This is a genomic window from Litoreibacter ponti, from assembly GCF_003054285.1.
GTDB classification, from domain to species: domain Bacteria; phylum Pseudomonadota; class Alphaproteobacteria; order Rhodobacterales; family Rhodobacteraceae; genus Litoreibacter; species Litoreibacter ponti.
Genome location: NZ_QBKS01000001.1, coordinates 724897 through 781366, shown reverse-complemented (window position 1 = coordinate 781366; position 56470 = coordinate 724897). Strand labels below are relative to the sequence as shown.

The following is a 56470-nucleotide window of genomic DNA, read 5'->3' as shown; positions in this document are numbered from 1 at the left end:
ATTGCGATTTTCCAGACCCGCGAGCTGACCCGCGAAAGCGACCTGCGCAGCGAGCTGGCCCTTCTTGCCCTCACAGAAAAAGCGACGTCCGCGGAACGGCAACTGGTCGACCGCGCGTTTGGTGCGGCGCAGATGCTGGCCGCGACGGCGGATGTGATTGCGTCCAATCCCAGCGTCTGCGCGCAATTCTTCGAGAACTTCCTTCAAGCCAATCCCACTTACAATTTCGTGGGGCTTCTCAGCGTCGATGGCAGGATGTCATGCACGTCGGACGGGCAGGCGTATGATCTGACCAACTCCTCCAATTTCCGGGCCTTGGTCGAAACCGGCGAAGCAAAGGTCGACACCAATCAGGTCGGGCGCGTCGGTGACCGCTCGGTCATCAGTGTCAATCAGCCGTATTTCCGCGACGAGATACTGGCGGGCTTCGTGACGATCGCGATCCCGCATGAGCAAATTGACCGGCTCGCCCATTCCGAAGAACGGGTGCGCGACGTGCGCTACATGACATTCAACGCGCAAGGCGAGGTTCTGACGAGCACCGAGAGCCTACTTTTGACCGCCCCTTCGCTGCCGTCAGAGACAGACCTGACCACCTTCATCGGCCAGGATGCACAGGTCTTTGCGACGGAAAGCCATGACGGGCAGGGGCGCAAATTCGCCATGGTGCCCATTGTGCCGGAACGCATGTACGCGTTGAGCTTCTGGAACCCGGAGTCCGAGCTTGTACCGTCGGATGGCACGTCGATCTCGGCCATCCTGTTTCCGTTTTTCATGTGGATCGCAAGCGTGTTCGTTGCCTCCTTCGCGCTGAACCGTTTGGTGGTCCAGCACGTGCAGAACCTGCGGGTCAAGATGCGCCGCTTCGCGCTGAACCGCCGCTTTACTGAAGACACGGACGAGGGGGCGATGCCGGTGGAATTCGCCGACATGCAATCTGACTTCGAGGCGATGGCCCGCTCGCTGATCCGCGACGAGGCCGAATTGCAGGACGCGCTGCACAACAACCAATCGCTGCTCAAGGAGAAGGACGTTCTGCTCAAAGAGGTACATCACCGGGTGAAAAACAACCTGCAGATGATCTCGTCGATCATGAACATGCAGATCCGTCAGACCGAAAACCAAGAGACCGAAAGCGCCCTGCGCCGCCTGCAAGAGCGGGTGATGACGCTCGCAACGATCCACCGCAACCTCTACCAGACCGAGAATTTCGACGCGGTGAACGCGGGACCGATCCTGCGCGAACTGATACGTCAGATGCTGGTCATGACCCGCTCCGGCCACGTCAACGCCCGCACGGAGATCGCCGATCTGGAGCTGTTCCCCGATCAGGCGATGTCGCTGTCCCTGCTTGTGTCAGAGGCGGTCAACGTCGCACTGAAATCCATGAAGGCCAATGAAGAGCAGGACGCGAGCCTCGATCTGTCGCTGGAGGTCGAGGATGGCCTGGTGCTACTTCGGATCGAGCATGAGGTGGGGGAGACGATGGCGCCCCACGAGCTTGCCTCGCAATTGATGGAAGCCTTCGCGTCGCAGCTTGAAGCCGATTTGCGTACGGAAACCGACGGCGCCCGTCACCGGCTGATCGCCACATTCAAGAAGTCAAACATCTCCCCACAATTAACAGATCATTAGCAGAACGGCGGATTTTGCCTGAAAATCGGCCAAAATCGCGACAAAACTGCCCATCTGCCCCTCGATCTGGAACCGACGCTCTGCCCGTCGTGTTCCCTGCCCACATGAAATTTATGTCACGGGAGAGACATCATGATTCACTGGGCGGCCATCTTTCTGGTCTTGGCCTTGCTCGCGGCCGTGTTTGCATTTGGCGGTATCGCCAAGTCGTCGGCGGGTGTGGCTACGGTTCTGTTTTTCGTATTTGTGGGCCTCTTCGTCCTATCGCTGGCCTTGCGTGCATGGCGGGGCAAATAACGAGGCGAAAAATCGACATGTCTTGGAACCGGTTTGTGACGTGCGACGTTTGTCACAGATTAATCGGAGACGTGTTTTGGAAAACCCACCCCCCAAGCTGAACCCCGCTGACGAACGTATGGTCGAAGAGAATGTCGGCCTGAATTCCAAGATGATCTTCGAGGTCATCCGACGCGAAGGCGAAGAAGAGCTGGAGCGGCCCAAGCGCTCGCTCATCTGGTCCGGCGTCGCAGCGGGCGTTATGATTTCCTTGTCCGTGCTGGGAGAGGCGATTTTCCGCACCTATCTGCCCGAGGCGGAATGGGCATATCTGGTCGAAAACCTCGGCTACTCCTTGGGCTTTCTTGTCGTGATCCTCGGCAAGATGCAGCTTTTCACGGAGAACACGATCACGACCGTTGTGCCGGTTGTGCACAACCCCAGTAGGCGCATGTTCAGGCAGGTCGGCTCGCTTTGGACAATCGTACTTGCAGCGAATGTCGTTGGTGCCTTTGCCGTCGCATTGCTGTTTGCCTACACGTCCGCCATTCCGGCCGAGCTGAAACCCGCAATCGAAGAGCTGTCGCGCCATGCAACTGGCTTCCCGGCGATGGAAGCGTTCCAGCGCGGCATCCCCGCGGGCGTGCTTGTGGCCGCGATCGTGTGGCTCTTGCCGGAATCCGAAGGGTCAAAATTCTTCGTCATCGTCGTCTTCACATGGCTGATCGCCGCGGGTGACTTCACCCACGTCGTCGCGGGCTCGGTCGAGATGGCCTACCTGATGGTGCAGGGCCTGCTGACGCCGCTCGACGGTTTGCTGCAGTTTTTCCTGCCAGTGCTCGCGGGCAATATCGTTGGCGGCACGGTGATTTTCACCCTTCTGGCGTTCGGTCAAGTGCGGGACGAATTGGACGAGACGTAAGGCGGCCGGGAACTATTCCACAGGCGCAGACGTTCTGTAGGCAAATAATTAAAGGAGAGTACTATGGAATTCGCAGGAATTGGCGGCTTTATCGTTCTGGTGTTGAACATCTGGGCCATCGTGTCGATCATCGGCTCGTCTGCCTCAACGGGCAGCAAGGTGCTCTGGACGCTTCTCGTTCTGGTCCTGCCGATCGTGGGCTTCATCGTGTGGCTGATTGCAGGCCCGCGCAGCGCCACCGCCAGCGCATAACCTCACCGGATTGAACATTTCAAGCCCGCGCGGATCGCCGCGCGGGCTTTGTTGCGCCTGAAGGATAGATCAACAATGCCGTCATCGAACTTGTCGAAAGACCCTGACAGAGAAGAGCTTGCGGACGCCCGCACGGCCTGGGCGCAGGACCGCACGTTGCTGGCCAACGAGCGGACCTTCGCGGCATGGATGCGCACGGGCATGGCCTGCGTGGCGTTGGCGCTCGGCTTGCGCGCGGTGTTTGGCGACACGGAATACCCCTATGTGGCGAAAGGCGTGGCAGAGGTCTTTATCATCGCGGCCGTGCTGATCTTCATCTCGGCCGCGAAACGGTGTGGTGCGGCGCGCGGCCAGATCGACAGGCATGATACCGAGGTTGCATCCTACACACGCATGATCACCCTTGCGGCCATTCTGGCGGTGGGCTCGATTTGTGTTGGCGGCATTCTCTGGCTGCTGTGACGCCCCTGCGGCGCTACGGCGCGGCCTGATTGCTCAGATCTTGGAACGAAGACCCGGCTGACCCGTTGGGGGCTTGAATTACACGACTCACCCAAGGAAAACCCATACAAGAAAGGAGACACCCATGCCCCGCGCACTCATCATCGCAGGCGCCGCCGCAACGATAGCGACGTCGACGTTTGCATATGAAGGTGCCTCCGACACGATGGTCGACAGCGTCGACGAGATTTTGAACCGCGCGGGCTATGACGTGCCCGTCACTTCGCTCACCGACCAGCAGATTGTAGAGATTTATCTTGCAGGCAACTCGTCGATGAGCCCCGCGGAGCGCACGCAGCGAATTGAGACCGTGTTGGAAAACGAAGCCGTCACGGCCACGATTTTGAAAACCGATGAAGATCGCGACTGGGGGCTTGTTGTCACCGGCGAGCACTCGGTCAAAACGTCGGTGCAGAACTACCTCGACCGCGTGGGCCTTGATGTGGACGCCGACGCGCTTACCGAAGAGCAGGTGGCGCAGATTTATTTTGCGGCCTTCGGCTCCGACGGCAGCCCGGCGTCTCGCCTTGATCAAATCGAGGACATCATTTCGAACTAGAACGCCGCGCTTCCTATGGGTGCGGTTTTTTTTAGCGCCTGCCTTCCGCATAGTGGCTGAGCCGATCCGCCAGCACTCCCACCAATTTGTGCAAGATCACCGTGAAGATCGCGAGCGTGATGAGTGCCGCGAACATCAGATCGACTTTTGCGCGCCCATTGGCGAGCAGCATTAGATATCCCAAGCCTTTCGACGCCCCGACCCATTCCCCGATCACCGCGCCGATGGGGGCGTAGACCGCGGCCAGCCGCAGCCCGGTCCCAAGCGACGGCAGGGCTGCGGGGATGCGAATGCGGCGCATCACCTGCATCTGCGTGGCACCCATGGTGCGCGACAGGTCCACGAGTCCCGGATGCGCGCTTCTGAGCCCATCGAAGAAGGCCGAGGTGACGGGGAAGTAAATAATCAGCACCGCCATCACGATTTTCGAGGCCATTCCGTAGCCGAACCACAGGGTCAGGATCGGGGCCAGCGCGAAGACCGGCACGGCTTGCGTGAAGACGAGGATCGGCAGGAATAATCGCTGCATCAAGGGCGACAGTGCCAGTTGGATCGCGGTCAACGCGCCAAGCGCGGTACCGATTGCAAGGCCCAGCAGCACCTCGACAATTGTCACTTGTGCATTTTCGAAGATTGAGATGCGGTTGACCCAGAACGCCTCCGCCACGCGGGCCGGGCCGGGCAGGATGAAATGCTGAACCCCGGTGGCCCAAACCAGCCCCTGCCACAGGGCCAACCCCACCAGCAGGGCCCAAAGGATATCGAGCCGCCTCATGCGCGCAGCTCCCGCAGATGGGCCATCAGCTTGGCCTGACTGTCCAGCGTTTCTGGCGCATGAATGTCGCGAATAGGCGGCGTGCCCGGCACAGGCCACGGGCTGGCGGCGTCCTGCGATAAAAGCACGATCTGGTGGCCAAGGCGGCTGGCCTCCGCCGGGTCATGGGTCACCAGCATCACCGTCTTGCCCGCCAGTACCTCGAAGGCCAGTTCCTGCATGTCCGCCCGCGTGCCGGCGTCGAGGGCCGAGAACGGCTCGTCAAGCAGCACCACGGGGCGGTCCTCCATCAGTGTCCGGGCCAAGGCCGCGCGCTGGCGCATGCCGCCCGACAGCGCGGCGGGCGTCTTTGTTTGATGTTCTGACAGACCGACGCGGTCGATAAGCTTCGCGGCGCGGTCCATGTCCGGCGTCTCGCCCCGCAGCCGCGCGCCCAGCACAACGTTCTCGCGCACGCTCAGCCAGGGGGCCAGCAGGTCGGACTGCGCCATGTAGCTGATGCGCGGCGTGACGGGGCCGCCATCGGAGGCGGTGATTGTGCCGTCAAACAGCCCGCCGGTCTCCAGCCCCAGAAGCAGCCGCAGGATCGTCGATTTGCCGACGCCCGATGGTCCCAGCAGACAGGTCCATTGCCGCGCGGGCAGGGTCAGATCAATAGGACCAAAGAGCCGCGCGTGGTCAAACGCGAAGCTGCCCCGCAATGTGATGCCCGGCGCGCTCGACATCTAGGCGCCGCGCAGCCCCATGTCCCAGAAGCCGACTTCCAGCTCGGTAGCCTTGGTGAAGCGCGCCTGCAGCGCGGCCTCGCGCGCGGAGCCCTGAAGCGTCCCGATCCGCCGCGCGACTGAGGCGTCCAGCATCGTGCCGACGGTTTCGCAGACCTCCTGATATTCCGCGCCAGCGTAGGTATCGATCCAGTCGCGATAGGTGTCGCTCGTACGCTCCGCCGCCAGCCGCGCGCCGATCTCGCCGTAGCCCATCACACATGGGGCCAATGCGGCCATCAGATCAAGGAAATCCCCTTGCAATCCCGCATCCATGACATAGCGCGTGTAGGCAAGGTTCTCGACCTGCTCGGAGGCCGCGTAGAGCGTCGCCTCATCAATCCCCGCGGCAGCACAGGTCTTCACATGCAGGGCCATCTCATGGTTGACCAACGCGTCGACAGTGCCCGCGCAGACGCGCATCTCGTCCATCGTTTCCGACTTTACGACACCCAGTGACCATGCGCGGGAGAAGTGCACCAGAAAGACGTAATCCTGGATCAGGTAATGCAGGAACGCCGCGCGGGGCAGGGTGCCGTCCCGCAGACCTTCGACGAAGGCATGATGCGTATACGCGCCCCATGGTGCACCTGCGCCTTCGCGCCAAAGCTCGAAGGTCTTGCCATAGTCAGGCGTCATTTTGCGGTCACGTCGATGGTGATCTTATCGACCGGATTGATCGCAGGGATCAGGCCGGATTCGTGCAGAAACGCCTCGAACGCGGCGTAGCGGCCTTCGTCCATCGCCGTCGGGCGCAGGGCGAAGCGTGGCAGCGTGTCGGCCCAGGCGCGCTTGTTCAGCTCGTCTTGCAGGTCCACGGAGGTGCCCGAGAAGATCTCCCAGCTCTCGGTCGGGTGGTTGATGATGTATTGTGTGGCCTTCTCGGTCGCGGCGAGGAAGCGCGCGATCAGCCCCTTGTCCATCGAGTTTGTGTTGGCCACGTAGATCAGCTCGTCATAGGGCGGCAGGCCTTCCTCTTCGACGTAGAAGCAGTTGCCCGCGACGCCTTCGATATCCATCTGGTTCAGCTCGAAATTGCGGAACGCGCCGATCACGGCGTCCACCTGGTTCGACATCAGGGCGGGCGAGAGGGACCAGTTCACGTTAACCAGTTCCACCTCGTCCAATGCGACCCCGTGGGTGCCAAGAACGGCCGACAATACCGCTTCTTCCACACCGGCGACGGAGAAGCCGATCTTCTTGCCCTTAAGGTCGGCGGGCGTCTTGATCGGACCATCGGCGAGGGTCAGCAGGCAGTTGAGCGGTGTGGCGACCAGCGTGCCAACGCGCTGCAGCGGCAGGCCTTCGTGGATTTGCAGGTGCAGCTGCGGCTGATAGGAAATGGCCAACTCGGCTTGGCCAGCGGCAACCATTTTCGGCGGATCGGACGGGTCGGCGGGGGCGATGATTTCGACCTCCAGATCATGCTCTGCGAAGTAGCCCTTCTCTTGCGCCACGATCAGCGGGCCGTGGTCGGGGTTGACGAACCAATCCAGAAGAACGGTCATTTTATCCTGCGCCATCAGGGGGCTGGCGGCCAAAGCTAACGTCGCAGTGAGGGTCGTGAGTTTCATCGGTTATTGCCTTTTCTTCGTAGGGGCTGGATCGCCCATTGCAATGAGGGATATGTCGCCGGACCAGCGGTCCTGCAGCGCGCGGGCCGCCTGCCACGCCCGGAGCCCGGAGCGGCAGGTCAGCACGGCGCGCTGGCCGGTGGCCGGGGTGATTGGGTCCGTCTGGAAAGATGCGAGGTCGAGCCGTAGTGCGTTTTCGGTAACGGGTGTGGGGGCCTCGTCCGTCCCGCGCAGCTCGACCACGAAGTCGTCCCGCGTGATGCTATCAGCGGCGATGAAGCTGAGAGACGCGGAGGACTCCGCCGCGCCGTCAAAGCGGAAGCCAGACGTCCGGAAGTCGCGCATGTTAACCATCATCAGCTGGCCGAGAGGCGACGGGTCTAGGTTCAGGATGGTGCTCAGAGCCATCTGTGCCTGCATCGCGCCGAGCGTGCCAACCACTGGCCCCATTACACCGGCCGTCGCGCAGGTCGCAGCGCGGGCGGGCAGGTCCGGGAAAACCGCGCGCAGGCTGGGCGCGGTGGCACAAAAGCCGCCGACATAGCCCTCGAAACCCAGAACGGAGGCCGATATCAGTGGGGTGTTCGCAGCAAGACAGGAGTCCGACAGGATGTAGCTGGCCGCGAAGCTGTCGGCGCAGTCTAGAACGATGTCCGCCCCGTTTACCATGTCGGCAGCGTTGGACGGCGTCAGAGCTTTGGCAATCGGTGTGACCATTGCCTCGGCGTTCAGCGCGTGCAGGGCTTCGGCAGCGACGCGGGCCTTGGGTTGGCCGATATCTGTCTCCGAAAACAGTACCTGGCGGTGCAGATTGCTCAGGCTCACCACGTCCGGGTCGACCAGCGTGATCCGTCCGACACCCGCGCCGACGAGATAGGGCAGAACCGGGGCCGCAAGTCCGCCAGCGCCCACAACCAAAGCGTGGGTTGCGGCCAGTTTGGCCTGACCGTACGCGCCTATTTCGGGCAACATTTCCTGGCGGGCGTAGCGGCTCATCGCGTGGCCTTCAGCCAATCGCGGACCCGGGCTTCAGGTTCATCGTTGAGCGTGATATCGGTGACGGCGGAGACGACATCGGCGCCCGCGTCAAACGCGCCTTTGGCGCGCTCAATGCTCATCCCGCCGATGGCGATCAGTGGTGTGTCGCCAATCAGGCTTTTCCATTTCGTAATTTTATCAATGCCTTGCTCGTGCCACTTCATCTTCTTCAGGATCGTCGGATAGATCGGGCCGAGCGCCACATAGTCGGGGTCAAAGCTCATCGCGCGATCCAGCTCGGCCCGATCGTGCGTGCTGAGACCCAGCTTGATCCCGGCGGCCTTCAGCGCGGGGATATCTGCGTCGTCGAGGTCTTCCTGACCCAAGTGAACCCACTCGCAGCCTTCGTCGATTGCCGTCTGCCAGTAGTCGTTGATCACCAGCATACAGCGGTGCTGCGCGCAGAGCGTTTTGGCGCGGGAAATCTCGGCGCGGGTCTCATCCGGCGTGCGATCTTTGACGCGGAGCTGCACCAGTTTGATGCCCAGCGGCAGCAGGCGCTCCAGCCAGTCGGCGCTGTCAAAAATCGGGTAGAAGCGGTCGAGGCTCATGTCAGGAACGCCTTTCCGATCACAGGGGTCGATGGTGCCGCCATGTCGCGGGTTTCCATCGGGTCTGCCTCGAACGCCTGCTTGCCCGCGGCGATGGCTTGGGCGAAGGCCTCGGCCATCGCGGCCGGGTCGCCCGCCTTGGCGACGGCCGTGTTCAGGAGCACCGCGTCATAGCCCAGCTCCATCGCTTGAGCCGCTTGGGAAGGCAGGCCAAGCCCTGCGTCGATGACCAGTGGCACGTCCGGGAAATGCGCACGCATGGCGCGCAGGCCGAACAGGTTGTTCAGCCCCATGCCGGAGCCGATGGGTGCGCCCCAGGGCATCAGAACCTCGCAGCCCGCGTGCAGCAGCTTGTCGGCCACGACGAGGTCCTCGGTCGTGTAGGGGAAGACCTGAAAGCCGTCTTCTGACAGGATGCGCGCGGCCTCGACCAGGCCGAAGACGTCGGGCTGCAGCGTGTCCTCTTCGCCGATGACTTCGAGTTTAATCCATTTTGTATCAAAGACTTCGCGGGCCATGTGGGCGGTCGTGACGGCCTCTTTGACCGTGTGGCACCCGGCGGTGTTTGGCAGGATGTGCACGCCCAGATCGCGGATCAGGGCCCAGAAATCCTGTCCCGCGCGATCCTGCCCGCTTTCGCGGCGCAAGGACACGGTGGCGACCGATGCACCGGAGCGCTTGAACGCGTCGGCGAGGATCGCGGGCGATGGGTATTGCGCCGTGCCGAGCATGAAGCCGTTGGCCAGTTCGGTGCCGTAGAAGTCGCGCATCGCTCAGCCCCCCTGCATCGGCGCGACGACTTCGATGGCGTCGCCTTGGTTGAGTGTGGTTGACGCGCGCGCGGCGGCGGGCACGAAGTCGCCGTTCACGGCGGTGGCGACGACGGCGTCGGCATAACCTGCCTCGATCAGCAGAGCGTCGAGCGTCGCGGCCTCGGTCTCGCGCGGGACGCCGTTAAGCTGAATGCGCATGGGGCAACTCCTGTGTGTCGAAGATCGCGTCGGCGACCATACCGGCCAGTGCCGGGGCCAGAAGGAATCCGTGCCGGAACAGGCCGTTGGCCCGGATCAGATCGCCCTCGCGAGTGACGCGTGGCAGGTTGTCGGGGAAGGCGGGGCGGCTGTCGACGCCAATCTCCAGCACCTCTGCCTCGCCGAAAGCGGGGTTGAGCGCGTAGGCGGCGCTGAGCAGTTCCAGCAGCGCGCGCGCAGTGGGGTGTTTGCCGGCGGCCCCTTCGATCATCGTGGCGCCCAGCATGAAGATACCGTCGCCGCGCGGGACCACGTAGAGCGGGATGCGCGGGTGCAGCAGGCGGACGGGCCGCGACAGGGTGATATCGGGGCAAGAAAGCATAAGCATCTCGCCCTTGACGCCACGCAGATCACTGAGTGCATCGCGGGCGGAAAAGCCGCGGCAATCGACAACGAGGCCGGGGAGGGCGGCAGGGTCGACCTCTGCCTGCTTGAAGGAGACGCCACTTGCGGCCAGCTTGGTCCAGAGTCGGTCGAGCGCCTTGCGGGGCGTTAGATGCGCCTCTGTCCCGAAGAAAAGGCCCTTGGCGAAGCGGCCTGCAAGGTCTGGCTCCAGCGCGTCGATCTGCGGGCCGGAGAGCTCGGTGAAGCCTACGGTGCGCTTGCCGAAGCGACGCAGATCGGCGTGGTCGCGAGCGGGGGAGACGACGAGCGTGCCATGGCGATGAACCTCGATCCCCTGATCCTGCCACCAATCGGCGGCCTTTTGGCCCAGCCGCACGACGGGCTCTTCGGCGCTTTCGCCCTCGCAAAAGGGCGCGAGCATGCCACCCGCCCACCACGAACACCCGTGGGCACCCGGGGCCGCTGCGCGGTCGATCACGCGCACCTGCGCGCCGCGCGCATGCAGCGTTGCGGCACAGCACAGCCCCGCGACCCCCGCGCCTATGATCGTGACCTCAGGCATGGGCGTCCCACAGGCTGTGGAAGTGGTGGACCGGACCGTGGCCCGCGCCGATCTGCAACTCGTCGGAGCGTTTGATGGCCTCGTGCAGGTAGGCATGGGCTGCTGTCACGGCGTCCGGCATGGTGTGGCCGAGCGCGAGGAACGCGGCGATGGAGGCGGAGTAGGTGCATCCCGTGCCGTGGGTGTTGCGCGTGTCGATCCGCGGCGCGTCGAGGCGCAGGGGCGGCAGGTCGGGGGTGACCAGAAGGTCGGTGCAAGTCTCGCCTGTGCCATGCCCGCCCTTCATCAGGACCGCCTGCGGACCCTTGGCCAGTAGGGCGTGCGCCTGCGCTTCAATTTCTTCGCCCTCGGTCGCGCCCAGTAGGCGGGCGGCTTCGGGCAGGTTCGGGGTCAGCAGGGTCGCGCGGGGCAGCATCTGGTCGATCATCGCCGTGATGGCCGCGTCTTGAAGCAGCGCGTCGCCGGATTTGGCGATCATCACCGGGTCCAGCACGATGTGACCGTCGAAGCTTTCCAATTCACGGGCCACCGCGTCGATGATTGCGGGGGAGAACAGCATGCCGATCTTGATGGCGCGTACATCCAGATCCGAAAGCACCGCCTTGATCTGGGCCGCGACCACATCGGCGGGGATTTCGTGGACGGCGGTCACTGCGGTGGTGTTCTGCGCGGTGACGGCCGTGATCACGCTGGCGCCATAGGTGCCAAGGGCGGAGAAGGCCTTGAGGTCCGCCTGAATCCCAGCACCGCCACCGCTGTCGGAGCCTGCGATGGTCAGGGCAATTGGCGGGGTCGCGCGCATCTCTCAAGCCTCCAAAGAGGGCGTCTGCGCGGTTTTCGGGAGGCGGGCGCCTGTTGGCGGTGGTACCCGTTCCCTACGCCGGCATTGCCCGGATCAGGTTCGGCGGGTCGGCATTTCTGCCTCTCAGCCCCTAAGGGCACCCCGACGGATCTCCTTGGATTAGCGCAGCGGCGCGGAAATGGCAAACGGGTTAACGGTAGGCGTCGAGCCAGCCGATCCCGGCATCGGTCGTGCTGCGCGCTTTGTATTCCGCGCCAAAGGGCGTCTGCCAGCCGAGCGCCTCGATCTCGTGCAGCAGCCATTGGTAGTCGACCTCGCCCTGATCGGGTTCGCCCCGGTCGGGCACGGCGGCGAATTGGATGTGGCCGATGGCGTCGAGGTTAACCTTGATATTGCGTAAAAGGTCGCCGCCCATGATCTGCAAGTGGTAGCAATCGAACATGATTTTCAGATTGTCAGCCGCAACTTTTTCGCGCGCGGCCAGCGCTTCATTAAGCGTTCCGTGGTGATAGCCCGGCGCATCGTAGGCGTTGAGCGGCTCGATGAGAATAGTCTTGCCGCGCTTGGCCGCCTCGGCGCAGGCATAGGTCAGGTTGTCGGTGAAGGTCGCTTGGGCGGCTTCGCCCTTGTCGGTGAAACCCGCCATGACGTGGACCGCGCCCGCGCCGATGGCGTCGGCATAGGCGAGGGCCTCGTCGATATAGTCGCGCGCCTCCGCTTCGCGGCCCGGGATCGCGGTGCAGCCATTGTCGCCCGCGGCCACATCGCCGCGTTGGGTGTTAAGGCCCAGACAGGGCAGGCCGGTATCGCGCAACGCGTCGGCGACATCCGTTGCGGGCGTGGCATAGGGCCAGTGCAGCTCAACCCCGGCGAAGCCTGCGGCCTTGGCCTTGTGGATGGCGTCAGGGAGGGGCTGGTCGTTCCAGAGGAAGCCCAGATTGGCCGAGAATTGCATGTCTAGTCCCACTCCACATCGAATTTGGTGACGAGGTTTTGCACCTGCTCGGGCGTGAGCGCGCGTGCCTCAAACCCGCGCATCAGGATGGCCAGCCGGGCGGTGTCTTCGAGCTCTTCAATGGCGTTGCACGCGGCCTCGACATCCTTTCCGGCAACGACAGGGCCGTGATTGGCCAGCATGACCGCGGAGCGCTTGCCCGCCAACCCGCGCACGGCGTCGCCCATGGCCGGGTCGCCAGGCAGGAAGAAGGGCAGCAGCTGGACCTTGCCGAGCTTCATGATCGCATAGGGCGTGAGCGGGGGCAGGAAGTTATCGGGGTCGACATCGGGCATCATCGACCACGCGACGGAATGGCACGAATGCAGATGCACCACCGCGCCCGCGCTGCTGCGTGTGTCGTAAAAGGCGCTGTGGAGTGGCATCTCCTTTGTGGGTTTGTCGCCCGAGATCAGTGTGCCCTGCGCATCAAAGCGCGAAAGCCGCCCCGGGTCGAGCCGCCCGAAGCTTGTCCCGGTAGGCGAGACCAACAGGCCCCCATCCGGCGTGCGCGCCGAGATGTTGCCGGTGGAGCCGCCAGTGAGGCCCCGATCGAACATGGATTTGGCAAGCAGGCAGATCTGCTCGCGCAGCTGGGTTTCGGTCATGGGCCTTCATGGCCCGGAAAGCGGCGCGCGATCAAGCCTTTACGGTTGGGCCTGCCGGATCATCGGTGCTGCGCACGCGGTAAAGCGAGGCCTCGCCTGTCATTGACGGCTGCACGCTGCGGGCCACGCCGGGAGGCACGGCGCAGGTGTCGCCGGGGTTCAGCACGGCCGAGCCGCCGTCATAGTCGAGCCGCCAATGGCCGCGCATGGGCATCAGGATTTCGTGTGTGTCCGTGGTGTATTTCTCGGCGGGGATCGAGCCGCGGGTCAGCAGCTCCACCTCGAAGCCGGGCTTGTCATGCAGCATCGCGCCGTCGCCAATTACGCGCGCGGGCTGGCGGTCGGCCAGCGCCATCATGTCCCAGTAGCGGGCCACGTAATGTGGCACGACCTCCTGCGTGGTAGGCTCCGGATAGGCCTTCAGCTCATCGTCGGTCAGCACCGACATCGGCTTGATCCCATCGGGCAGGCTTTCGCCTTTCTTGGTGTCGTAGAGCTTGCCGTTCTCGCCCAGCACCAACCCATGACCGCTGGCATCTTCGATCACCTGGGGCGCCCAGATCACGCCGCCGCCCGCGTCGTCGCCGCCGAGGATCGCCATGATCATCCCGTAGTCGGTGCCGATATTCTCAAACCCCCGGAAGATGCCCGTGGGGATATTGATGATATCGCCTTCTTCCAGAACGACCTCGCCCGCGTTGCCCCAACGGCCCCAGAAGAAGCGCCAGCGGCCCTTGAGCACGAAGAACACCTCCGCCGTGCGGTGGGAATGCAGCGAGTTGCGGCATTTCGGTGGCTGGCCCGCAGCCCCGATGTTGAAGCCGGGCGTGTCGCGGATATGGACGTGCTGGTCGGGGGACTCAGAGACGCCGCCGCCGATGATGGTGAAGTTTTCCTTCTGGTCCGAGCCCGGCGTGTGCGCGTCGATGAAAGCTGTCTTGCAGGGTTTCAGGTCGCCGTAGCGGACGATGCGGGCGTCCATCTCTTGCGGTGTCATGGGGCTCTCCGGTGTGAAGTCGGCGCGAGCCTACCATGGGGTAGGGCCTTTTCAAGGAAAATGTGAATACGTATTCAGCGCACCGTCACCGCAGCCAGTCTGGGGCGAACTCCAGCTCTGACACCTCTGCAAGCTTGGCGCTGCGCTCGATCGCGATCTGCAGCGACCTGACCCGTCCGGAGCCCATGCGCACGCCGGTCTCGGGCCAGAAGGCGCGCACCGCCATCGTGTCGCGCGCGCGCTCGGCCTTCATGTCGATGCGCCCGATGATGCGGTCCCCTTCGAGCACGGGGAAGACGTAGTAGCCGTATCTGCGCTTGGCCTCGGGCACGAAAACCTCGATCCGGTAGTGAAAGCCAAAGAGCCGCTCGGTCCGCTTGCGGTCGCGCAACGCAGGGTCAAAAGGCGACAGGATGCGGATGCGCTTTGTGGGTTCCATCAGCGGTGTGTCGAGCACATTGGGCCGTGCGAAGGATCGGCGCGGCTTGCCTTGGGCGGTCTCCAGCATCACCTCGATCAGGTCGCCTTTGGCCAGCTGTTCGGCGCACCAATCCTTGGCTTCTTGCGGCGTGATGATGTCCCAGAACGCGGCCAGCTCGCCGGACGTGGCAAAGCTCAAGGCGTCCAACGCGGTGGAGCAGGCGGTCTGGATCGTCTCCTCAGGCAGGTAGCGCTGGTTGAGATGTTCAGGCGGGATGACGTTTTCGGTCAGGTCATAGAACTTGCGAAACCCCTCGCGCCGCGTCACCGACAGCTCGCCCGAGCGCCACAAATATTCCAGGGCAGTCTTCGATGGGTGCCAATCCCACCAGCCGCCAGAGCCCTTCTGCTCGTTCTCCCCCACATCGGACGAGCAGCAGGGGCCGTGATCGGAGATGCGCTTCAGTATCTCGTCGAACTTCTCTTCAAAGCCTGCGCGCCGCCATTCCTTCCAGCGACCGCGCAAGGTCTCGGCGTCGCGGGCCATCTTCAGCCGCCAATGGGCGAAATTGTCGATGTGAATGGCAGAGGCATCGTGGGTCCAATGCTCGAACACGCGGCGCTCGGCCATAAGGCGATCCAAAGCGCGCGGGCGGTAATTGCCGCGCCGCGCGTGCAGGATCATGTGATGGGCGCGGGCGACGGTGTTGATGCTGTCGAGCTGCACGAAGGTCAGATCCTCGAGCATCTGATCAAGGTCCGCACCCTTGCCGGGGCCGGTGGGGGGCTCGCACAGACGGTGTTTGGCCAGATGGTGATGGCGCACGGTGGCCAGTGGAATAGTGGGAAGGGTCATGCGCGTCTCGTCTCAGGCAGGGTTCCGCCACTATGGCGCGGCTAGGCTCTTTCGCGCCAGCCGGAACCTGCTACTCTGCCGGAAAAAATACGTGAGGGTCGAGCATGGATATCTCTCAAACGGTTGCGCTGATCTCTGGCGGGGCTTCGGGCCTTGGGGCTGCGAGCGCGCGGGTGATCGTGGCGGGCGGCGGCAAGGTCGTGTTGCTGGACCGCGACGCGGAGCGCGGAGCTACTTTGGCGTCCGAGCTGGGCGAGGGCGCGCGGTTTGCGCAGACGGATGTGACGTCGGAAAGCTCTGTCGAGACCGCGCGGGACTGGGCGCTGTCGGAATTCGGGCGGATCACGGGGGCGGTCAATTGCGCGGGGATCGCCATCGCCGCCAAGACCGTGGGGCGCGACGGGGCGCATCCGTTGGCGGATTTTCAGCGCTCCATCGACATCAATCTTGTGGGCAGTTTCAACGTGTGCCGTCTGGCCGCGGAGGCGATGCAGGACAACGACCCGAACGCCGATGGCGAGCGCGGTGTGCTGATCAACACGGCCTCCGTCGCGGCGTTCGACGGCCAGAAAGGCCAGCCCGCCTACGCGGCGTCCAAGGGCGGCATCGTGGGCATGACGCTGCCCATGGCCCGCGATCTGGCGGGGATCGGCGTGCGCACCATGGCCATCGCGCCGGGGCTGTTTTTGACCCCGATGCTGGAAGGGCTGCCCGAGGCCGCGCAAGAGGCATTGGCAAGCCAGCCGCTGTTTCCGAAACGGCTTGGAAAGCCGGAGGAATTTGGCAAGTTGGTGCGGTTTATCATTGAATCCCCGTATCTTAACGGCTCCACCGTCCGGCTGGACGGGGGCATTCGTATGCCATGACGACACGGCGCGCGGTCATTGCGGGGGGCGGTATCGGCGGGCTCGCCACGGGTCTTGCGCTGGCCAAGACCGGGTGGGAGGTCGAGGTGCTGGAACAGGCGCCCGAGCTGAAAGAAGTCGGCGCGGGCGTGCAGATCAGCCCCAACGGAATGCATGTGCTCGACGCGCTTGGCGTCACCCCGCTGATCGAGGAGACGCTGTTTGAGCCCGACGCGATCGAGCTGCGCATGGGGCGGTCCGGGCGGCGGGTGTTCCGGTTGGATATGAAGAACACGGCGCAGGTGCGGTGGGGCAACCGGTTTGTACAAATTCACCGCGCGGACCTGCATGATGCGCTGGCGCTGGCGCTTCGGGCCGAGCCGACCGCGCGGCTGCAAACCCATGCGAAAGTGACCGGCTACGTGCGCGAGCGCGGGGGCGCGTCGGTCTATCTGGAACGCAGCGAGCGGATGTTTGGCGATCTGGTGGTGGGCGCGGATGGCATCCGCTCCGAGATCCGCGCGCAGATGTCCGGCGCGGACCGCGCGCGCTTCACAGGCAACGTGGCATGGCGCTGTGTCGTGCCGGCCGATGCCTTGGGCGAACACGCTCCGCCGCCGCGCGGGGTGATCTGGGCGGGCCGGGGCAAGCACGCGGTCACAACCCGCGTCAAAGGCGGCACGCATGTAAATTTCGTGGGCATCGTGGAGCAGGACAGCTGGCAGGAAGAGGGCTGGTCGATCCCCGGCTCAGTCGAGGAAGCGCTGCGGGATTTCGGAGACTGGCACCCGTCGCTGCGCGCCACGTTGGAGGCCGCGACGGGCCTGTTTCGCTGGGCGCTGTTTTCCCGCCCGCCACAGGCCACGTGGAGCGACGGACCCGTCTGCGTTCTGGGCGATGCGGCCCATCCGATGCTGCCCTCCATGGCGCAGGGCGCGGTGCAGGCGCTGGAGGACGCGGTCGTGCTGGCGGATGCCTTGTCGGGCGGCGGGGATATCGCGGAGGCGCTGGTCGACTTCGAGCTCAGGCGCAAACCGCGGGTTACGCAGGTGCAAAAGCGCAGTCTTCACAACCTGCGCCAGTTCCACCGTCACACGCTTCCAGGGCAGCTTGCGACCTACGCACCAATGGCGCTTGTGGCGGGATTGGCCCCCGGTCTGGCGCATAAGCGGCAGGATTGGATTTACAAATATAATCCAGATAATTACCCGGTGTTCCTCACGTAGAGTTCCCCGGTTTCGTGTCCGGCACCCAATGCTCGATGGCGAAATCCTCGGGTGTGGTGGCGGCGAGGAACGCGTCCCACATGGCGTCGAACTCGGCGCCCTCGAAGTCCGGATCGCGTTCCGGGATATGCGGCTCGATCAGCATGACGCGGGACTTGGCCTTCTCGTGCAGTGCCTGTTCGATCGCCTTCATAGGGTGGCGCCAGGGCCGCCGCTTGCCCCAGGCCCAGCTTTTGTTCGACGGGATCATCGCAACGAATTCCTGCGCGTAGGCCCCGAGCGCCATCCAGTTGAGATTGGCGTGCGGGCTGTCCACCGTGCCGTTGAGCGTCGCATTGTGCGAGCCGTGGTGGCCCGCCTTGTAGAAGGTGCAGCGCCCCAGCAGATCGCGAGCGGTGACCTCATTGCCGTCCACCTGCCAGGACAGGTCAGACCATGACACCCAGGAGCCGCGCTGCGCGTCGCCGGTAAAGAGCAGGGTGCGCCCGCTTTCCTCAAGCTCGAAGCAGAGCACTAGCGAGGTGTTGTTGACCTCGGAATTCAGCCGCAGGGCGAGCACCTCCGCATCGCCCATCCAGTCACCATCGATCCGGCGATAGGCATCCTCGTCGCGCAGATAGACCTCCGAGAGGTAGGCGCGCTCTCGGTCCTCGTCGGGCTTGATGGCGGGCCTGATCTCGGCCTCGGGGATGATGTGGCGGGGCGCGAAGGGTGCTGTCGCAGTGGCGGCACCGCCGTCAAAAGCTGCGAACATGCCCGCGCCGGGCGCGCCCATGGCGAAGGGGCCGATGTGAAACTCCTCGCGCTTGCGCGGATCGAGCGAGGTCAGAAGTTCCTCGTCGCGGGGCGGGCCGAACGGGTAGATGCGCACGCCTTTGACCTTCGGCAGTGGCAGCGGTGGGTCTTCGGGCGCGATGAAGGTGATCTTGCCTTTCGCCATGGCGCGCAGGCCCGCGAGCCGTTCCTTGTAGCGCTTGCCGCGGATGCGGGTGCTGCGCTTCTTGCGGCGGGTGGCGGCGAAGACCTCTTCGGGTGCACCCGCCAGATCGCCCGGGGCCACGTCCAGCTCCAGCGCGGCCTCACGCAGTACGGCGGCGCCATCGGTGTGACCGGTCTCTGTCTCCAGAAAATCGGCGATCTCGTCGGCGAGACCGTCATCCTGCCCGCCGATGCCTTTGAGCGCCTTGAGCTTCTCGTGGGCCAGAGCCAGCGTGATCAGCTTGTCGCCATATTGCTCGCGCAGCGCGTTGGCGGTCTCGTCTTCACCGTTTTCGGTCCAGGCGAGCCACAGGTCGTGCACGGTGAATTTGGAGAACGGGTGGTCCTCGTCGCCGGGCTTGGGAAAGCCGGAGACGTGATCTTCGTGCTCGTGGGTGACGACCACAAGATCAAGCACCCCGCCGCAATCGGCGTGAAGCGCATCGAGCACGCCTGCGAAGTCGATGCCCTTGTCCTCGAGATCCTTGGGCGTGCTGCCTTTCTTGCGACCGCAATCGATCAGGACGAAGTAGGGTCGCTTGCCGCGGCTGCGCTTGAAGGCGAGCAGGAAGCAATCGCCATGGCCCTGGCGGTACATGCGGACCTTCACGCCATGGGGCGGGGCGGTGACTTTGGGCGTTGGGCTCATGGGAAACCATCCGAGCTGTGACCGGGCCTGTGCAGGTCGGTGAAGGCCGCCGCGCGCGAGGTCTGGCCGGAATAAAAGGCGTTATTGGCCTGAGCGTCGGCGCGCGTCAGGTGGGCGCGGCAGGCGATCAGGCCGGCCTCGTCTTCGACCGTGTGGGCGCTGCGGATCAGGCGGCGGATCGCGAAGCTGCGCGCGTCGATCAGGAAGGTTGCGCCTGCGCGATACTTGAAGTCGCACTGGCGGTTGCTGTCGTTGTGGCTGGGCGCGCGCGCGTCCTCGCGGGCCTGCGCATCGGGGTCAAGATAGCCGCGACGGGTCTGGATGATCTCGACCACATATTCGCGTTCCAGCTGACCACGTTGGCCCAACCGCTTAGCGATGCGCACGGAGGCGACATGCAACGAGGGCAGCCCGGTGATCTTCGAGCGCCGCACAGTCGAGGGCGCGCGGGCGTCAAAGGACAGTCCCACCAGCTGCGCAAAGCGCGGCGAGGCTTTCGACGTCATCAAAAGCCACAGCAGGCGCTGGTAATGCTCAGAGGCATGAAAACAGATCTCGCGGTCGCGCCCGTCATCGACCTCCAGCAGATTGATCGAGATCGGGTGCGCCTCGTTGAGGTCCATCTCCGGCGGGCGCAGCTCCAGCGGGATATTGGTCAGGCTGTTGAACTCGATGACCTTGTCGTGGATCAGGTCCGCGACCTTCAGCGCTTCCAGCTTGGCGGCTTCGACCTGTTCGCGGTGTCTCTCGCGCTCGACACGGTCCTTGTCGTCGTCTTCGCGGGGGCTGGCCAGAAAGGACAGCATCGCGCCGGGCTCTTTGAGCATCAGGCCAAGATTGCCGTGGATCGTGGTCAGCCAGTCTTCCTCTTCGAGCTTGCCGTTTTTGGCCTGGCGGTCTTTTTCGGCCTCGTAGATCGTGGGCCAGCACAGCATCGGCTCCGAGATCACGGGCATGCCATCTGGCAGGATGCCCCAGCTTGCGAAGGCCTCGATGAACGCGGCGCGGTAGCCTTGGAAGTCTTCGGGGAAGAGGTCGTGATCGGCGGTGATGAGCGCGCGCAGGTAGTCGCCGAAATTGACATTGACGGGCGGGGTGTAGTCCATCGCCCGGATGCAGATACGCATGACCCGGCGCGCGCATTGCGCGGCCTCGGCGGCGAGGCGGCGCTTCAGGTCGGGGTCGATCTCGCCATCGCGCAGCACACCAGAGCCGCCGGAGGCGATGCGGAACAGGTCCTTCACCCGGTGCTTGTAGATTGTCAGGAACGCGCGGAACACGGCCGCCACCAGCACCTTGCCGCGCGCATGGGGGCCGGTGGCTTCGTGCAGCAGGCTCGGGTCCGGCTCGGTTTCTTCCCACTCGCCGTGCTCGTTCACGGAGCCCAGGAAGTCGCGCAGGGCGCAGCCGCGCCCGACCGCCTGTCCGAACTCTTGCGCCAGCTCGCCCAGCAGGCTTTGGCGGTCAAGATTGCCCTTGGTCTTGGCGATCTGGTCCTCCAGCACATTCGGGAACGAGAACAGCTGGAACAGCGCGATGATGTCGGCAAAGGCCTCGTGGAGCGCGCGCATGTCCGGGTTTGTGTCCTCGGCAAAGCTGGGGTGCATGCCGTCGAGGATCGCGTGCACCGTCTCGTGCACGATGATGTCGTGGCTCAGGCAGGTGAACACGGTCGTGCCCACCGGCGCGCTCGCGCTGTCCTCTCCGGCGGTGAAATAGCCAAACAGCAGGGCTTTCTTGTCGGGGTTGTAGAAGGCGTTGGCCTCGCGCAGGGCGTGCGGGTAGATGCGCAGCCGCCGGGTGAACTTGGTCTCGTAGCTGGTGGTGCCATCGTCGTTCTGCGTCGTCTCGGTGGTGGGCGCCCACTGCAGGACCCGGCCAAGCGCCTCCTCAAAAACGCCGATCGTGTTCATCGAGACGGCATAGACCATCTGCTGGTGAAACTTCGGGTCATGGGGCGCGGGGCGCAGCCCGTCATTGTGCAGCACCCGGTCGGAATTGAGGTCGATGGGGGCGTAGAACGCGCCGCTTGCGGGGTCGAAATCGACCACCTCGACATAGCGGCCGCGCGGCCCGAGGAAGGGCTTGTTCCGCGGCGCCGGATCCAGCTCGTAGGGCAGGGTGATCTTGACCGTCCGCGAGGCGCGGTTGTCGAAATTGCGCGCCGTCGAGGGGTCAAAGGCGTAGACATTGAGCCTGCGTGGGGGGCGGAACTCGGCCATGGTCACAGCAGCCGCGGTGGGCCCGCGGGCGGCGTCGCGTCGGGCAGCAGGTATTTGCGGATCGTGGCGTCGGCCATCGAATAGCCCGCCAGCACCACCGCACGTTGATCATCATGGGGGAAGTTCTTCAGCCGGGTCGACATCTCGCGCGCGGTCTTGAGCTGCGCGTCGCTGGCCTTCCAGCCGTCCCACGCCACGTCGTTCTTGTCGGTGGTGATGGTCCAGAACGCGCCGTTGCGCTCCTTCAGCCCGTCGGCCAGCTGGTTGCGGAACATGTTGACGAGCGAGCGCTCGCGCCAGTTGACCGTCACGTCCAGCATCGCGTTGATCACCCGGACCATCATCGTGGTGCGGAACTGGCTGTCGGACAGCGGCAGGTTCGAGCCCGCGTTGGAGGCAAACAGGACGCCGCAGCGCTTCCAGATCGGCTCGAGCCCGATATTGTCGTAAACCCCGCCATCAACCAGCGGGGGCTTCTTGCGCAGATAGGCCGGGGCGTCGGGGCGGTGGCGCGGGGCCTCCACCGTCTCGCCAGACAGGTCCAGCCGGATCGGCGCCAGCACCGGCGGGAAGCCCGACGAGGCCGCGACGGCCTCGCTGAGCTTGATGTTCTTGTGCTCGCAAAAGAACGCCTTGTAATCGGCGATATAGTCGCGCGTCATGCGCACCAGCCCGCCCGATTGCAGGTTCGTGGCACAGAAGATGAAGCGTCGGCTGTCAGTGATGTCGCGCAGCTTGAGGAATTTGAAGATGTGCTTGTCGTAGCTGCGCGCCAGCTGGTTGCCGGCCGAGATGCCGGGGATCAGGCCCAGGATGCCGGTGCCCACGTCGATGTTTTCGCGCGTGGCCAGCATCAGCGGCTTGGTGAAATTCTCGAAGATGTCATCGTCATGGGCGATGTGATCTTCCTTGCCGTTCCAGTCGATCTTGTCCCAGTTCATCGCCAGCACACCCGTGGTCAGCGACCCGCCCGAGACCGAGGCGATGCGCTTGGCCTGCGCCAGTATCCCCAACTCATTGAGCCGGATCACCACGCCGCAATGATAAAGCGAGGCCCGATACCCGCCGCCGGAGAACGCGAGACCGATGGCCGAAGGATCGTACTTGCTGTCGCGGCTTTCAGAGGACCTGAAGAAGCCAAGCTCTTTCGAGGCGGGGGGAATGGTGTGGGCGGGCATGGGTCGTGCTCCTTGGTAAAATAAATTGCTAACGGAACAGCTTTCGTGTCTCAGCTTGAGCCTCGCCGAGCGACACGTAAAGGTTTTTCATAATCGCGCGCATCTGGCTTTCCGCGTTGGCCCTGTTCGCGGTTTCGTTGATCGAGCGCACGTAGTCGATCTGCGGCAGGTAGAAATCCTTGATGGCCGCCGCATGGTTTTTCGTGCGGTCTTCCAGTCGGCGTTTGATCTTCTGGGTCTTCTTTTGGATCAGCGCGTCTCGCGCGGTGGTGTCGCCGTAGGCCACGTAATTGGCGGCGTCATTCTCGGCGTCCTCCAGCTTCACGGGCTGGGCGACGGTGTCGAGCGGGGCCTGGACGCGCGCCGTGACTTCCTTCGCGATAGGTCGGTAGATCGGCACGGCGTAGCCGAGATCATCGGTATAGGTGCGAAGGGGGGAGCCGTCCCCGAACAGGGCCGCGTTCGTCAATTGGCCCAGACGCGCGGCGCGGTCCGCTGCGGAGTGACCGGGTTGCGGCGCTCTGGCCGTTTTTGTCTCGGCTGCCGTCTCGACCGTTGCGGCCTCCGCCTCGTCGAGTTGTTTGTGCGTCGCGGCCTTCTTGGCGAAGGATTTGTCGAGAACATGGTCGTGTTCGAGCACCTGCCCGAACCCGGATGGTTGCGTGCCGTAGGCCTTCCCGATCCCTTCGACACTGATCATCGGTTGCGGGGTCTTGCGATCCGATCTTTGCGTATCAAACGGGATGGCGCTCTTGTCCGTTGGTGCCTGCGTGGGCGGGGTGTGGGCGCTCATGTCGGCGGAGGCGTTCTGCAGGCCATAGAAGTCGATATTCTTCTGCCTGATGGTGTCGAGCCCCGTATTGACCTGCGCCCTGACGTTGGCGGCGCTGGTGTCTGCGGCGTAGATGTCGCGGATTTCCGCCACCTCGGCCTCAACCTGAGTGAGAAGTGCATTCTTGACCACCGCGACCGCCTTGGCCTCTGTCCCGCGGGCCTTGTTGAGCTCTGCCTGCGCCGCGGAAATGATGGCTGCGGCATCGGGCAATCCTTTGCCTTTCCCCTTGATGTGGTTGCGGTGATACAGGGCGATCGCGGGAAAGCCCGAGGCCGTTGCGCCGATCTTGCCGCCCTTGATCTTGTCTTTCGCAAGATTGCCGATGCCGGGGGCCTTGGCGTCATCCTGGACGCTGGCGTCTTTCGCCGTGCCTTCGCGCGCCGCTGCACCGGCGGCCTGGCGCGATGAGCGGAGCGCGTCGGTCTCTGGCACCTTTTTCCTGTTTCCCTTCTTGAGGAAATGAAGCCGCTCGAAAATTCCAAGCGGGAACCGTTTTTCGATCGTGTGGTCCAACTCGTGGAACCGCGAGAAGGTCTGGCCTGTCTCCGGGTCCTTGTCCTTGGCCGCATCGGAGAGCTTGTTGTACGTGTCGACTTTGCCTTCGAACTCCAGTGACCGTGGCTCCTTGCCCCGGAGCAGAGACTTCCCCTCGGGCTTCTCGGACACGAAGGGGTTTGCGGCAATGGCCTTGCCGTCTTCCAGAAACTCCCCGGCGGCCTCCGCGAATTCGGCGTCGAGCGCCTTGTACTTCTTTTGGTTGTTTTCCTTCTCGCTTGCGGGCTTGATCTTCTTGGCCTCGGCGTCGGTTTCGTCGTCAACTTCCTTGGTCTGGTCGATGAGGTTTTGCATCGGGGCTTGCGCGCTTGGGGCCTCGACCTTGCCCGCCGCTGCCTTGGTCGCCTTGGTGACTTCGGGCACCGTGCCCGGCTCGCCGCATCCGATCATGACATCGATCTTGTTGCCCTTTTTGACGGCGTAAATCTCATGGGGCTCTTTGCCGATCATGAAGGCCTTTCGCGGCAGCTTCCGCTTGCCATTGAGCTTGGCGATCAGTTTGGAAAACAGGGCCTTCGCCTTCTTGATCACGAAGCCGATGAGCTTGCCCATGGCCTTTTTCACCGGCGCCTGAAGCTTTTCGATCACCGATTTGATCTTCGATGATATTCCGCCCAAACCCAGAGCTGCCGCGAGGAACGAGATCACCACGGGGACCGTGCGGCCGATGGTTTGCTCGACGAATTTCGCAGCCGCTTCGGTCTGGCCACGGGCAATCGCGCCGACGGAGGAAAAGATCGACTGCGCGACATCCATGATCTGCTCGAGCCGCTCGAGAAACGCCACGATCAGGTCGTAAATCCCCAAAACGACTTTCACCACAGCGCCCACAGGGTTCGACAGGCCCGCGAGCCAAGAGATGCCCGCCTTGATCACGGTCGTGATCACCATCGACGAGATGCCGCCGATCAGCGTCTGTTTGAAGTTCTCGATCATTTCAAGCATCTTCTGCCAGATGCCTGTGAAGCCCTCCTTGAGCAGCACTTTGACGATCTCGACCGACTTCTCGATCAGTGCGACCTTGCGCTCGCCCGAGGGGCCCAGCTTCTTGACCAGCTCGGCGCGGAAATTGGCGTAGGTCAGCCCGAGAATCTGCATGACAAGCGACATCAGGCCCTTGAAGTCGAAACGGGCGGGCAGGGTGATGCCGGCCCCCGCGATGGCCCCGAAAAGCCAGCCGAGCAGGCCCTTCTTGAGATGCTCGAAAATGTTCGCGCCGAACTTCATGAAGCCGCCGACCACCGCCTTGATCAGGTTCTTGGCGAAGGCCAGCGGGTTCTCGATGATCAGGTCCAGCACGTCGCCCGCCTGCTGGATGATCGCCCACACCTTGTCGGCGTAAGGGCCTGCAAGCTTGAGCGCCCCGCGCACGGCGAACTCCAGCACCTTCTTGCCCACGTCCTTGGCGAAGGTAACCAGATCGCTGACCAGCGGGCCGAACAGGTCGATCACGTATTGCTTCGCGCCCACCAGCGGCGCGTCCCAGATTTTCGCCACCGTGCCCTGCAGCCGCGACCACGTGAGGTTCAGCTCGCCCAAGCGCGTCAGGACCCATTGGTAGGCCTCCTCGACCATGCGGGTCTCGCGCAGCTTGTCGAACAGAACTGTGCCCAGCGGATGCAGCCCGAACAGCCCACCGAGCAGGTTGGTGGCGTTCTTGATCACCTTCTTGCCGGAGATCAGCGTCTTGCCGACGATGACGGTGATCAGGGTGTAGCCGGGCACGTAGCGCGCGTAGCCTTCGAGCTTGCCTTCGGCCCAGCCCTCGTCTTCCTCGCGGCGTAGCACCGGCTCGCGGCGCAAGGGCAGGGCTTCGGAGCCTTCGGTCTGCTGGACCACGTGGCTCAGCTCATGGGCCATCAGCCGCGTGTTCGTGGGGCTTTCACCGCGGCCCAGCCAGATGCGGTTCTTGTGGGTGAAGGCGCGCGCGCCGATGCGTGCGGCCGCGTCCTGGTCGGCGGGGCCATCATGCAGGCGTACGTCCTCGAAGCTGGTGCCGAAATGCGGCTCGACCCGGGCGCGCAGACCCGAGGGCAGCGGGCGGCCCGGCCCGGGGTTGGCGACCAGCCGTGACACGTCCGACGGCGCGGCCCCGCCCATTCGCCCCACTTTGGCGGCTGGCGTGGCGGCGGCCTGCAGCGCACCTTCTTCGCCCGCCGCACCGCCGGTATCGACCGGCGCGCCGCTCTCCAGCTCGCCCATGTCGGCGGCGTCGAGCCCGTCTGTGGCGACGTCGTTCTGCTTGGGCAGGTCGAAATCCTGCTGCGCGGCGGGGGCGGGTTCGGGGACAAGCTCGTCGAGATTGGGCTGGCTTTCGGCATCGCGCCGCAAGGGCTGTGCGCTGCTGTTGGCAGGGGCTGCGGGCGGCGCGTTCGCCACGACGGGCGCGGGGGCAGAGGCGCCGACCACGCGGGCCGCCATCGTTTCCGCTTCCCGCTCCGCCGGGTCGCTGACCGCGCCGACCTTCAGGGCTGTCTGCAAGGCGGGGCGCGCCACCGCGCTGATCTGAGGCATCGGCCTGCGCACCGGGACCGGGGTCGCGCGGGCGGTGGTAGCGCCGCGCGACCCTTTGGTCTGGATATGTGCCTTGGCCTTCACCGGGGCCCTATTTGGGTTCGCGGGGCGTGCCCGGCCTGGTGCGCGCCGTGGTCTTGCGCGCGGTGCGGTTGCCGACATTGGGTCGTCTGCCGGTCGCCTTGGCGGTGTTTTTCGCGCCTGCCTTGGCTTTGCCCGTGCTTCTGGCCTTGGTCGTGGCTTTCGCCTTGGCGGGATCCTTCGGCTTGTCCTTGTCGACGTTGGCTCGCGCCGCGTTGGTGTCCTTGTTGAGCGTAATGTTCTGCCTCAACCCGGTGTTGCGCTGGACCTTGAACCGTTCGGCCTGGGGTTGGCCGTTGAAGCCCTGGAGCTGCTTTTTGATCAGCGCCGGGTTCACCATGACTTTGGCGTCGAGCACCTCGGCCTTGGCGGTCTTGTCGGGGTCCTTCTTCACTTCGGGCTGCGGTTTGGTGTCCTTGGCGGGCTGGGTCTTGCCGCCTTGGGCGATGTTCTTGCCCTGCAGGTTGCCCAGGAGCTTGCCCAGATCCGCGCCGCCCTTGAAGCCTTCCGCGAGCACGAAATCGGTCTTGGGAACGACGCCCGGCTGGAACTTTAGACCCCCCAGTAGTTTGGTGCCGATGAAGTTGAAGCGGCGGGCCTGACGGATCACGACGAACTCGACCGCGAGGCCGTCATTGTCGAGCAGGATCACCTCGTCGCCCGGGCCGGGGCGGCGGTTGAGCAGCGGCTTGCCGTCCGACATCTCGAGGATGCCCGCGATGTTCTTGACGTTGAACTTCTCGACGACCTTGAGGCCCGCGCCCTCGAGCTTCTTGATGGCCTCCTCGGATTTCTGGCCGGTGATGTCGATGATCGGCGGGTTGAAGCCGCGCTTCCACTGGTTGAGCACCTCCGCGCCCCCGTCGGAATGGCCGTAGAACGGCCCGGCGAGTTGCACGCCGCCATCGCCATAGGTCGGCTTGGCAGGCCAGAGCGGAGTTTTGTTGGGCGGATCCCAAGGCGCGGGGCCCGCGGCGGCAAGCCAGGCGCGCAGGCGATTGCTGGGGCCGTTGTCGACGCGCAACTCCTCTTCGGTGCACAGCGCCTTGAAGCCCGACAGGATCGTGCCGATCAGATCACCGTTGTAGTAGCGCTGGCTGCGCGGCGTGTTGGCCTGCTTGCGGCAGCACATCATGCACACGTCGCTTTCCGCGACCGAGCCTTTCTTGTAATTGCTCAGCTCGACGCAGCCCAGCGGCACAAGCGTCCAGCCCTCGATCGCGGGCGGGCAATCGGGCACCACGCGTGTGCAGAGGCATTCGAGGCGGAACTCCTCGTCCTTCTTCATGATTGCGGCGAGCCCAAGGGTCTTGGCCACCAGCGCCAGCTGGCCACCGGTGCCCTTCAAGCCGCTATCCTTGAGGCCGCTCTCAAGTGCCGCGATGATCTCGTTGAGTTCCGCGACCTTGCGGTCGGCCAACGGATCGCCGGTCTTTTGCAGCCGCTTGCCATAATCCTCGACCAGTTGCTTGAGCAGCGTCTCGGCGGCGCCCTGCAGGCGCTTGTCGAACTCCATACCGTCCATCGGGCGGATGTCGTTGCGCAGGCAGACATGCATCATGGTGAGCGCGGTCAGCGGCTCTTCCTTGCCCGCGATCTTTTCGAACAGATCACTTTCGGTCAGCGAGCCGCGCCCCTCTAGGCAGGCCTCCACCCGGTCCGACAGGGTCAGATCGGACGGGTCGTAGACCATGTTTGCAGGCGACAGAAAGAACGCCCGCTTGGTGCCGTTGAAGCCCACCGACAGGCAGATCTCGACCTTGCGCTTGGCAAAGCCCGCAAAGGTCTTGGCGTCGGGCAGAAGCTGGCCGTCGTCAAACTCCGACAGCACCACGGTTTCGCGCTCCAACTCATGGAGCACGCCCGCGCGGTCCAGAACGACCCCGCCGCTGACCTCGATACCCTTCTCGCCTTGCGCGACGGAGACGCCGCACACGACGCCCCAATCCATCATCGTGCGCAGCATCAGTTGCAGCTGCTTGTTGTTGTCGGCCGCGCAAAGCTTGTTGAGCGCCTCATCGACGGAACGTGTGCCTTGCAAGGTGTCACAATCCGGGTCCGACGGGGTGAAGCCCACGTGGCGCGCGTCGATCTCGCAGACCCGATCGAGCGCTTCTTGTACTGTCTGGGTCTCGCCCAGAAGCGCGCAGTCGGGGTCGGGGAAGTAGCCCACGTGATCGGCCGGGATATCGGCCAGCGTCGGAAAGCTGAGGCGGCGGTAGAGGATATCCGGCACCTCTTCGAACCCTTCGCCATTCCACATACCGATGGGGCAGAAATGGTGCACGGGGCCCAGCGGCGGCTGGCCTTCCTCTTTCTCCAGCGGGTGGCCGTTCAAGAGCACCTGCGCGCCGTCCGGTGCGTAGCGGCGCAGCTCTACCAGCCAGTAGTCGCCCGCAACCATCTCGCGCTTGCCGTGGGTGATCTGCACCGTGAACATCTCGGTCGAAAACGTGATCTGGCCGGACTTGTCAGTCATGGCGCTGCCTGCCGCACTTGGGCCGGAGGCCTTGCTGCGCGAGCCCAGCGGCACGCGGGCCATGCCGTCCCAGCGGCGCACATGGGTGTAGCCCACCTCTTTCTTCTCGAGCGTGTCGTCGCTGGGCGTTTCGGTGGTCAGGTCGGTGGTAAAGGCGCCGCGCGCGGGCAGGTAGTCGTCGTGGAAGTAGCCCGCCTGCATGTCGGTCTCGTCTGAGAAATACTCGTAGACCGCGTTGTCGCGGCTGAGCGCGCTGCGCGAGCCCATGGGCTCCACCGCTTCGGCGTTCTCCATCGACCAGGCGAGCCGAACCGCCTTCATCTCGCCCTTCTCACGCTCGACCGACAGGACCTCGACCCGGAACAGCGCGTTGGGCAGCACCTTGTCGATATTGATGATGTCGGCACACGGATCGCAGGTGTCGATGGAGGTCTCGCCGCCGCGCAGCTGCACGTTCAGTGTCGCAGTGCCCTTGGGCAGGAAGGCAGGGCTCTTCTCGAAGCTGTCGAGCACGTCTTCGTAGGATTTGACCGTGGGCAGGGTCTTGAGCTGCACCATCGTGCGCGTCCGGTAGGAGGTCTCGGCCCCGTGCAGGCCTGCATCCGCAAGGTAGCCATCCTCGGTCGCGAAAACCGGGCGCTCCCACAGATCGACATAGACCAGCCCCGGCGTGGGCTCCGGCCCTTGCGGCAGATCGGCCTGAAACTTCATCGCCTCCGCGAGGTCCGTGGTCATGCCGCCCAGCTCGAAATGACCCTGTTTGCCCTGGGCAAAGACCGTCCCGTCGAGCAGAACGAACTGACCCTCTTCGTCCCAGCCGCACATTCCCCCTTCGGCCGGAACGCCGGCGCCTGCGAAGGCCGCGCCCTGGGCGTCGTCGCGGGCCTGATGGATCTGTCCCGCCTCGGTGAGGTCCGCCTCGGTGAGCATGCCGCCCTGAACATGGGCGAGGTTGGAATAGCGTTGCTCGGGCTGGTGGCTGAGCCGTGAATGTGAGCCCTTCATCTGAAATCCCTCTCTAAAATCATTCGCCGTCCTCTGAGCCCAGAACGGGGGGGCTCAGGGCCAGCATGGGGTCGTAAAAAATCGCGGTTTCCTGACCGAGCGGCAGGAAGCTGTCGAGCTTGTGGCGCACCGCGCGCAGCGAGGCCGCGTGGTGCAGGCCGTGGCCCGCGCCCATCTCGCCTTCATCTTCCGCGCCCGCGAGGATTGCTGCAGGCGTGTCGGTGTCGAGAACGCCGTAGCCCGGCTCGCCGTAGCGGGCGGCGCGCTTCACGCAGTCCTCGCCGGTGCCGTGGTAGCGGTCGGTGAACTGGGGCAGGGCGGTGGTGTTCGAGCCGCCGCGCGCATCGAGGCAAAGCCTGCCCTTGCCCTTGGTGTCGTTGGCGCTGAAGCGCGAGTAGCGGATGCAGCTTTGCGCGGTCTCGCCCTCCTGACAGATCAGCGTGTCGGCCAGCGACTTGAACAGGCAGTCAGAGGCATCGAGCCGCCCGAAATCGGCAATATCCATCACCGTGCAATATTCCAGCTGCGCCTCCCGCCCATCGGCAAGGATCGTATCAAAAATGCTGTCCGTGGCCCGGAGCGGCGCGGGGTCGGCGGCAGAGGTTGCCAGATCGAGCGATTGCACCGCGCAGTCGATGAAGGTGATCTCCGATTTGGCGGCGCCCTTCAGGGTCGACTTGCGTCCGTTCGCGGCCACGAAGCGGAGGCCCTCGAACGTCATGGCGCGGTTGGGCAGCGGCACGCTTTGCGGCAGCTCCAGGATCAGCGCGGGGCCTGTGATGCCATCGCCCAGTTCCTCGAAGGCCATCAGGTCCTCGGCGCGCAGCACCTCCTTGCCCTCCATTGCGTCACGGAAGGTGGCGTTGGACAATTTCAAGCGCGGCAGGCCGTCGTGGAAGATGCCCTGCGGGGGGCGGACATGGATCAGAGTGCGGCGCGGGTGCGGGCCAACGCGCCGGGTGCGGTCCGGGTCGCGCAGATCGGGCGTGCGCGCGGTGTGGTCGTCGTAGGCACGCGGGAAACACGGCACGCCGCCCGGCGCGAGCCTGCGCCAATAGGTGTCCGTGCCGTCGGTGTCGTGCCGCCCGGGCTTGAGCCGGAAGAGCGGGTTCGCGCCGTCCTCGTCCTTGACCGCGCGGTCAAGCTTGCGGAAATCCGGCGTGATCACATTCGGGCCAAGGTCCAGCCCCGGCTCCGCGGTGAAGGGCGGCAGGTCCACGCGCGGGCATTGCGCGGTCATCCGCCAGCCTTCCTTGGCCACGGTCTCTGAGCGCAGCACGACATCCGCGATATCATCGATCGACGACAGCGTGCCCTTGGATTTGAACCACGCGACCGAATTGTTCAGCTCCCCCGCCCGCGCCACCGGGTCCGGCGCGGTTAGCTCTGCGCCAAGCAGCTCTGCAAGGTAGGGGACGACCCAGGGCTGGATCGCGCGCCCGTCATCTTGAGGCTCGGCGAAGCTGTCGGCATGGGCCTGCTCGGTTGTCGCCCGGATCTGGTCGAGCAGGTGACCAAAGCCGTGCAGGAACGCCTCGAGATCGCCCAGCTCGCCGTCATCCGCGGGATCGCGGTAGCGGTATTCCTCGGGCAGTTCGCGGTACAGGATGCGGCCCGCGCGGGAGCGCAACTCGTCGGCTGGATCACTCATGGAGGCCTCTCACATCAATGGAAATGGATGGCGCGCCGGGCAGGGCGGCGGCCACGGAATTCTCGCCCACATGGGCCACTTCGGTCGCGGTCGGGTAAATCGTCACCACCTGATCGTCGCGGGTCATCACACGGGGCGGCTTGTCGGGCGTATCGGGGCCGTAGTCGAAGGTCGTGACGATCGTGGTGGCGACCCCCGGCACGGCTTCCAGCGCCGCGATGGCTTCAGAAATATAGGCGGGCTGGCCGAAATCGCGCGCCTCCAGCGCGAAGGTCGCGCGCAGGGCCGCGTCGCAAGCGGCCTGAATATCGGTGGCATCGCGCGCGGTCAGATCGGCGCGCACCTGGGCGTGGATGCGCAGGTACAGCGGCTCGAAGCCGCGGAAGTCCAGCGTGACGCCGGGCAGGGCGCGCGCGCCCAAGGCCTCGCCCAGATCGAGCTTGAGCTGCGCCGACACATCGCCGCCCCCTGCGGGCACGATGCTGAGCGTCACCCGGCGTGCCCGGCGGGCGCGGGCGTCCTCGGCGGCGCGGGCGCGCCAGACCGCGGCATGGCGCATGGTCAGCTTCTCGAAATCGCGCAAGGACACCGCGCGACCATTGGACGACAGGCGTGCGGGGGCTGTGGCGCGCAGGCTCTCGACCGGTTCACGGTCCGCTCCGCCCGAGGTCGCGAAAGGCTGAAACACGGATTTGACGTAAGGGTGCTTTTTCGACGGCTCGACGAAAGAGAACGCGGGCACCGCAGAGCCTGCCGCGCCGACGCCGACCCGGTGGCGCAGGGCGGTGACATTGCCGCTGCCGGTGGGCAGGCGTCGGCGGAAATGCAGAGTCAGGTAGCCATCCTCGCCGAGCGTCGTCGACCACGTATTGGTCCCGTCCATCGCAGGGTCGATGAAGTCGGAATAGGTCCACAGCTCGCCATCGACGGCGATATCCATGGCCGGGATCACTCCGCTTTCGGAGACCGGGGAGGCGACGTGGCTGACATCGGCAACCTGGAACAGAAAGCTCTGGCGCATCTGTTCGCCATCGCCTGATCCGATGGTTTTCGGACCCTTGCTTTCGCCATGCCCGGCGATTACCGCGTTGAGCATGAAGACCGTGTCGCCACGGGTGAAATCGGCGATGGAGCCTGCAAGGCTGAGCGTAACCTCGACCTTTTCGCCGCCCAGCGGCTTGATCGTGGCCAGCTGCGCCTGCACCTCCCGCGCGCCGTCGCTGACGATCAGCGGGCGGCCGGGTCGCAGGATGTCGAGCGCCTCGTCCGGGACGTCGCAGAAGGTCAAAAGCGCGAGCGTGCCGAACGTATCCGGGTTGCGGTCGTGGTCCAGCGGGCGCAGGCTGTCGCGCATCGGGCCCACGAATTCCGCCCCGCGCGTCACCGAGACCGCTTGGTCGAACGCAATATGATAGAGCCCCTTGTCCTGCCGCAAGGCCTTCACCCGCAGCGCCTGCTGTGCCCGCCGCGCACGGCTGCGCAAGATGAACACCGCGCCGGGCTTCAGCCCCTTCGGCATCGCGCCGCGGAAGCTGGCGACATTGGCACCGTCGTCCTTCGTGACCTTGGGATCATCGATCAATTTCGCAGCGGTGGACTTCTCGCCCGGCACCTGGATGAATACGGTGTCGATCTTTGGCAGCTCGAAAATATAGCCGCTGGTCTTGCCCTCGAAGCGGTATCTGGTGACGCCGGAGGTGCGCACCTCCAGCCCGTCCAGACCGTTCCCGCGCACGGCCTTTTGTCGGCGCCGGAAGACGCTTGGGTATTGCGCCGCCTTGACCACGCCATCCTCGGTGTAGAAGACACGGTCGATCTGGGCGGTGGGCGTGTGGAAGATGCCGGGCTCCTTGGCGGCCAGCGGCGTCAGCGCGACCAGCTCGAACGCGTCGGGCAGTGTTAGACCGTCGGGCAATGCCAGCTCCACCCGGTCTTCATCGCGCGCGGTGACGCGTAGGATGCGTGGCACGCTGAGGCCGCGCAGCTCCACCAGATCGGCCTTGCGGAGCGCATTGGCGTCCTCCAACTGAACAACCACACTGCCACCCTCGCTGCGCGGAAGCGGGCGCAGGATATCGGCCGGGTCACGCCAGAGCCGGGCCTGCGCGCGGGTGGGGCGCAGTTGCAGCGCCTGGTTCAGGCGCAGCTCGAACAGGGAGGCGTCGGCGTCCTCGCTGACATCTTCGGCCCCGGTGATCGTGCGCACCTGCGCGCCGCCGCCGCCGGTGATGACCACCTCTTCGCCGGGCGAGAGCACCTCTCCCGACGGGTTCAGCCAGGTCTCGTCCTGACCGGGCAGGCGACTGCCATTCACGTCCCAACCGGAGACGCGGACACCGTTGAGCGCCGGGTGCGCCAGCAATTTACCCAGCGTCTCGAACACCAATGGCTTGCCGGTGGCGGGGGTGTGCTTCATCGCCATTCCGGCGGCGACCTCGACCGCGCCGAGGTCCGGCTTCAACTCCAGCGCCACGAGGGTCGAGGCGGAGGCCGCAGGCGTCGGCTGGTAATTTACCAGCGCCGCCATCCGCCGCAGATTGTCCCATTGGGTCGCGGTGCGCAGGTAACCTTCGTTGGCGAAAGCGTCGAGATGGCCCAGCGTCACGTGCGAGGCACGTGCGAAGGCGCGCAGGATATCCCACGCGTAATCCCCGTCGCTATCGGCTTGGTATTGCGCGCGCAGGCGCAGCCCGCGTTGCCCGCGACTTTCCAGCTTCACACCATCCTCGGTCGAGGGCGGGATCGCGCGGGCCAGTCGCTGCCACACAAGGCTTTTGCGAAGGCGGTCGATATCCACCTCGCTGCGGTTAAGATCGGAGGTCTCGCTGAGAAACAGGTCACGCAGCGCGTCGGGCGCGCGCATATCGGCAGGCAGCCCCTTGGCGTAAAGCCCGGTCAGGATTTCGCGCAGTCGCTCCAGCCAGACGGCCGCATCGCCATCGACATAATCGAAGCGGCGCATGCCAGCGCGGTTCCAGCGGGTCAGATCCGTTTGGCGCAGGCTCATCCGACCTCCCCCCCTTGCACGGTGATGCGGAAGGCGCCGCGTTCAGGGCGGCGGCTGTCGCCGGCGCACAGGATGTAGGCGTCGGGATCGACGCTGATGAACCCTTCCGCGCTGCGGTCCTCGAAACTGTCGCCCACGCGGCGGAAGCGGTTGAGGCAGGCGACGGCAACGCCTTCGATCTGCATCGCGGCCTCGATGATGTCGGAGGCGTAGATCGTCTCGCCAAAGCCGAAGCGCCCCGGCTCGAAGAAGCCGCCCTGATCGGAGGTGAACACCGCCGCGACCGCCTGCTTCAGCTCGGAGCGGAAGAAGCCCTTGGCCGCGCGCACCGACAGCGTCACGTTGATCGGGGCTGCGCGGGCGGGCTCGAGGAAAACTTCTGCGCCGATCATGCGGTAGGCGTCGACCAGCACACGCAGGATCGCGCGTCCGGTGAGGCCGGGGCCCACCGGCGGCAAGGCGAGGTTGCGGTCCGAATGAAACGCCTCGATCTCGCGCCAAAGCTCTGCGCGCAGGCGGTTGGGGCGGGTGGCGTCCGCCGGGCCGTCATGGAGCGGGCGGTCCATCGGCAGGTCATCTTCGAGCAGCGTCGCCACAAGGATCGAATTCCACGCGCCCGACCAGACCATCCGCGCCTGCGCCAGCGCGACCAGCGGGTGGCTTTGCAAAACGGTGCTGTGGTCGGCAAGGGTCACCATGCGCCGTTGCTCCGCGATCTGGCGCGGGCCTTCGCGCCGGGCACGCTCCATCGCGGCGGGGTTGCGCAGCCAGTATTGCTCGAGCGCCTCGGTGTCGGTGGGCTCCGCGCTCGCCGGGGCGAATTGCGCGCGTGCCGCGGCCATGTCGGCCCCGTCGGCTTGCCAGCCAATCATCGCCAGCAATCTGCGGACCGAGCCGGGCTTGCGCGCGGTGTCGAGATAGCGCTCCGCCTGCACCCGGTCCATCGCGTGGGAGGCGCGGTCGAGCGCGGCGGACAGGACCTCGACCAACACGACCTCCATGTCCGCGGGCGTCCAGCGGCGGCGATCGGGATAGCGCGAGGCCAGCTCCTGCATCATGAACAGCTTGAAGCTGTCGTAGTCGCGCACCTTCCAGTCGAAATCATCCTCGACGCCGGGCAGGGGCAGGGGCAGGATCTGCTCGCGCGTGCCACAATCCGGGCAGGTGCCGTCGAAGATCAGCTTTGCAGGGGCGAGCTCGGCCATCAAGACACCTCGAACCGGTGGGTTTCGGTGCGCGTCAACGCGGCGATCGTGTAGGTGATCTCGACCATCAGCACCTCTGGCTTGTCCGGCGGCGCGCCGACCTCAACCCGGATGGTCTTGGGATCGACCTCACCCGCCAGCGCCTCTGCCAGCGCGCCGTAGAGCCGGTTTTGGGCCAGCTCCCACAGCCCGACCGCGTTGCCTTCGAACACATGCTGGCGCGCGCCGAAGCCGTATTCCGGGCGGAACACCCGCTCCCCCGGAGAGGTGAACAGCACCTGCTCGACCTGCTGGCGGATATGGTCGAACCGCGCGACCTGCGCTGCGCCGGTCTCGGTCATCCGGAACGGAAAGGCCATGTAGCCGACGCGCGGCAGGGTGCTTTCATACTGGGCCATCAGCTTGCGGTGCTCTTCGTGGTTAATACGGACGGGGTGAGCGGGACCATGGGCGGCGCGGTGGGCGAGCCGGGCGCCGCCGTGGGATGCGTGTGGGCATTGAAGAGCGACAGGAAGGTTGAGCCCTTGATCAGGGGCTCGCCGCCTGCGCCTGCGACCGTGACCATGGAGCCTTCGATATTGATCGTGGCCGAGGATTTTACTTCAATTCCGCCGCCTGATGCGCTGATTTCATTGCCATTCGCGTCCGAGCAGGTGATCCCGGAGGACGTCATTTCCAACGCGTTGCCGTTGCCGTCGGCCACAAGCAATGTCCCGTCCGCCGCATTGAGCGTGACCGTCGCACCGGCCGCATCCGTCAATACCATGGAGCCTTCCTGGTCCATCACGACGGAGGCCTCCTTGGCAGATTTCATGGTTAACACTTCGGTGTCGGCGGTGTCGTCAAGCGACAAGACGTGCCCGCTTTCAGACCGGATGAATTTGACCTCCGGCGCGGTGTAGTCGTCGGGCATCTCGCCTGGGTCCCGCCAGAAGGTTCCCGTCCACATCGGGCTGGCGATATCGCCTTCCAGAAACTCGGCCACCACCTGCGCACCGACGGGGGGAACTGCCAGCATCCCGAATCCTTCCGCGCCGCCATAGGGGACGACCGGCAGGGCCCAATCCGAGCTTTCCGACCCCATCACCGACGGGATCGTCAGCTTGCAGCGGCCGCGATTTTCCGGGTCCTCTCGATCGGTGATGAAGGCGCGGTATTTACCAAAATAGCGCCCTTCCTGCTTACGGATCGTGCTTTCCAGTGCATTGAACATCTCGGACATGATGGCTCCTCAGAACAGGCTCTTGATCGCGGAGAGGACAGGCGACAGCGGAGCCGATCCGACCGCGTCGGTTTCCCCGACAGCATTGCGAATGAGTTGAAATTGTTGACGATATCCATCCGGGTTGAACTGATGGGTTACCGTATCGACGTAGTAGACACCTCCGTTGCGCGACCCCACGCCGTCAACCGTTACGGGGGCTCCTGCGCGCAGGACATGACCGTACAGCGTGCCGTCCAGCTCGCCGCTGGCCTTGATGCGAAAGCTTGCCTCGTTAACCATGCCTTGAGCGCGGGCTTCGATTTCGTCGACCGTCTCGTCGCCTTCGCCCTTGATCCGCGCGATGGCAGGCGTGCCAAGCCCGGCGCCTTCGGAGGCGGCTGGGAACTTGCCGAGCAACGGCAGATCGGCGTAGGCCTCGCCCGTGATCGGCTCGTCATCCTCGGTGGCGGGGGCCTTTTCCCAGGCGACGATGTCGGGTTTGTTGGCTTCGTCCGTCACGGCGAAGTTCAGGCAATTCGTGGCGTCCCCCGCGTAGACCATGATTTTGGTCTGCGGGTCGGCTTCCAGGCGTTTTGGGCCGAAATAGACCTCGCCCCGGTCAAAAATCAGCTCGAACCCGTTGGCCTTGGCGCGCTCGCGCAAGAAGGTGATCGCCGTGGCGTCCTGCACCAGCCCGCGCGATTTCGCGCCGTCCGGTCCCGCGATTACAGTTAACGACAGCGGCGCGACCAGAGCTTCGAGGATCGCCCGATCCGTCATCGGCGCGGTCTCGTCCCCCCACGGCGTGCGCTGATGCTCGCGTGACAGGGCGGCGCTGTCGTCGAGACACTCGATGACCAGTTTCGCCTCGCCGCCATTCTGCGGGTAAGTTGGTTTTAATTCAGTGATATAGCCGCGGAAAACTTCCTCGATATGCGTTTGGAAATCGGCATTGATGATGATCTTCTCCCACCGCGCGAACAGGCCAGAATCTGCGGCCATGAAATCGCCGTTGGTGTCGCGGCGGTCATCGATGGTTAACGTGGCGGCGCTGGCTTCGGTCCGTGACGCGCTGACTTCGATGCTTGAGACAAGGTCCGAGAGCGTCCCGATATCCTTTTTGGCGTCGCCCACGAGAACTTCGACCGATGCCGCCTGCCGAAACCCGGGGTCGAGCAATTGATCCAAAACGCCCATCACCGCACCTCACGTCTGCGCGGGACCAGAAGCGTACGGCCCGTATCTTCAGCTGCGATTTCGGGTTTTTCGGGATGCGGATCGTCGGCATAGACCAGATCCTCGGGGAACATCACTTGCGCGTTGCAATCCGCGAGACGCCGCCAATCCCTTGGATTCGCGTAGTAATTTTGCGCCATTTGGTCGAGCCGGTCGCCAATCGTGACGGAGTGTTCCAGCACCGCCTCCGGATTGGCAATGGCGCGCCCGCGCAGTCCGCGGAACCCCTTCGTTCCGTCCTCGGGTGGCTCGAAAAGCGCGGTTGTCTCGTAGTAGCTACCCTTGAAAAACGCCATGCTCTAGCCCCCCGCGCCGCTGACAAGGTTAAGCCCGGTTCCGATCGTCTGGCGCACTTTGTCGGCCAAAAAGAAGGGGTTGGCACTTTCGATCACCTGCATGGTTAACCCCATCTCGGCGCGATAGGGCATCAGGTTTGGCAAATGAAACGTCTCTTTCTGAGTGACACCGGTCAGAAAGACCGGCAAAAGCTGCATCCCCCAGGCAAAGATCAGCACAGACGCGGTTTCTTCCCGCTCGAACGCGCGGCTGCCGGACAGGCCAAGCGAGGCCAGAACCTTGACGCCGCCGGGACCTTGCGCTTTCGGCTCCGCCATCGAGCGCAACGTGTCGATTTGCGGCTGAACCCCGAACGTCTTTGCGATCGCCTTGCCTTCGTTCAAGTCGTCGGTGGCATCCAAAAGGATCGTGACCGAGAAGCTTTCGGCTTGCATTTCTACGCCTTGCGCAACGCGAGATGTCTCAAGCGGGCTCAGAAAATCATAGCCGCCGCGTGATCCCGGGGCGTCGCCTGTCTTGACCGTGACCGTGCGCGAGCGGCTGATTTCCTGCGGGTTGAACTTAAAGATTAACGCAAGCGGCGGGATGGTTAATCCGTATTCAAACAGCATTCCACGGGTTTCAACGGCCATGCTTGCCTCCCTTCAGCCCGGCTGCGACTTGGCCCGCAAGAACCGTGCCGCGTTGTCCGTGGCTATCAGTTTTGATCGGGCCGTCAGGCGTGGCGCCCTGACCAATCGCCTTGCCCACAGCTTCAGCAATCGCGCGCGCATCGTGTGTCGACGTCGCGGCCATAGGGGCGGGAAGCACAACTTTGAGGCGCTTTACTTTCATGCTGCAACCTCAAGAAATTCCGATAGAAATCCAATCTCAGATGGCCTGACTTGGCGGGCATCTTTGGTTAGTTCAGCCCAAATTGCGCGCGCCAAGTGGGGAAGGTCGACCTTGCCTTGATCGGCATATGCCAGGACCGCAGCATAGGTCGCCGCATTCGCGATCGCGCCGCCGGACAGCCGCACAGCGTCGCCGATTTTGTCCAGATCAACGCGTTTCGCGATCGGTGCGTCGGGGGGAAGAAGCACTTTCCAAAGCGCAGAACGGGCCTGCACGTCGGGTGTCGGGAAATCCACGACCAGTTGGAATCGTCTTAAGAAAGCTGAATCCACATTGGCGCGCAGGTTTGTGGTTAATATCACGGGGCCGGAATGGCGCTCAAACCGGGCCAACATGTGGCTGACTTCCAGGTTGGCGTAGCGGTCGCGCGCGTCCGTAACCTCCCCACGTTTGCCCAGAAGGCCGTCTGCCTCGTCGATCTGCAGGATTGCGTTGCGCCCCTCCAGACTGTCCAGCAGAGCATTCAGATTCTGCTCTGTCTCGCCCACATATTTTGACATGATACGGCCGAGGTCGAGCGAGTAGAGCGCCCAAGGCGCGCCGGTGCGTTCGCCCAACTCGGTGGCGAGAACGGTCGCTGCGAAGCTTTTCCCGGTTCCCGATGCGCCTGAAAACAAGGCCAATGGCCCGTGCACGGCGCGTGCGCCCCAGTCACGGGTCATGGCGTGGCGGTGTTCGACCCAAGCACCGAATTCGCGCAGTTGGCGCAGGGTGGGTTCTGGCAGAACGAGCTGGTCCCAGCGTCCGCGCATGGTGGCGAGCGATGCGCCGGGAGGTGGCGCGAGTTCCGGATCGCGCCCCAGCATCAGACGGATCAGGATCGGTCCCGGACGCAGGGTTTGCAAAGGCGTGTTGCCTTCGACCTTCAGCAAACCCGAACGCACCAAGGGTGCTGTCGGCGTTAACTTTTCGATCAAATCGGCAATCTCTTCGCTGCTCTCCAACATCAAGAGCTCTTGCACCAATGCAAGCCCGGGCCAGGGTTGCGCGATCTGCGGTTGCAGCGATTGCAAGCGCGGCGCGAAGGCGGGACGGGCCACGGGAGCTAAGGCCAAGACCATCAGATCCAGATCCATAGGCGTGAGCTGATCCAATACCTCTTTCGGGATCATCACGGACAGGCCCTTCCAACTGCCTGCCGTGCGCGCATCGCTGACGGTCTCCGACAGTGCGGCGAAGCGCTGTGCGAATTGGTCGTCGAGCTGGGCTCCGGTCCGCAAAGCCTCTGACAGGCTCAGCATGTCGTGCAGGCGCGCCCATTCCAGATCCATGGCAGAGGCCACGATATCATTATTTTCAGGGGGTTGCGTTTCAATATTCATGTCACGATGACCCTTACGGTGTTCCCGGCCGGCAGGTCGTCGCCGCGTGGGCGGGTGATGATTGTGGCGGTGTCGCCGGAGGCGGCATTGTCGAGCGTGACGCTTGCGGTCGGCGTTTCCGGGGTGAGGGCTGTGGACTTGATCTCGAAGTCTTGCGCGGATTGGGTGTCTTCGGAGCCATCGGTGCGGCTCCACGCGACGGTGATGCGAACCGGCTCGTTCTCTGGCCCAGCGACGGCGAGAGAAATGCGATCCGTGCCCGAAGCGACCGCAAGTTCAGAAACAAGCACGTCGCCGGTATTAATCATCGTAAACGGTAACCAATTAACCTTGGCATCGGCGGCCGTGATGGCCAGCGGTGTCTGCCCGATCTCGTCATCGACGACGGCGTCGGCTCCTAGGTCGAGAATGACAGCTTCCACTGGCGTGGGCGGCGGCAGGTAGGTGAGCGGCTCGATCGGGATCAGCGCCAATTCGTAGGCCGCGGACAAGCGATAGGCCAAATCGCCGCCCTGAATGGACCAGATGTGGTTCATCTCTTCCATCTCCGGGGCCTGTAGCACGGCCTGCAGACGATACTCGGTGGCCTCAGGGGCCGGCGTGCCGCCGGGCAGCACAACCGGGATGACCGGCTGGGATTGCAGCACCCGCACCGCATGGCCGAGCACACGCAGGTCCTTGTCCTTCACACTCGCATCGGACGCGTCCGAGAACGCCGTCAGCAGGACCTGTGCCCGAATGAAGGTCGGCTCGTTCTGGCCAAATTCGGGATGAATGCCCGAGGGCAGGATGCGGTAGCAAAAGACATTGAGCACCGCCTTATCGGACCCTTTCGCCTGCTCGGAGGCGGCGTTGGGGCTTTCCACGGTGACGGTCACGTCTTGGCTGAAATTCGCCGCCAGATGGTCGGCGAAGCCTTGCATGGCGAGCGACAGCGAGCTTGCATCAAGGGCCATCTCAGAAGCCCCCCAGGAAGCGACGTTTCGCCATGGCCGAGAAGTCCTGGCCTGTTGGTGCCGCGGCTGCGCGCGAGGGTTCCTGGACGACGACATCGACCTGTTCAATTACGACTTTCGGTGTGGTTTCGGACGGCGGGGCCGGGGCGAACCTGTCCTGCATCTTGGGCATGTCCGGCGCGAGGCTGGGGGCGTCGAACGGGGCATCGTGGCTGTGCCCGTCGGTTGCATCGCCCGAAAAGGGCGCCGTGTCTGTGACTGCCGCCACCGGGGTGACAGGCGACGCGACAGAGGCCGCGGGGGCAGCTTCGCGACGCAAGGTCATCGCGGGAGGCTGGTCATCCATGGCCGACAATTCCGCCGGTTTCGGGCTATTCTCGGCCGTCAAATCCATCGCGCTAGGCGGCGACATTCGCGACAGCGGTTGTGCGTCTTCTTCCATGCGGGCCAGCGGCTGCGCTTCATCTTCTTCGGTGCGGCGCAGGGGCTGGGCCTTTTCTTCCTCCATCCGCGCGACGGGCTGCACTTCGCCTTCCGCACGGCGCAGGGTCTGGGCTTCCTCTTCCTCCATACGGGCCAACGGTTGCGCCTCGTCTTCGGTGCGGTGCACAGTCTGCGCCTCTTCTTCCTCGACGCGCGCGAGCGGTTGCGCGTCTTCCTCTTCCGCGCGACGCAGGGGCTGGGCATCTTCCTTTTCCATGCGGGCGAGCGGCTGTGCCGCTTCTTCCTCTTCTTGGCGGCGCACCGGTTGTGCCTCTTCTTCTTCCATTCGTGCCAGAGGCTGTGCTTCGTCCTCCTCCATGCGGCGCATAGTCTGCGCCTCCTCCTCCTCGGTACGGCGGAGAGGCTGGGCCTCTTCCTCCTCCGCGCGGGCGAGGGGCTGCGCCTCTTCTTCCATCCGCGCGATGCCCTTGGGCCGGGCGAGGGCGGTGGAGCTGTGACCCGCGCGGGACAAAAGGCGTCTCACCAAGCTCATCGGCGGGCCTCGTTTGCGATCAGTCGGGCGTAGCTGGCGCGCCGGGCGGTGGGCAGATCGAGGATGGCGTCCTCGCTCCAGTGATAGCTGCGGGCGAGCCGGTGGACTTGCCCCAGCACGGTGGAGCCGGACGGGAAGGCGAAGCTCAGCGGGTCGATGCGCGCGGCGGTCTCGGCCTCGCAAATGGGGCAGGCGGTCTCGATCGTCTCGGCAATGTCTGGGGTGGCAGCGTCGAGCTGGGCGTCGATCAGCTGCAGATCCGCGGTCGTGAAGCCCTGCGCATCTTCGGCGCGCGTGTCGGCCAGCCCGCATTCGCGGGCCAGCACGCGCAGGGCCTGATCCGGGGTCGCGTGCGCCAGCGCGTCCTCGACCGCGCCGCTGGGGACCTCGAAACGGCGGGGGCCGCGGGATGTGTCGACCTCGATCACGGGGAAGACCGAGGGCACATCCGAGCGCGGAAGCTCTGACAGGGACACGCGCAGATCGTAGCTTTCGCCGCAGCTGCCGCAGCGCGCCTGAAACCATCGGGGGCCGGGCAAAAAAGTGAGCGCGGCGCGGGCCAGAAGCCATGCGCGCGCGCCGGTGGCCAGACGAGTTACCAAATCACGCGTTACAGATAGGCCACCTATCTGGAAAAACATCGCCTCGATCACGCCGGTGACCTGAGCGGGTCGGGTGCGCGCCTGCATGGCCTCTGCCAAGGCAAGCTCCACGCGTCCTGTCAGGGGGCGTGGCACGGCCGTGGGAAAGGCCACGGCCAAGGTGAGGGGCGCACGCTCGGACATAGGGGCTTACGTCTCGGCCGGTTCGGCAACGGCGAGGTCGCGGGTGAAGCCCTCATAGGCGAGCGTGACGGATTGGATGCCGACCGTGTTCATGTTGTTGGCGTCGAATTCCGGCAGGGCCTGATACTCGGTCACGAAGGCGCGGCGCAGCACATAGGCGATGGCTGGGGTGCCTTGCAGGTTCAGCACGTTGATCACGATGTCGCGGCGGAAATTCACGAGGCTCATGCCGCCATCGCCGTCGGCGACGTTGTTGACGGAGTTCGCCCATTCTTCAAACACCGGATCGTGGGACAGGCCCTGCTCGAGCGTGACGTTCTCAAACTTGGTGCCGCCGGGCATGGCGCGCTGGTAGCTGGGATCGCCCGCGGCGCGCCAGTTGACGACCTCGGTCGTCTTTTTCAGCGCGCCCATCTTCGACAGGCCCGCGACCACGCGGCCTCCGATGACGACCTGGAATTTAAAGGTACGGTAAGGGTCGTAGCGATGCGCGTTGACCGGGAAAAGTGGAGCTGCCATTGGAAAAATATCCTTTGCAAATAGTGTGGTGTCAGAAGGGAGGGGCGCCAGCGCTTAGGCCGTCTGCCCGACCTTCTGGCTGATCTGGACGACGACGAATTCGGCGGGTTTCAACGGCGCGAAGCCCACCGCGACCCGCACGATCCCTGCGTCGATATCGCCCTGCGTCATGGTCGAGCCGAGCCCGCAATTGACGAAATACGCGTCACTTGCTTTCTCGCCCTGAAACGCGCCGGAGCGGTGCAGCCCGTCCATGAAGTTGCCGACAGAGGCACGAAGACCGCCCCAGAGCTTATGGTCATTGGGCTCGAACACGACCGCCTGCAGCGCGTTGTAAAGGCTCTCGCCGATCATGTTCTGGGTGCGGCGCACCGAGACGTAGCGATACTGCGGCTTGGCTTTCGTCGCAGTGGTCCGTGCGCCCCAGATGACGGTGGGGCCGGTGATCGAGCGCAGGCAGTTCACGCCCCACTCGTTGAGGTTGTCCTGTACCGCGTTGCCGATCAGCCGTTCCGGCCCGAACGTGCCGCGCACGCTGGCCTCGAGACCGGCAGGGGCCTTCCAGACCCCGCGCGTCGCGTCGATCCGCGCCCACATGCCGGCCGCGACCGCCGCGGGACCCATGTGGAAGCTGCGCGGCGCGCCCGGTGTCAGCTCTGCATCGAAATACGGGTTCGCGATCTCGACCCGCGGATAGTAGAGCGCCGCGTAGGGAGAGTTCGTGAAAACCGCTTCCTTGGCCTCCTTCGGGGTCGTGATCGCGTCCGCGCCGGGGTCGATGATAACCATGCGGTTTTGCATCTTCTCGGCGTGGCCGATGGCTTCCTGGTAGATCGTCTTGCCCGTCGCGTCGGGCGTGATGTCGGGCAGGACGATGATCGAGATGTCGCGGTAATCCTCAAGGCGGCCCAGGGCTTCCGTGTAGGCCCCTTTCGCCGGGGCGCCGGTGTCTTCGCCTTTTTCGAGGAAGTCGCTGACCGTCTTGTCAGACGAGGGCATCGTGACGTCATCGCCGAAGGCCACGTCGATCAGAACGGAGCCCTTGTTGACGGCCTGGGTCGCGCGCTCCAACGCATCCTTAAGCTTGGCTGCGTCGCTGGACCCGTCGCCGACCCATGTCAGGGCGGTGAAGCTCTCGATCACCTGGTCGAGCACCTTGGTGGTTCCGTCATTGCCGAATTTCCACGTTCCGATGAGGATATCGAAGGTTTCGTCTTCCTTGTTCGAGCGCATCTCGACCATCAGGTCGTTGGACCATGTGCCCTTGCTCTTGGCGGTCACGGAGACGAACTTCTTGTCCGCCCCGCTGTTGATCGGAAGCTTCGCCGTCGCGGCGGCCCCGCCCGAGCCTTCGAGCGGGACGATATAGGCCTTGGTGCCACCATTGGTGAAGTAGGTGTTGATCGCGAGCCCGAACGCATCGGGGGTCGCGTCGCCAAGGTTCTTTACACCCCCGGCCGCGCCCGCACCGGGGCCAAACAGCGTGGCGTATTGCGCGGGCGACGAGATGAAGGTCGGCTTGCCGCCCGTTTTGGTGACGGGGGTGCCCCTGCGCACATGGCCGATGAAGGCGGTGACCGAGGTCGAGGCCGCCTCGATGGACAGGGCGTTGGAGGGGACGTGTTCGATATAGACGCCGGGGTGTTGGTACATGGGGCTCGGGCTCCTTGGCAGCGAGTGGTCAGCAAAACTGGACCGGCCCCCCGCACAGCATGCGGGGAACAGGGCCCCCCACGCGGCCCGCGGGGGTGATCTGTCGTGTCATATGGTTTCTCCGCCGGTGACCGACCCTGAGAGCCCCGGACCCCACCGCGCGGGGGAGAGCCGCGGGGTGGGGGTCGCTGGTCGAGACATGCTGGGGAGGGTGCTGGGGGCACCGCACATGTCGCAACCGGAGCCTACAATGCCCGGTGGCCTGCAAAGGTCTAATCCTCGTCGAAAGCAGCGCCACCGGGCGGTAAGTAGAGTTACGTCATCAAATAACGGAGAAGTTACCGCTTATGGGGAAAACGATGAGCCATTCCCCGCAAACCGATCAAGACAAAAGTTAACGCTGCGTTAAGCGTTGGACCTTGATCCGTTTTAAATCAATGCTTTAGTCGCCGTGAATAAGGTGTGAAACGGGATTCACACCCCATCACGCGCGAGAATCGCCCGCCCTTTTCGCTGAGTCTCTGCCTTGGGGTCAGACTAAAAATCGCCCCCTTCGGGAATAATCACACGCCCCCAAGCGTCACCCCACTACAACGGGTGTCGTGGTCTCAAACGCGCCCTCAAGACCGACCTCTTGCCAGATGAAGGATGTAGCAATGGCGTGCCTCGATGATCTCCCTGAAAAAACGCGAACCTCGCTTTTGACCCTGTTTCGCGCACGCAACTTCTGCTTCGCGACACATGAGCAGGGGCGCACGCCGACCTTCTACTTCGCGACCGGCGGGCCGACGCGATTGCAATACGGGTTTCCCAATGGCCGCCTGAGGACGATGCACGGCCGCGGTCCATTGATCGAGATCTGCGCGACCATGAAGCACCACTGGTTCTTCAGCTCCAAGAAAAAGCGCGATGACGCGCGGCTGGCTGCCAAGGCCTGCAAGGACCGCGCGGAGTTGGCGCGGCTGATGGACAAGATGCGCAAGGTCCCGAAGAAAGGCTATCACCACTACGAGTTTCTCAAGGGGGCCTCTTGGACCTCGCCGGTGGGTGTCGGCCACCGATCCGGCGGCAAGGTCGACCTGACGCGGATCACCTCGGACGCCAAGATCGAGGCGATCCTGAACGACATGCTGGAATATGATTGCTGGATCCAGGTGGGCAAGACGAAGCTCCAACTGACCGAAGGCGCGCCGCGCCCGACCAGAGAGGCGAACCCGCGTTCGGTGCGCACTTACTTGGACGATATCGGCTAGCCTTTTGCGGCGAGATACGTGGCGCAGCCGGTGAGGGCGGCATAATCGTCCTCGATCAGCCCAACCTCGAAATTGCCCATGAAGCCCGCGAACCGGCCCTTGTCGCGGAAGGCCTGCGCGAAGCCCAGCGTCGCGAAATGCTTGGAGAAGGCGCGCGCCACGCCGCCCGCAAAGAACACGCCGCCGAAGGGCAGCTGGATTAGGCACAGGTTGCCGGTCACGGTGCCGAGCATGCGCACGAACATCTCGGCCGCGCGGGCCGCGACCGGGTCCGATCCATCCTCGAACCCCGCCATGATATCTGCCGCGCGCGCCTCTGACGGGGTGCCGGCCTCGGCGGACAGGAAGCTGTAGACCCGCTCGAAGCCGCGGCCCGACAGCATGTCTTCGACTGCGGGAAAGCCGTGGGAGGTCTCAAAGTGGCGGATCATGCGCAGCTCGTCCTCGGCGCGCACGGGCAGGTTGGCGTGGCCGCTCTCGGACGGCGGGACGTGGCGGCCCCACGGGGTCTCGAACACCGGCGCTGCGTTGAACCCCGTGCCGACGCCCACGACCAGCTTGGTGGCTTTCGGGTCGCGGGCGGGCTCTTCGATCCGCACCAGCGGCGTCACGGCACCGTCGGGCAAATGGCCAAGTGCGTGGCCCTGTGCCTGCAGGTCATTCAGAAGGCATGCGGTGTCGGCCCCGGTCGCGCGCGCAAGTGTCGCCTCGTCGATCTCCCAATCGAGATTGGTCATTGTGCCGCGCCCGTCCTTCACGGGCCCCGCAATCGCGATGCAGGCCCCTGCGCAATCCAGCCCGCCCTGGGCGTCGATGAAAGCGCGCAGCACGGTCTCGAGCCCGGGGTAGTCGGTGTTCTTGTAGCGCGTAACCGTGTCGGTCCGCAGCGTCGCGCCTTCGGCCAAGGCGACGCGGGTGTTGGTGCCACCGATATCGGCGACCAATGTGCAAGTGTCAGCGGTGCGGGTCATATTATGCTCAGATCAGGCTTTCAGCGCGCGGGCAAGGGCGTGGTAAGATGCTTTTGGCGTGCGCTCAAGGGTGTCGAAGTCGACATGCACCAGACCGAAGCGTTTCTCGTAGCCGAGCGCCCATTCGTAATTGTCCAGAAGCGACCAGAATGTGTAGCCTTTCAGCGGCGCGCCGTCGTCCAGGGCGCGCAAGGCCGCGGCGATGTGCTGATTGAGGTAGTCGATCCGCGCGTCATCGTCTTGCCCCACCACATCCGGGTTCGCCATGCCGTTCTCCGTCACATAGAGCGGCAGGCCTTTCGTATACTCACGGTCGACCCAGGTCAGGAAATGGTGCAGCCCGTCGGGGTAAATCTCCCACTCCATCTGGGTTTTGGGCAGGGGGCCTTCGACCTCTGCGTGGGAAGGCCATGGCCCGTCCACGGGGGCGATGCGCTTGCAGGTATAATAATTGAGCCCCAGCCAATCGAGCTTTTGCCCGATCAGAGGGAAGTCATCCTGCCAGCCTTTTGGCATGTGGGTCTCCAGCCCCTTCATCACATCCTCGGGGTAGGCGCCCTTGAACAGGCCGCCCAGGAAAAAGCGGTTGTAGTAGCCGTCATAGAGCTCGGCCGCGCGCGCGGCCTCCGGGCTGTCATCGGAGGGGTGGGCGTATTCGAAATTGCACACCGCGCCGACATTGCGCACGCCCAGATCGCGCAGGACCTCCACCGCGCGTCCGTGCCCGGTCATCACATGGTGCATCGCGTGGGCGGTGGCGCGGATGTCGCGCAGGCCCGGTGCGTGGTGGCCCAGAAAATGGCTCAGCCAGCCGACGCACCACGGCTCGTTGATTGGTGCCACCGAGAACATGCGGTCACCGATCCGGTCCATGATTACGCGGGTGTAGTCGGCAAACCAATGCGAGATGTCGGGGTTCCGCCAGCCCCCGAGATCGGCCAGCGGCGAGGGCAGCTCCCAGTGATAGAGCGTCGCCATGGGCTTGAGATCCCGCGCGAGCATCGCGTCGACCAGCCGGTCGTAGAAGTCGAGCCCCTCGGGGTTCGGCGTGCCGCGCCCTTCTGGCAACACGCGCGCCCAAGAGGTCGAGAAGCGGTAGGCATCAAGGCCCATCGCGGCCATCAGGTCCAGATCTTCCTCGTAACGGGTGTAGTGGTCACAGGCGCGATCGCCGTTTTCGGCGCGCACCACATTGCCCGGCGTCGCGGCAAAGTCGTCCCAATGGGTGCGCCCGGCGCCGCCCTGGGCGTGGCCCTCGATCTGGTAGGATGAGGTCGCGGCTGCGAACAGGAAGCCGTCCGGGAAGTCGCTGCGGCGGAACGTCATGTCGGCGCTCATCGGCGGGCCTTTGCGGAGATGGAGCTGTGCGGGGCAGGGCCGGTGGAACTGCCCACGACCAGATCCGCCTCCCACAGCTCGGTGGGGAACAGGGTCGGATCGTCGGCCTCGATCTTGTCGATCAGCATCCGTCCAGCCGCGCGTCCGGCTTCGCGCACCGAGGACCGCGTGGCCGTGAAAATCGGCGTGCGTCCGCCATTGGGAAAGTAGGAAAGCGCATCGTCAAAGCAGATGATTGAGACGTCTTTCCCGATGGTTAGGCCGCGTTCTTCAACCGCCCGGCGGATGCCGAGTGCCACAAGGAAGGAGGCGGCGAGGAAGGCCGTGGGCGGGTCGCCGATCTTCATCATCTGATGGGTGGCCTCAAAGCCGAACGGCTCCGTCATCTCGGAGGCGCGCATGATCTGCGGGTCGGGCTCGATTCCGCGGGCCTCCAGCGCGCCCGTATATCCAAGGCGGCGGCGCATGGCGAAGTCCATCGCCTCGATCCCGTTCAAGAGCCCGATCCGCGTGTGACCAAGATCAAGCAGAAATTCTGTCGCGCGCTGGAAGGCGGAGCGATTGTTGACGTCGAGCCAGCTATAGGGCGTCCTGCAATTGCTTGAGCGGCCATGGACCACGAAGGGCAATCCCAGCTCGTGCAGCAGCGCGATGCGTGGTTCGTCCACCGTCGGTCCGTGCACGATCACTCCGTCGACGGAGCCGGATTCGGCCAGACGCCGATAGGCGGCGGTCTCGTCTGCATCGGCCACGACGCTCAGCCGCATGTCATAGCCGCGCTCGGCGTAACTTTCGCCCGCGCCCGCGATGAAATCGGCAAACACCGCGTTTACCATTTCATGCTGGTTGGACAGCGGAATGACATGGGCGATGGACATTGTGCGCCCGGTGGCGAGGCTCTTGGCGCGCGGATTGGGGCGATAGTCATGGGCGCGCGCGGCCTCCATCACCCGCGCGCGGGTGGCTTCCTTGACCTCCGGATAGCCGTTCAGCGCGCGGCTAACGGTAGTCTGGGACAGACCCAGAAGCTCTGATAATTCGCGCAGGTTCATGGCGCTCCGGATATGGTGCGGGGCGGTTGGATGTTTCCAAACCGCTTTGGAATATCTGTCAATTGTTATGGACAGCGCCGGGGGAGGTCAAAGGTGATTTTCGCAAAAGCAGTGCAGAAATTTACTTCGCACCTGCAGAAAAGTCAGGAATATCATACCATAAGCGGAAATTAGGACCGAAATGATTGACAGTCGCGGGTCGCTGCTTCAGCGTCGCCGCTATCCAAAGCGCTTTGAACGGGTGATTCCTAACGCACCTGATGAGCGCCGAGTGACACTTTAGGGAGACGGCCTGCCACGGCATGAGACCGGGCGGCCAGATTGGGAGGATTACCATGACAAAACGACTCTACACGTCCGTCGCGATTGTGGCTCTGACGAGCTCTGCGGCGGTCGCGGACGGGCACCTGTCCTTCGGGACCGATGGCGGCCCCTTCACCTGGGACAGCTATAACGCGTTTGCCGAGGCCAATGATCTGTCCGGGCAGGAACTGTCGATCACCGGGCCGTGGACCGGCAATGAAAAGGAGAAGGTCGAGAAGATCATCGCCTATTTCAACCAAGCCACCGGCGCCTCCGCCAGTTATTCCGGCTCTGACAGCTTCGAGGCCGACATCGTCGTCTCCGCGCGCTCCGGCTCCGCGCCGAACCTGGCCGTGTTCCCGCAGCCGGGTCTGGCCGCTGACATGGCAAGCCAGGGCCTGCTCACCCCGCTGCCAGACGGCACGGCGGACTGGGTGCGCGACAACTTTGCCGCCGGTCAGTCCTGGGTCGATTTGGGCACCTATGCGGGCGCGGATGGCAACGAAGATCTCTACGGCATGTTCTACCGCGTCGATGTGAAGTCGCTGGTCTGGTATTCGCCCGTGGCGTTTGACGAGGCAGGCTATGACATCCCCGAGACGATGGAAGAGCTCAAGGCGCTGACCGATCAGATCGTGGAAGACGGCGAGACGCCGTGGTGCATTGGTCTGGGATCTGGCGCTGCCACAGGCTGGCCCGCGACCGACTGGGTCGAGGACATGATGCTGCGCACCAACAGCCCGGCCGATTATGACGCCTGGGTCTCCAACGAGATGAAGTTCGACGACCCGAAAGTTATCGCGGCCATCGAAGAGTTCGGCGCATTCGCCCGCAATAACGACTATGTGGACGGCGGGGCAGAGGCCGTGGCCTCCACCGACTTCCGCGACAGCCCCGGTGGTCTCTTCTCGATCCCGCCCAAGTGCTACATGCACCGTCAGGCGTCCTTCATCCCGGCCTTCTTCCCGGAAGGCACCGAGATGGGCGAAGACGTGGACTTCTTCTACTTCCCTGCCTACGCCGACAAGGATCTCGGCAAGCCGGTTCTGGGGGCAGGGACGCTGTTTGCGATCACCAACCCGTCTGACGCGGCCAATGCGATGATCGAGTTCCTGAAACTGCCCATCGCCCACGAGATGTGGATGGCGCAGGGCGGCTTCCTGACACCGCATACCGGCGTCAATCCCGAAGCCTATGCCGATGACAGCCTGCGCGCGCAGGGCGACATTCTGCTCAATGCCACGACGTTCCGCTTCGACGCATCGGATCTGATGCCGGGCGAGATCGGCGCAGGCGCGTTCTGGACAGGCATGGTGGATTACACCACCGGCAAGGATGCGGGCGAAGTCGCCGCGGGCATCCAGGAACGCTGGGACGCAATCCAGTAAATCTGACGTAAGTCAATGGGATACGGCATGACCTTCGTGCCGTATCCTACCCCCACAAGGCTGCACTGGCCTGTGGTTCGGAGGCCGGTGCCGGGGGGCACTGCCGTCTCCACCCCATGATATATCAAGAAGGATGCGTGCCCCATGTCTCCAATGCTTCAAGGCTTCATGACCATCGTCATCGGCGTCGGCGGGTGCGTGGCCTACTTCTACTTCTCCAATCTCTTCATCGACAAGATCCTGTTCCCGCCGCGTGCGATGAACCAGGAGCAGGTCAAAACGCGCCGCCTCGTTGGCCTCGTCGCCATTGCAGTCTTCGCGCTGTTGATGGCGGTGGCGATCGCGGCGATCTTCCGCTCGGTCTTGCCTGCGGGGCTGACGAACTTGCTGGTCACTCCGGCCTTGTCGATCATCTATCTGTTCTACTCGGTCGGAGGCGCGCTTGGCGCGTGGCTTCTCGTGATCCTCGTGGCGCTGGTGGTTTTGTTCGCGCCTTGGGGCCGCTTGCCCAAGGCGGGGCTGACCCTTGGGGATAACATCAACCGCGCCAACATGCTGCGCCCTTGGTTGTTCTTGTTCCCGGCAATTGCGGCTCTTGGCCTATATCTGGTCTACCCGGTGGTCGGCTCCTTCTGGCGCTCGCTTTACAACAGGGCGGGCGACGAGTTCATCGGCTTTGGCAACTACGCAGTTATGTTCTCCGACGATGGCTTCCAGACGGCGCTGTTGAACAATTTCCTATGGGTGCTTTTCGTGCCCGCGGCTTCCACATTCTTCGGCCTTCTCGTGGCGCAGCTGACAGACCGGCTCAGCTGGGGCAACATTGCCAAGTCGCTGATCTTCATGCCCATGGCGATCTCGTTTGTGGGCGCGTCGCTGATCTGGAAGTTCGTCTACGCCAACAACCCAGACATCGGCATGATCAACGCCATCCGGGAAACGCTGGGCATGGCCAGCCTCGACCCGATGCAGGTGCCATTCTGGAACAACTTCTTCCTGATGTTCATCCTTGTGTGGATCCAGACGGGCTTTGCCATGGTGATCCTGTCGGGCGCCCTGCGCGGCATCCCCGAAGAGACCATCGAGGCCGCCATCATCGACGGCGCCAACCCGTTTCAGGTGTTCTTCAAGATCAAGGTGCCGCAGATCATGGGCACCATAGTCGTGGTCTGGACCACGATCACCATCCTTGTGCTTAAGGTCTTCGACATCGTCTACACGATGACCGGGGGCAATTTCGGCACCGACATCCTGCCCAGCTACATGATGAGTTACATGTTCCGCGATGATGGCCGCGCCACGGCGGTGGCCTTCGTAATCATGATCATCGTGCTGCCGGTCATGATCTGGAACATACGCCAAGCCCGCGCGGAGATGAGATAATGGATAACATTGCAGGAACCAAAAGCTCACTCTCATGGGCCGTCAACATCTCGGTCGTGCTGCTGGTGGTGGCGTGGCTGATCCCGACCGTCGGCCTGCTGGTCTCCAGCTTCCGGGACCGCGACCAGATCAGCGCCTCTGGCTGGTGGCTGTCACCCTTCCCGGTGGAGCAGAACTATTCCGTCAAAGCGCCGCTTGATGACCTCGTCGTCGATGGTGACCTGAACACCATCACCGGCAATGTCTTTGGCGAGGGCTCCGGCACCGTTGTCCGCTTCGGCGGGCGCCGCGCAGCGCCCACGGAATTCGCCGCAGGCGAGACCGCCGATCTGCGCCGGGACCGCACGCTGCTGGTCGAGGCTGATGGCTCCTTCGTCTACTCGTCGCCCGCCGAGATCAAGCGCGAGCCGTCGATCTACTTCTCGGCCGAAAGCCCGCCCGACTTCTCGATGGGCAATTACGAGACGATCATGGCGTCCGACAATATGGACCGGGCCTTCATCAACACGCTGACGGTGACGATCCCGGCCACAATCATCCCGATTCTGATCGCGGCCTTCGCGGCCTATGCGCTCGCGTGGATGGACTTCAAAGGCCGGGGCTTCCTGATCGCCATGGTGGTGGGCCTGCTGGTCGTGCCGCTGCAATTGGCGCTGGTGCCGCTGCTGACGCTGCACAATCAGGTGGGCATCGGGCAGAGCTTCCTTGGCATCTGGATGGCCCATACGGGCTTTGGATTACCCCTCGCGATATATCTGCTCAGAAACTACATGGTCGGCCTGCCGCGCGATATTATTGAGAGCGCCAAGGTCGACGGGGCCACGGATTTTCAGGTCTTCACCAAGATCGTGCTGCCGCTGTCCTTCCCGGCGCTGGCCAGTTTCGCCATCTTCCAGTTCCTGTGGACCTGGAACGACCTGCTGGTGGCCAAGGTCTTCCTGCCGTCCAACTCGGAAAGCTGGGTGATGACGGTCAAGATCGCCGACGACCTTCTGGGTTCGCGCGGCGGCGACTGGGGCATCTTGGCGGCGGCGGCCTTCATTTCGATCGCGGTGCCGCTGATCGTCTTCTTCACAATGCAACGCTACCTGGTGCGCGGCCTGTTGGCCGGCTCCGTCAAATAAGAGACCACGATGACCAAAATGGACCCGAAGCTGAAAGCGCAATCGGCGCAGGACACCGATTGGTGGCGCGGTGCGGCGATTTATCAGATCTACCCGCGCAGCTTTCAGGACAGCAATGGCGACGGGGTGGGGGATCTGCTGGGGATCGTCTCCCGCATGCCCTACATCGCAACGCTGGGCGTGGACGCGATCTGGATTTCGCCCTTCTTCATGTCGCCCATGAAGGATTTTGGCTACGACGTCTCCGACTATTGTGACGTGGACCCGATGTTTGGCCACCTGAGCGATTTCGACGTGCTGGTGGCGTCGGCCCATGAACGCGGCATCAAGGTGATCATTGATCTGGTGTTGTCGCATACCTCCGACCAGCACCCGTGGTTTCAGGAATGCGCCCACAGCCGCGACAATGACAAATGCGACTGGTACGTGTGGTCCGATCCCAAGCCCGATGGCACGCCGCCCAATAACTGGCTGTCGATCTTCGGCGGCCCGGCGTGGTCGTGGGAGCCGCGGCGCGAGCAGTATTTCCTGCACAACTTCCTGCGCTCCCAGCCCGATCTGAACTTCCACAACCCGGACGTGCAAAACGCGCTTCTCGATGTGGCGCGGTTCTGGCTCGACCGCGGCGTGGACGGCTTCCGGCTCGACACGATCAACTTCTATTTTGCCGACAAGGAACTGCGGGACAATCCCGCGCTCCCGAAGGAACAGCGCAACGCCTCCATCGCGCCCTCGGTGAACCCCTACAATCACCAAGAACATGTCTACTCAAAGAACCAGCCGGAAAACCTCGAGTTTCTCAAACGCTTCCGCGCACTTCTCGACGAATACCCCGGCTCCACCACGGTGGGCGAGGTGGGCGATGCGCAGCGCGGGCTCGAGATTCTGGGCGAGTACACTTCGGGCGATGACAAGGTGCATATGTGCTATGCGTTCGAGTTCCTTTCGGGCAACACCCTGACGGCAGAGCGGGTCGTGGACACGATGCAAAAGCTCGACGCGGCCGCGCCCGATGGCTGGGCCTGCTGGGCGTTTTCGAACCACGATGTCGTGCGCCACATCACCCGCTGGGGCCTGACGCCCGCGGCCCATCGTTGCTTCACCACGCTGATGATCTCCCTGCGCGGCTCGATCTGCCTGTACCAGGGCGAAGAGCTGGGCCTGCCCGAGGCCGATGTGGCCTTCGAGGATCTGCAAGACCCCTACGGCATCCAGTTCTGGCCGGAATTCAAGGGCCGCGACGGCTGCCGGACGCCGATGGTCTGGGAGCCCAGCAACCAAAATGGCGGCTTCTCCGCCGCGCAGCCGTGGCTGCCGGTCAGCCATGACCACCTGATGCGCTCGGTCGACGCGCAGGAAAGCGACCCGGCGGCCCCGCTGCATCACTACCGCAACGCGCTGGCCTTCCGCCGCGCGCATACGGCGCTGGTGAAGGGCGACCATAGCGACCTGGCGGCCGAAGGCAGCGTTCTGCGCTTCACCCGCAGCCACGGCACGGAGTCGATCTTCTGCGCCTTCAATCTCAGCGACCAGCCCGCCACGGTCGACATGCCCGGCGGCAAATGGCTGCCGATCGGCTCCGAGTTGGGCTCTACCGGGCCCGGGCCCGACGGAAAACTTCATCTTGGGCCCTGGCAGCCCTGCTTTGCGCTCAAGAAAGACTAGGGAGGGACGGACCTATGGCAGATCTGAAACTGACGGATGTTGGCAAGACCTACGGGGGCGCGGTCACCGTTCTCGAACACATCGATCTCGACATCAAGACCGGCGAGCTGATCGTCTTCGTCGGCCCCTCGGGCTGCGGCAAGTCCACGCTGTTGCGCATGATCGCGGGGCTGGAGAAGATCACCGCGGGCGAGTTGAAGATCGACGGCGAGGTGATGAACGATGTGCCCCCCGCGCAGCGCGGCATCGCCATGGTGTT

Annotated in this window: 51 protein-coding genes and 1 riboswitch (2 of these 52 running past the window's edge); of the genes, 14 read left to right on the top strand and 37 right to left on the bottom strand. The window is 64.1% G+C overall.

The features are described from left to right. The 6 genes from C8N43_RS03955 to C8N43_RS03930 form a co-directional block, all read left to right on the top strand. Window positions 1-1635, top strand: the 3' portion of a protein-coding gene (locus tag C8N43_RS03955; RefSeq protein ID WP_107844360.1) for a sensor histidine kinase. It extends 90 nt beyond the left edge of the window; 1635 of the gene's 1725 nt are visible here — the last part of the coding sequence; its start codon lies beyond the left edge, outside the window; its stop codon occupies window positions 1633-1635. Window positions 1636-1767: 132 nt separating this feature from the next. Then, complete coding sequence (locus tag C8N43_RS03950) at window positions 1768-1932, top strand: DUF1328 domain-containing protein (RefSeq protein ID WP_107844359.1); 165 nt, start codon at window positions 1768-1770, stop codon at window positions 1930-1932. Between the two features lie 118 nt (window positions 1933-2050). Further along, window positions 2051-2833 (top strand): formate/nitrite transporter family protein, encoded by a 783-nt coding sequence (locus C8N43_RS03945; RefSeq protein ID WP_107844358.1) that lies wholly within the window; start codon window positions 2051-2053, stop codon window positions 2831-2833. Between the two features lie 63 nt (window positions 2834-2896). Then, window positions 2897-3085, top strand: a complete 189-nt coding sequence (locus C8N43_RS03940; RefSeq protein ID WP_107844357.1) for a PLDc N-terminal domain-containing protein — start codon at window positions 2897-2899, stop codon at window positions 3083-3085. A 75-nt stretch (window positions 3086-3160) separates the two neighbouring features. After that, a complete protein-coding gene (locus C8N43_RS03935) occupies window positions 3161-3547 on the top strand; it encodes a YidH family protein (protein WP_107844356.1) in 387 nt (128 codons plus the stop codon). A gap of 124 nt (window positions 3548-3671) precedes the next feature. Then, window positions 3672-4145, top strand: a complete 474-nt coding sequence (locus C8N43_RS03930) for a hypothetical protein (protein WP_107844355.1) — start codon at window positions 3672-3674, stop codon at window positions 4143-4145. Window positions 4146-4176: 31 nt separating this feature from the next. Here the strand turns inward: C8N43_RS03930 and C8N43_RS03925 are convergent, their stop codons facing one another. From C8N43_RS03925 to C8N43_RS03860, 14 genes are all read right to left on the bottom strand, one after another. Then, a complete protein-coding gene (locus C8N43_RS03925; RefSeq protein WP_107844354.1) occupies window positions 4177-4920 on the bottom strand; it encodes an ABC transporter permease in 744 nt (247 codons plus the stop codon). Further along, on the bottom strand, window positions 4917-5645 hold the full coding sequence (locus C8N43_RS03920; protein WP_107844353.1) for an ABC transporter ATP-binding protein: 729 nt from the start codon (window positions 5643-5645) through the stop codon (window positions 4917-4919). Before C8N43_RS03920 ends, C8N43_RS03925 begins: the two co-directional genes overlap by 4 nt. Then, on the bottom strand, window positions 5646-6323 hold the full coding sequence (gene tenA, locus C8N43_RS03915) for a thiaminase II (protein ID WP_107844352.1): 678 nt from the start codon (window positions 6321-6323) through the stop codon (window positions 5646-5648). Then, window positions 6320-7258 (bottom strand): ABC transporter substrate-binding protein, encoded by a 939-nt coding sequence (locus tag C8N43_RS03910; RefSeq protein ID WP_107844351.1) that lies wholly within the window; start codon window positions 7256-7258, stop codon window positions 6320-6322. The genes tenA and C8N43_RS03910 overlap by 4 nt, the downstream gene beginning before the upstream one ends. Before the next feature lie 3 nt (window positions 7259-7261). Then, window positions 7262-8254: a HesA/MoeB/ThiF family protein gene (locus C8N43_RS03905; RefSeq protein WP_211308558.1), complete on the bottom strand. Its 993-nt coding sequence runs from the start codon at window positions 8252-8254 to the stop codon at window positions 7262-7264. Then, a complete protein-coding gene (locus C8N43_RS03900) occupies window positions 8251-8847 on the bottom strand; it encodes a thiamine phosphate synthase (RefSeq protein WP_107844350.1) in 597 nt (198 codons plus the stop codon). Before C8N43_RS03900 ends, C8N43_RS03905 begins: the two co-directional genes overlap by 4 nt. Beyond that, window positions 8844-9617, bottom strand: a complete 774-nt coding sequence (locus tag C8N43_RS03895; RefSeq protein WP_107844349.1) for a thiazole synthase — start codon at window positions 9615-9617, stop codon at window positions 8844-8846. Before C8N43_RS03895 ends, C8N43_RS03900 begins: the two co-directional genes overlap by 4 nt. 3 nt (window positions 9618-9620) lie before the next feature. Beyond that, on the bottom strand, window positions 9621-9818 hold the full coding sequence (gene thiS / locus C8N43_RS03890) for a sulfur carrier protein ThiS (protein WP_107844348.1): 198 nt from the start codon (window positions 9816-9818) through the stop codon (window positions 9621-9623). Next, on the bottom strand, window positions 9802-10785 hold the full coding sequence (locus C8N43_RS03885) for an FAD-dependent oxidoreductase (protein ID WP_107844347.1): 984 nt from the start codon (window positions 10783-10785) through the stop codon (window positions 9802-9804). Before C8N43_RS03885 ends, thiS begins: the two co-directional genes overlap by 17 nt. Then, on the bottom strand, window positions 10778-11587 hold the full coding sequence (thiD, locus tag C8N43_RS03880; protein ID WP_107844346.1) for a bifunctional hydroxymethylpyrimidine kinase/phosphomethylpyrimidine kinase: 810 nt from the start codon (window positions 11585-11587) through the stop codon (window positions 10778-10780). The genes C8N43_RS03885 and thiD overlap by 8 nt, the downstream gene beginning before the upstream one ends. A 53-nt stretch (window positions 11588-11640) precedes the next feature. Beyond that, window positions 11641-11741, bottom strand: a riboswitch (TPP riboswitch). Window positions 11742-11777: 36 nt separating this feature from the next. Next, on the bottom strand, window positions 11778-12554 hold the full coding sequence (locus C8N43_RS03875; RefSeq protein ID WP_342748704.1) for a hydroxypyruvate isomerase family protein: 777 nt from the start codon (window positions 12552-12554) through the stop codon (window positions 11778-11780). After that, window positions 12545-13189, bottom strand: a complete 645-nt coding sequence (otnC, locus tag C8N43_RS03870; protein ID WP_107844344.1) for a 3-oxo-tetronate 4-phosphate decarboxylase — start codon at window positions 13187-13189, stop codon at window positions 12545-12547. The genes C8N43_RS03875 and otnC overlap by 10 nt, the downstream gene beginning before the upstream one ends. Before the next feature lie 31 nt (window positions 13190-13220). Then, window positions 13221-14186 carry a cupin domain-containing protein gene (locus tag C8N43_RS03865; RefSeq protein ID WP_107844343.1) on the bottom strand — a complete coding sequence of 322 codons (966 nt, stop codon included), beginning with the start codon at window positions 14184-14186 and terminating at the stop codon, window positions 13221-13223. Window positions 14187-14271: 85 nt separating this feature from the next. Then, window positions 14272-15462 (bottom strand): winged helix-turn-helix domain-containing protein, encoded by a 1191-nt coding sequence (locus C8N43_RS03860; protein WP_107844342.1) that lies wholly within the window; start codon window positions 15460-15462, stop codon window positions 14272-14274. A gap of 104 nt (window positions 15463-15566) precedes the next feature. On the opposite strand from C8N43_RS03860, the gene C8N43_RS03855 reads away from it, so the two are divergent. After that, window positions 15567-16328 (top strand): 3-hydroxyacyl-CoA dehydrogenase, encoded by a 762-nt coding sequence (locus C8N43_RS03855; RefSeq protein WP_107844341.1) that lies wholly within the window; start codon window positions 15567-15569, stop codon window positions 16326-16328. Continuing rightward, the gene (locus tag C8N43_RS03850; RefSeq protein WP_107844340.1) at window positions 16325-17533 is read left to right on the top strand and encodes an FAD-dependent monooxygenase; all 1209 of its coding nucleotides are present in this window, start codon (window positions 16325-16327) and stop codon (window positions 17531-17533) included. Before C8N43_RS03855 ends, C8N43_RS03850 begins: the two co-directional genes overlap by 4 nt. Here C8N43_RS03850 and C8N43_RS03845 read toward each other — a convergent pair. Genes C8N43_RS03845 through C8N43_RS03755 form a run of 20 tightly spaced genes read right to left on the bottom strand, consistent with a single transcriptional unit; the run spans window position 17526 to window position 45734 of the window. Continuing rightward, window positions 17526-19160, bottom strand: a complete 1635-nt coding sequence (locus C8N43_RS03845; RefSeq protein ID WP_107844339.1) for a ComEC/Rec2 family competence protein — start codon at window positions 19158-19160, stop codon at window positions 17526-17528. The genes C8N43_RS03850 and C8N43_RS03845 overlap by 8 nt on opposite strands. Beyond that, window positions 19157-21382 (bottom strand): gluzincin family metallopeptidase, encoded by a 2226-nt coding sequence (locus C8N43_RS03840; protein ID WP_107844338.1) that lies wholly within the window; start codon window positions 21380-21382, stop codon window positions 19157-19159. Before C8N43_RS03840 ends, C8N43_RS03845 begins: the two co-directional genes overlap by 4 nt. Window positions 21383-21384: 2 nt before the next feature. After that, window positions 21385-22560 carry a patatin-like phospholipase family protein gene (locus tag C8N43_RS03835; RefSeq protein WP_107844337.1) on the bottom strand — a complete coding sequence of 392 codons (1176 nt, stop codon included), beginning with the start codon at window positions 22558-22560 and terminating at the stop codon, window positions 21385-21387. A gap of 28 nt (window positions 22561-22588) precedes the next feature. Next, window positions 22589-26548 (bottom strand): eCIS core domain-containing protein, encoded by a 3960-nt coding sequence (locus C8N43_RS03830; RefSeq protein ID WP_158269903.1) that lies wholly within the window; start codon window positions 26546-26548, stop codon window positions 22589-22591. 7 nt (window positions 26549-26555) lie between these two features. Then, window positions 26556-30029 carry a hypothetical protein gene (locus C8N43_RS03825; RefSeq protein WP_107844335.1) on the bottom strand — a complete coding sequence of 1158 codons (3474 nt, stop codon included), beginning with the start codon at window positions 30027-30029 and terminating at the stop codon, window positions 26556-26558. A 19-nt stretch (window positions 30030-30048) separates the two neighbouring features. After that, entirely contained in the window at window positions 30049-31680 is a 1632-nt protein-coding gene (locus C8N43_RS03820; RefSeq protein ID WP_107844334.1) for a hypothetical protein, read from the bottom strand. Beyond that, window positions 31673-34687 (bottom strand): baseplate J/gp47 family protein, encoded by a 3015-nt coding sequence (locus C8N43_RS03815; RefSeq protein WP_107844333.1) that lies wholly within the window; start codon window positions 34685-34687, stop codon window positions 31673-31675. Before C8N43_RS03815 ends, C8N43_RS03820 begins: the two co-directional genes overlap by 8 nt. Then, window positions 34684-35892, bottom strand: coding sequence for a baseplate J/gp47 family protein (locus tag C8N43_RS03810; protein ID WP_107844332.1), 1209 nt, complete (start codon window positions 35890-35892; stop codon window positions 34684-34686). Before C8N43_RS03810 ends, C8N43_RS03815 begins: the two co-directional genes overlap by 4 nt. After that, window positions 35892-36290, bottom strand: coding sequence for a GPW/gp25 family protein (locus tag C8N43_RS03805; protein WP_107844331.1), 399 nt, complete (start codon window positions 36288-36290; stop codon window positions 35892-35894). Before C8N43_RS03805 ends, C8N43_RS03810 begins: the two co-directional genes overlap by 1 nt. After that, on the bottom strand, window positions 36290-37114 hold the full coding sequence (locus C8N43_RS03800; RefSeq protein WP_211308557.1) for a phage baseplate assembly protein V: 825 nt from the start codon (window positions 37112-37114) through the stop codon (window positions 36290-36292). The genes C8N43_RS03805 and C8N43_RS03800 overlap by 1 nt, the downstream gene beginning before the upstream one ends. A 9-nt stretch (window positions 37115-37123) precedes the next feature. Next, the gene (locus C8N43_RS03795) at window positions 37124-38293 is read right to left on the bottom strand and encodes a phage late control D family protein (RefSeq protein ID WP_107844329.1); all 1170 of its coding nucleotides are present in this window, start codon (window positions 38291-38293) and stop codon (window positions 37124-37126) included. Beyond that, window positions 38293-38628, bottom strand: a complete 336-nt coding sequence (locus C8N43_RS03790; protein WP_107844328.1) for a hypothetical protein — start codon at window positions 38626-38628, stop codon at window positions 38293-38295. Before C8N43_RS03790 ends, C8N43_RS03795 begins: the two co-directional genes overlap by 1 nt. 3 nt (window positions 38629-38631) lie before the next feature. Continuing rightward, window positions 38632-39261: a hypothetical protein gene (locus C8N43_RS03785; RefSeq protein WP_107844327.1), complete on the bottom strand. Its 630-nt coding sequence runs from the start codon at window positions 39259-39261 to the stop codon at window positions 38632-38634. After that, window positions 39251-39463 carry a hypothetical protein gene (locus C8N43_RS19420; RefSeq protein WP_146174153.1) on the bottom strand — a complete coding sequence of 71 codons (213 nt, stop codon included), beginning with the start codon at window positions 39461-39463 and terminating at the stop codon, window positions 39251-39253. The genes C8N43_RS03785 and C8N43_RS19420 overlap by 11 nt, the downstream gene beginning before the upstream one ends. Next, entirely contained in the window at window positions 39460-40845 is a 1386-nt protein-coding gene (locus tag C8N43_RS03780; protein WP_107844326.1) for an ATP-binding protein, read from the bottom strand. The genes C8N43_RS19420 and C8N43_RS03780 overlap by 4 nt, the downstream gene beginning before the upstream one ends. After that, entirely contained in the window at window positions 40842-41801 is a 960-nt protein-coding gene (locus tag C8N43_RS03775) for a Pvc16 family protein (RefSeq protein ID WP_158269902.1), read from the bottom strand. Before C8N43_RS03775 ends, C8N43_RS03780 begins: the two co-directional genes overlap by 4 nt. A 1-nt stretch (window position 41802) precedes the next feature. Continuing rightward, window positions 41803-42777: a hypothetical protein gene (locus C8N43_RS03770; RefSeq protein WP_107844324.1), complete on the bottom strand. Its 975-nt coding sequence runs from the start codon at window positions 42775-42777 to the stop codon at window positions 41803-41805. Beyond that, the gene (locus tag C8N43_RS03765; RefSeq protein WP_107844323.1) at window positions 42774-43562 is read right to left on the bottom strand and encodes a hypothetical protein; all 789 of its coding nucleotides are present in this window, start codon (window positions 43560-43562) and stop codon (window positions 42774-42776) included. Before C8N43_RS03765 ends, C8N43_RS03770 begins: the two co-directional genes overlap by 4 nt. Before the next feature lie 6 nt (window positions 43563-43568). Then, window positions 43569-44081, bottom strand: coding sequence for a phage tail protein (locus C8N43_RS03760; protein ID WP_107844322.1), 513 nt, complete (start codon window positions 44079-44081; stop codon window positions 43569-43571). Between the two features lie 54 nt (window positions 44082-44135). Continuing rightward, window positions 44136-45734: a phage tail sheath family protein gene (locus C8N43_RS03755; protein WP_107844321.1), complete on the bottom strand. Its 1599-nt coding sequence runs from the start codon at window positions 45732-45734 to the stop codon at window positions 44136-44138. A 641-nt stretch (window positions 45735-46375) separates the two neighbouring features. Here C8N43_RS03755 and C8N43_RS03750 point away from each other — a divergent pair. After that, window positions 46376-46987, top strand: coding sequence for a hypothetical protein (locus C8N43_RS03750; protein WP_158269901.1), 612 nt, complete (start codon window positions 46376-46378; stop codon window positions 46985-46987). On the opposite strand, the gene C8N43_RS03745 is transcribed toward C8N43_RS03750, so the two are convergent. From C8N43_RS03745 to C8N43_RS03735, 3 genes are read right to left on the bottom strand one after another with little or no spacing between them, the layout of a single operon-like run. Further along, entirely contained in the window at window positions 46984-47958 is a 975-nt protein-coding gene (locus C8N43_RS03745; RefSeq protein ID WP_107844319.1) for a glucokinase, read from the bottom strand. The genes C8N43_RS03750 and C8N43_RS03745 overlap by 4 nt on opposite strands. Window positions 47959-47970: 12 nt before the next feature. Then, entirely contained in the window at window positions 47971-49284 is a 1314-nt protein-coding gene (locus tag C8N43_RS03740) for a GH1 family beta-glucosidase (protein ID WP_107846230.1), read from the bottom strand. An 8-nt stretch (window positions 49285-49292) separates the two neighbouring features. Then, entirely contained in the window at window positions 49293-50348 is a 1056-nt protein-coding gene (locus C8N43_RS03735; protein WP_107844318.1) for a LacI family DNA-binding transcriptional regulator, read from the bottom strand. A 335-nt stretch (window positions 50349-50683) separates the two neighbouring features. Between C8N43_RS03735 and C8N43_RS03730 the strand changes: the two genes are divergently transcribed. The 5 genes from C8N43_RS03730 to C8N43_RS03710 all read left to right on the top strand — a co-directional run. After that, window positions 50684-52039 carry an ABC transporter substrate-binding protein gene (locus tag C8N43_RS03730; protein WP_107844317.1) on the top strand — a complete coding sequence of 452 codons (1356 nt, stop codon included), beginning with the start codon at window positions 50684-50686 and terminating at the stop codon, window positions 52037-52039. Window positions 52040-52183: 144 nt separating this feature from the next. Then, window positions 52184-53422: a carbohydrate ABC transporter permease gene (locus tag C8N43_RS03725; RefSeq protein WP_170114405.1), complete on the top strand. Its 1239-nt coding sequence runs from the start codon at window positions 52184-52186 to the stop codon at window positions 53420-53422. Then, complete coding sequence (locus C8N43_RS03720; protein WP_107844316.1) at window positions 53422-54546, top strand: carbohydrate ABC transporter permease; 1125 nt, start codon at window positions 53422-53424, stop codon at window positions 54544-54546. Before C8N43_RS03725 ends, C8N43_RS03720 begins: the two co-directional genes overlap by 1 nt. A 9-nt stretch (window positions 54547-54555) precedes the next feature. Next, a complete protein-coding gene (locus tag C8N43_RS03715) occupies window positions 54556-56211 on the top strand; it encodes an alpha-glucosidase (RefSeq protein ID WP_211308556.1) in 1656 nt (551 codons plus the stop codon). A gap of 14 nt (window positions 56212-56225) precedes the next feature. Then, a protein-coding gene (locus C8N43_RS03710; RefSeq protein ID WP_107844315.1) for an ABC transporter ATP-binding protein crosses the window boundary here: on the top strand, window positions 56226-56470 show its beginning. Its footprint extends 853 nt past the window's final position; only the first 245 of its 1098 coding nucleotides appear in the window; its start codon is at window positions 56226-56228; the stop codon falls past the right edge of the window.

Coding starts and splice junctions, on each gene's coding strand:
- C8N43_RS03945 (WP_107844358.1), top strand. CDS start 2,051: ATGGTCGAAGAGAATGTCGGCCTGAATTCCAAGATGATCTTCGAGGTC.
- C8N43_RS03770 (WP_107844324.1), bottom strand. CDS start 42,777: ATGAGCTTGGTGAGACGCCTTTTGTCCCGCGCGGGTCACAGCTCCACC.
- C8N43_RS03755 (WP_107844321.1), bottom strand. CDS start 45,734: ATGTACCAACACCCCGGCGTCTATATCGAACACGTCCCCTCCAACGCC.
- otnC (WP_107844344.1), bottom strand. CDS start 13,189: ATGACCGAAACCCAGCTGCGCGAGCAGATCTGCCTGCTTGCCAAATCC.
- C8N43_RS03865 (WP_107844343.1), bottom strand. CDS start 14,186: ATGACACCGCAAGAGATGGACGCCCGCATCGTCCGCTACGGCGACCTG.
- C8N43_RS03845 (WP_107844339.1), bottom strand. CDS start 19,160: ATGAGCCCAACGCCCAAAGTCACCGCCCCGCCCCATGGCGTGAAGGTC.
- C8N43_RS03900 (WP_107844350.1), bottom strand. CDS start 8,847: ATGAGCCTCGACCGCTTCTACCCGATTTTTGACAGCGCCGACTGGCTG.
- C8N43_RS03810 (WP_107844332.1), bottom strand. CDS start 35,892: ATGGCCGAGCTCGCCCCTGCAAAGCTGATCTTCGACGGCACCTGCCCG.
- C8N43_RS03795 (WP_107844329.1), bottom strand. CDS start 38,293: ATGGGCGTTTTGGATCAATTGCTCGACCCCGGGTTTCGGCAGGCGGCA.
- C8N43_RS03935 (WP_107844356.1), top strand. CDS start 3,161: ATGCCGTCATCGAACTTGTCGAAAGACCCTGACAGAGAAGAGCTTGCG.
- thiD (WP_107844346.1), bottom strand. CDS start 11,587: ATGCGCGCGACCCCGCCAATTGCCCTGACCATCGCAGGCTCCGACAGC.
- tenA (WP_107844352.1), bottom strand. CDS start 6,323: ATGACGCCTGACTATGGCAAGACCTTCGAGCTTTGGCGCGAAGGCGCA.
- C8N43_RS03730 (WP_107844317.1), top strand. CDS start 50,684: ATGACAAAACGACTCTACACGTCCGTCGCGATTGTGGCTCTGACGAGC.
- C8N43_RS03815 (WP_107844333.1), bottom strand. CDS start 34,687: ATGAGCCTGCGCCAAACGGATCTGACCCGCTGGAACCGCGCTGGCATG.
- C8N43_RS03850 (WP_107844340.1), top strand. CDS start 16,325: ATGACGACACGGCGCGCGGTCATTGCGGGGGGCGGTATCGGCGGGCTC.
- C8N43_RS03765 (WP_107844323.1), bottom strand. CDS start 43,562: ATGTCCGAGCGTGCGCCCCTCACCTTGGCCGTGGCCTTTCCCACGGCC.
- C8N43_RS03930 (WP_107844355.1), top strand. CDS start 3,672: ATGCCCCGCGCACTCATCATCGCAGGCGCCGCCGCAACGATAGCGACG.
- C8N43_RS03805 (WP_107844331.1), bottom strand. CDS start 36,290: ATGGCCCAGTATGAAAGCACCCTGCCGCGCGTCGGCTACATGGCCTTT.
- C8N43_RS03925 (WP_107844354.1), bottom strand. CDS start 4,920: ATGAGGCGGCTCGATATCCTTTGGGCCCTGCTGGTGGGGTTGGCCCTG.
- C8N43_RS03910 (WP_107844351.1), bottom strand. CDS start 7,258: ATGAAACTCACGACCCTCACTGCGACGTTAGCTTTGGCCGCCAGCCCC.
- thiS (WP_107844348.1), bottom strand. CDS start 9,818: ATGCGCATTCAGCTTAACGGCGTCCCGCGCGAGACCGAGGCCGCGACG.
- C8N43_RS03885 (WP_107844347.1), bottom strand. CDS start 10,785: ATGCCTGAGGTCACGATCATAGGCGCGGGGGTCGCGGGGCTGTGCTGT.
- C8N43_RS03775 (WP_158269902.1), bottom strand. CDS start 41,801: ATGGCCCTTGATGCAAGCTCGCTGTCGCTCGCCATGCAAGGCTTCGCC.
- C8N43_RS03715 (WP_211308556.1), top strand. CDS start 54,556: ATGACCAAAATGGACCCGAAGCTGAAAGCGCAATCGGCGCAGGACACC.
- C8N43_RS03745 (WP_107844319.1), bottom strand. CDS start 47,958: ATGACCCGCACCGCTGACACTTGCACATTGGTCGCCGATATCGGTGGC.
- C8N43_RS03790 (WP_107844328.1), bottom strand. CDS start 38,628: ATGGCGTTTTTCAAGGGTAGCTACTACGAGACAACCGCGCTTTTCGAG.
- C8N43_RS03740 (WP_107846230.1), bottom strand. CDS start 49,284: ATGACGTTCCGCCGCAGCGACTTCCCGGACGGCTTCCTGTTCGCAGCC.
- C8N43_RS03820 (WP_107844334.1), bottom strand. CDS start 31,680: ATGAGTGATCCAGCCGACGAGTTGCGCTCCCGCGCGGGCCGCATCCTG.
- C8N43_RS03800 (WP_211308557.1), bottom strand. CDS start 37,114: ATGTCCGAGATGTTCAATGCACTGGAAAGCACGATCCGTAAGCAGGAA.
- C8N43_RS03725 (WP_170114405.1), top strand. CDS start 52,184: ATGTCTCCAATGCTTCAAGGCTTCATGACCATCGTCATCGGCGTCGGC.
- C8N43_RS03905 (WP_211308558.1), bottom strand. CDS start 8,254: ATGAGCCGCTACGCCCGCCAGGAAATGTTGCCCGAAATAGGCGCGTAC.
- C8N43_RS03735 (WP_107844318.1), bottom strand. CDS start 50,348: ATGAACCTGCGCGAATTATCAGAGCTTCTGGGTCTGTCCCAGACTACC.
- C8N43_RS03760 (WP_107844322.1), bottom strand. CDS start 44,081: ATGGCAGCTCCACTTTTCCCGGTCAACGCGCATCGCTACGACCCTTAC.
- C8N43_RS03785 (WP_107844327.1), bottom strand. CDS start 39,261: ATGGCCGTTGAAACCCGTGGAATGCTGTTTGAATACGGATTAACCATC.
- C8N43_RS03920 (WP_107844353.1), bottom strand. CDS start 5,645: ATGTCGAGCGCGCCGGGCATCACATTGCGGGGCAGCTTCGCGTTTGAC.
- C8N43_RS19420 (WP_146174153.1), bottom strand. CDS start 39,463: ATGAAAGTAAAGCGCCTCAAAGTTGTGCTTCCCGCCCCTATGGCCGCG.
- C8N43_RS03860 (WP_107844342.1), bottom strand. CDS start 15,462: ATGACCCTTCCCACTATTCCACTGGCCACCGTGCGCCATCACCATCTG.
- C8N43_RS03750 (WP_158269901.1), top strand. CDS start 46,376: ATGAAGGATGTAGCAATGGCGTGCCTCGATGATCTCCCTGAAAAAACG.
- C8N43_RS03940 (WP_107844357.1), top strand. CDS start 2,897: ATGGAATTCGCAGGAATTGGCGGCTTTATCGTTCTGGTGTTGAACATC.
- C8N43_RS03950 (WP_107844359.1), top strand. CDS start 1,768: ATGATTCACTGGGCGGCCATCTTTCTGGTCTTGGCCTTGCTCGCGGCC.
- C8N43_RS03780 (WP_107844326.1), bottom strand. CDS start 40,845: ATGAATATTGAAACGCAACCCCCTGAAAATAATGATATCGTGGCCTCT.
- C8N43_RS03720 (WP_107844316.1), top strand. CDS start 53,422: ATGGATAACATTGCAGGAACCAAAAGCTCACTCTCATGGGCCGTCAAC.
- C8N43_RS03855 (WP_107844341.1), top strand. CDS start 15,567: ATGGATATCTCTCAAACGGTTGCGCTGATCTCTGGCGGGGCTTCGGGC.
- C8N43_RS03835 (WP_107844337.1), bottom strand. CDS start 22,560: ATGCCCGCCCACACCATTCCCCCCGCCTCGAAAGAGCTTGGCTTCTTC.
- C8N43_RS03840 (WP_107844338.1), bottom strand. CDS start 21,382: ATGGCCGAGTTCCGCCCCCCACGCAGGCTCAATGTCTACGCCTTTGAC.
- C8N43_RS03895 (WP_107844349.1), bottom strand. CDS start 9,617: ATGCGCGACTTCTACGGCACCGAACTGGCCAACGGCTTCATGCTCGGC.
- C8N43_RS03825 (WP_107844335.1), bottom strand. CDS start 30,029: ATGAAGGGCTCACATTCACGGCTCAGCCACCAGCCCGAGCAACGCTAT.